The organism is Pseudarthrobacter raffinosi (genome assembly GCF_023913835.1).
Classification (GTDB): Bacteria; Actinomycetota; Actinomycetes; order Actinomycetales; family Micrococcaceae; genus Arthrobacter; species Arthrobacter raffinosi.
The window spans coordinates 53,271-108,198 of the sequence record NZ_JAMXBG010000010.1; the positions used below are offsets into that span (position 1 = coordinate 53,271).

Below are 54,928 nucleotides of genomic sequence, written 5' to 3' on the forward strand. Positions count from 1 at the left end.
GAGGGCTACAACTGGCTCAGCTTCCTGTACCGGCACAGCCTCGGCGGGATCCTCGCCGACGACATGGGCCTCGGCAAGACCGTGCAGGCACTCGCCCTGATGTGCGCCGCGAAGGAGCAGGCTGCGTCTGTGTCTGAGGGTGCTGAAACACCAGCGCCCGACGTTCCGGCGCCCGACGGCGTGACTCCCTTTTTGGTGGTGGCCCCCACCAGCGTCGTGGGCAACTGGGCGGCGGAAGCCGCACGCTTCGCTCCCGGGCTCACGGTTCGCATCGTGAGCGAAACCTTTGCCAAGAACAGCCAGGACGCGGCGGTTGAACTCGCCGGCGCGGACATCGTGATCACGTCCTACGCGCTGTTCCGGATCGACTACGATTCCTATGCTTCCAAGACCTGGGCGGGTCTGGTGCTCGATGAGGCCCAGTTTGTGAAGAACCACCAGTCCAAGGCCTACCAGTGCGCCCGGAAGCTGCCCGCGGCGTTCAAGCTGGCCATCACCGGCACCCCGCTGGAGAACAACCTTATGGAGTTCTGGGCGCTGACGTCCATCGTGGCGCCGGGCCTGTTCTCCAGCCCCAAACGGTTCGCCGAGTACTACCAGAAGCCGGTGGAAAAGAACGGCGACAAGGGGCAGCTGGACAAGCTCCGCCGTCGCGTCCGTCCGCTGATGATGCGCCGCACCAAGGACCAGGTCATCCAGGACCTGCCGCCGAAGCAGGAGCAGATCCTGGAGGTGGTGCTGAACCCGCGCCACCAGAAGGTCTACCAGACGCACCTGCAGCGTGAACGGCAGAAGATCCTGGGCCTGATCGAGGACGTGAACAAGAACCGGTTCACCATCTTCCAGTCCCTGACCCTGCTGCGTCAGCTCAGCCTGGACGCGTCGCTGGTCGATCCGTCGCTGTCCGGCGTCCGCTCTTCGAAGCTGGACGTGCTGTTCGAGCAGCTGGAGGATCTGGTTGCGGAGGGCCACCGGGCACTGATCTTCAGCCAGTTCACCGGGTTCCTGGGCAAGGTCCGGGAGCGGCTTGTGGAGGAGAAGATCGAGTTCTGCTATCTCGACGGCGGCACCCGGAACCGAACCGACGTCGTCAACGAATTCAAGAACGGCAGTGCGCCGGTGTTCCTGATTTCGCTGAAGGCCGGCGGCTTTGGCCTGAACCTGACCGAGGCCGACTACGTTTTCCTGCTCGATCCCTGGTGGAATCCCGCGTCGGAGGCGCAGGCCGTGGACCGGACGCACCGGATCGGGCAAGCTCGGAATGTCATGGTCTACCGGCTGGTGGCCAAGGACACGATCGAGGAAAAGGTCATGGCGCTGAAGGCCCGGAAGTCGCAGCTGTTCGCGGATGTGATGGAGGGCGACGCCCTGTCCAGCGGGTCGATCACGGCCGAGGACCTCGCGGGGCTGTTCAAGGACTGAGCGCGGTCAAAGCCTAACTGCAGGCTGCCAGGATACCTTCGATCGCGTCCCGCTCGGCCTGGGTGACCCACAAGCTGTAGTTGGCCTTCACGGCGGTCTGGCGGGCTACGTATTCGCACCGGAACGCCTTGTTTGGCGGGAGCCAGGTGGCCGCATCCTTGTCGCCCTTGGCGCTGTTGGTGGGCCCGTCGGCAGCCATGAGGTTCAGGGCATCGTTGGCCAGCTGCCTGCGCTGTTCGGCGCTGAGCTGCTGGGCGCCCTTCTGCCAGGCGTCGCTGAGGGCAACCAGGTGGTCGATCTGGACGGCGGAGCTGGTGGTGTTGCCACGGACAAAGTCGATGGTTGTGCCTGTGTATTTGTCGGCCAGCGTACCGGTCGTAACGACGCAGTTCTGCGTGCCGGGCTTGAACGTCTCGCCGTCGAGGTCCCTGGCGAGGATGTCGTTTCGGGTATCGCAGCCGTTTCGGTCGACGTCCGCCCACGCGGGGCCGAATTCCTCGCGGGTGTAGCCGGTCTTGGGTGCGCGCCCCTTCACCGGGATAGTCTCCAGCTGGGCGAGCGCCGTTGCCACCTCGGCTGGGCTCACAGATGATTCGCCGGAGTTGCCCGACGGCTGTGCTTCCCTGGCCGCTTCGGCCACCTTGTTTGCGGCCTGCGTTGCGGCCTGGGCTGCGGCGTGGGCGGCGGCGTCACAACCGGTGAGGGCGCTGGCGAGAAGCAGAGTGGTGAACAGCGTCAGTGCTTTGGTGGCGGCGGAGCGGTTGATGGTTATGTCCTTCAGGAGTGCGGCGGAGGTGAACAGGCTACTGGCGCGGGGCGTTCTGACCTGTCATGCCGGGATGTGGAGTCTGTCACCCTAAAATGTCGTACCCCCTCGACATGATGGAAGTATGGACAACACGGCACCGGCAGAGATTCTGGAGACCATCGCGGCCTCTGCCCTGCGGATGGCCGGTGTGCTTCGTGGGAAGGCCGTGGATCCAGCAGCCAGCCCGGCTGCAACTGGCCCGGCTGATGCCCCTTTAGCACCTGATCCGTCCGCGACGTGTGGGGACCTGTCTCGCTGGCAGGCTGAGCTGTGCCTGACCGTCCTGTCGGGGACCGTGGGGATGGAAGCCATGTTCGCTGCCGTGAAGGTCCATGCCGCCAGCGGTTACGACGAGGCGGCCCAGACCATCGCGGGCCCCATCACTTCCCCTCAGGAGCAGACCGCCCAGGACATGGGCATCGTGGCCGAGGTCGCCTGCGCCCTGACCGTCAGCGAACGCACGGGTGACGCGCTGCTAGGCGAGGCACATCGCCTGACCACCACTCTGCCATTGACCCTCGCCGCCCTGGAAGCAGGGACCATTTCGTGGCAGCACGCCCGGATCATGGTTGACGAAACCCTCAACCTGAATCCTGCTGCCGCGCACGCGTTGGAGGCGCATTTCCTGGACCCGGACGAACCCAACCCGGCACGGGGTGGGCCGGCCGGAGAAATGGTCCCGTCCCGGTTCCGTCACAAGGCCCGGACCTGGCGCGAACGCCACCACCCGGACAGCATCGAAAAACGCCACACCCGCAGCGCGGCGGACCGGCGGCTTGAATGCTCCCCGGACCGGGACGGCATGGCCTGGCTCTCCGCCTACCTCCCGGCCAATCAGGCCTCCGGGATCTGGGACCGCGCCACCACCGCCGCCCGCGCTCTGCAGGGCCCCACCGAGTCCAGGACCCTCACCCAACTCCGCGCCGACAGCGCCGCGGCTTGGCTTCTGGGCGGGGCGGCCGATCTGATCCCGTCACCCAAGGCCCAAGTCCTCGTGACCGTGCCGGTGTTTGCGCTGATGGGCCTGACCGATGAACCCGCGATGCTCGACGGGTACGGGCCCATCCCGCCGTCCATGGCGCGGACCCTCGTCGCCGACGGCGCCGATTCGTTCCACCGTGTCCTGACCGACCCGCGCGACGGAGCACCGCTGGAAATCGGCCGTGACAGCTACCGGATCCCCAAAGCGATGCGCCAATGGCTTAGATTGCGGGACGGGAAGTGCCCGTTCCCCGGCTGCAACAACCAGTCCTTGGACAACGAAGCCGACCACCTCCTCGCCTGGCACCAGGGCGGAACCACCGGGATCAGCAATCTCGGTCAGCCTTGCCCCAAGCACCACCGGCTCAAACACACCACACCCTGGAAACCCACCACGGCGAGTTCCACCGAACCACCCGGCTGGATTTCACCCATAGGCCGCCGCTACGCCAGCGAACACCCCGACTGGGAACCACCCATCTGGCCAAACCAGCTACTGAACCAACTCCCCCATCAGGCGCCTGGCCCTCTCCTGCCCGAAAGCCATCTACCGGCAGACCGAGAGCCGGAGCGGAAATGGCTGCGCCGCCCCCAAGAACCAGACCCGCCACCGTACCCATCCGTACCCGACTTCCTCTGGCTGACACAACAGCCTGGGGCCGGTGCGGCACCTCCAGTCCCCTGCGCTAGCACCGGCTGAGCCCTGTCACGCAGCCAGGAAGCAGCTGCGGGAAAGCACTTTCCCGCATATGCTGAAGGGATTCCGACTTCGCATCCACCTGGAGATTCCCGTGCGCACCGTCCGATGGCGGACTCAACTGGCAGTATCAGGGCACGCTGGACGGACTGGTCCCGCCGGGAACTGAACGGCCCGCCACACTCTGGGCGCCCGACGTCGTCCGAATCGGCGATCAATGGATCATGTACCTTACAGTCCTCGGCGGAGTGCGGACTGACCGGACCGGCAACGCCTCGATCGTCCAATTGACCAGCCCGGACCTGGTCACGTGGGATTTCCTCGGTTCCATCGACCTGAAGTCTCCGCGGGTCATCGACGCGGCAGTGGCCCCCTGCGGTGATGGCCGGCACCGTCTCTGGTACAAGGACGAGGCCCGCGGATCCAACACGTATAGTGCGGTAACCAGCACGCCTGCCGATCCGACGTCGTGGGTTCTTGAAGGACTGGCGATTCCGGGGCGCCCGCACGAAGGACCCAAAGTCTTCAAGCTCGGCGGGCAGTTCTGGATTATCGTGGACGAGTGGCGCGGGCAGGCGATCTACCGGTCCGAGGATGCCTCTGGTGGCTGGACCCGACAGGAGTACCTTGACGGCCTCATCCTGACCGCTCCTGAAACGGCCGACGGCGGTCCGGTCGCGGGACGGCACGCGGACGTGGTGCCGCTGGACGCAGCGGCGGACGGCAAGGAACGAGCCCTGATCATTTACTTCACCCATCCGCACTGGAACGGCGAGGATATTGACGCCATGGCAGCAGACCCGAAGACCCACCTCAGCCACGTCCGGGCGGCCGTCCTGGAAGTTCACAACGGCGACCTGGTATGTATTGACGCCTGACGGCACGACAAAAGGCCGAACTGCGGAACTATAAGCCAGCGGCTGCTGGCACCGGTCCGATGTTCGGCCCTTAGCCGGGCTCGCGCCGGGCGGCGCCAATGGGCGCCGCCCGGGCATATCTATTTGAGTTCAGGTCCCACTGGTTATCAGGCCCGCTGCGGCGAACCCAGCTCCACCGGGTCTTCATCAGTGAGGTAAGCAAGTTCCGAGTGCGCGGCGATGTCGATACCGCGCATTTCGTCTTCAGGCTTGATCCGCAGGCCGACAACGCGGTCGAGGATCTTGGCCAGGATCCACGTGATGCCGAACGAGTACGCCAGGACCGTGACTGTGGCCAGCGCCTGGACACCCAGCAATTCAACGCCGCCGCCATAGAACAGGCCGTTGACGGCGTTCGGAGCAGCGTCGGTGGCAAACAGGCCGATCAACAGGGTGCCGATGATGCCGCCCACGAGGTGAACGCCCACGACGTCGAGCGAATCGTCGTAGCCCAGGCGGAACTTCAGTTCGATGGCGAGGGAGCAGACGGCACCGGCGATGGCGCCGATGGCCAGTGCACCCACCGGGCTGACCGCGCCGCAAGCAGGCGTAATGGCAACCAGGGCCGAGATCAGGCCGGATGCCGCTCCCATGCTGGTGGCTGCGCCGTGGCGGAGGCGCTCAACCAGTGCCCAAGCGAGGAGGCCGGCCGACGCTGCCACCGCGGTGTTCAGGAATACGATGGAGGCGGACTGCCCGGCCGAGAGTGCGGAGCCTGCGTTGAAGCCGAACCAGCCCACCCAGAGCAGTCCCGCTCCTACGAGCACAAGCGGCCGGCTGTGCGGCTTGGTGTGCTCCATCTTGGGCCAGCCGGAGCTCTTGCCGAGCACGAGTGCCAGTGCAAGCGCCGCTGCGCCGGCGTTCATGTGCACGGCGGTTCCACCGGCGAAGTCGATTGCCTTGATGCCGCTCGCGATCCAGCCGCCCATGACGCTGCCGTCAGCAGAGGAGAAAGCGAACACCCAGTGTGCGATGGGGAAGTAGACGATGGTTGCCCAGATTCCGGCAAACAGCATCCAGGCGCCGAACTTCATACGTCCGGCTGCCGCTCCCGCAACCAGGGCCGTAGTGACACATGCGAAGAACAGTTGGAAGGCGGCGAACAGGACCACCGGAATGGAGGCTGCCTCGTCTGCGGCGAGCAACTGTCCCATGCCCGGGAATTCCGTGATGTCCCCGATGAGTCCGAGCCCTCCCACGGAGTTTCCGAAGGCCATGGAATAACCGAAGAGCGCCCAGAGTACTGCCACTAGGCTCGCGCCGCCAAAGCACATCATCATCATGTTGAGACGACGAGACCCCACCATGCCCCCGTAAAACAGGGCCAGGGCAGGGATCATCATACAGACCAGCGCTGAGCTGGCCAGAATCCAAGCGACATTTCCCGAATCCATGGGAAACCCCTTTCGTGATGCGAAGAGAGAACGGAAATTGCCCGTCAGAGCCGCTCCGGAGGTGGGACGCGGAGTAAGTACCACGTTCGTCGGAGGGCAGCTATTGCCGTCTGGTTCCAACTGTATGGCTGCAGTTCCGCGATGGGTTTCTGGCTGGTTAAATCAACGTTTCACTCACGGGCACGCGAGTTTCACTGGTCACTCAAACGAACTTTGGATTCAGGGAATTCCGGGATCGCAGCCGCCGGTTTTCCCGCGCAGTGCTACTTGGCGGGGACGGCCATGAACCTGATGGGCAAGTCGAGCAGCTCCAGCGGCCCATGGGGCCCTCGCCGTCAAGCAGGAGTGAGTCGCTCGATTCCATGGTGTATTCGTAGGCGCCGTGTCCGTAAACCATCTTTCCGGCAAGCATGTAAATAGACTCCGTGCCCGGATGCTGGAACAACGCAAGCGGCCACCGACCCTTGCTTGTGTCGGTGGCCGATATGAGCGTCAGTGTGAGTGTGCGCTAGATAAGCCCCTGCGCGAGCATGGAATCAGCCACCTTGACGAAGCCGCCGATGTTGGCGCCCAGCACGTAGTTGCCGGGGTCGCCGTACTCGTCCGCGGTTGAAGCGCAGCGGTGGTGGATGCCCACCATGATCTCGGTGAGCCGCTGTTCTGTGTGCTCGAAGGACCAGGAATCGCGGCTGGCGTTCTGCTGCATCTCAAGCGCCGACGTCGCCACGCCGCCTGCGTTCGCGGCCTTGCCCGGCCCGAACAGCACACCGGCATCCTGGAACACCGAGACAGCGTCACGGGTGGAGGGCATGTTGGCGCCTTCGCCGATCGCGACCAGGCCGTTGCGGACCAACCGCGCGGCAGCATCGCCGTCGAGCTCGTTCTGCGTGGCGCAGGGCAGCGCCACCGTTGCGTCGACATCCCACACCGATCCGGCTTCCACATAGGAAACGCCGGGGCGGCGCACTGCATAATCCTTGAGGCGTCCGCGTTCAACTTCCTTGACCTCGCGGAGGAGCGCGACGTCGATTCCCGCCTCATCCACGATGTAGCCGGAGGAGTCGGAGAAGGCCACCACGCTGGCACCGAGCGTCTGCGCCTTGGCAATGGCGTTGATGGCCACGTTGCCGGAACCCGACACCACCACGCGCTGCCCGTCGAAGGAGGACCCCCGGGTTTTCAGCATCTCCTGGGTGAAGATGACGGTGCCAAAGCCGGTGGCTTCCGGCCGCACCAGGGAGCCGCCCCAGGACATGCCTTTCCCCGTGAGGACGCCGGATTCGGGAAGCCACGGTTGATCTGCACGCGGCCGGAATCGTCGGTCCACGGGACGCGGAAGATGATCTGGCGTTCGGGCTCGCAGAGCCGCTCCAGGATGGCGGCTTCGAGCAGCTCGGGGTGCCGGTCGTGGACGGGACCAAGGCTCTCAAAGACCTCGGTCACTGCCTGGTGGAATTCAGCTTCACCTGGGTTCCGCGCCAGTACCGTATTCCGGATGGCCTCAAGCCGAGCGTCCACGCCGCCTCCTCTAGTTCAACAGTTATTCCATGCAGTGGTAGCAAAATTTCATTTGGCGGAATCCAATGCGACGAATGTCACCTTCTTCAACGGCTGACCGGCTGCCGGAGCCAGGGCCTCGTGGGCGTTTGGCCCAGCCTGTCGTTGAAGTCCTGGGCTTCCCGGTAGTAATCCAGCAGGCTTAGCTGGGAAGCGGCTCCCGGGTCCAGGATGACAACTGCCCGGCGGTGCAGCTGGAGCACCGACGCGGGGCAGTGGGCACTGACCGGACCTTCCACCATGGCCTGCACAGCGGCGGCCTTGTTCTCCCCCATCGCCACCAGCACTGCCAGTTTGGCTTCGCGGATGGTCCCGAGGCCCTGCGTAAGGCACAGCCGCGGAACATCGCCGTCGGAAAAGAACCGCGCGTTGTCAGCCCGCGTGGCCCCGGCGAGGGTCTTCACCCTCGTGCGGGAAGCCAGTGACGACGTCGGCTCGTTGAAGCCTATGTGGCCGTTGGCGCCGATGCCCAGGATCTGGATGTCCACACCCCCGCCGGCGGCGATGGCTGCGTCATAACGGTCAGCCTCGGCCACCAGGTCCGGCGCGTCCCCCTGCGGGGTAAAGAGCCGTTCCAGGGGCAGGTCCACATGGTCGACGAACTCCCGCCGGATGGTGGAGTAGTACGACTGCCCGTGCTCCGGCGGCAAACCCGCGTATTCGTCCAGCGTGAAGCCGGCGACCTTGCCGAAGCTGAGCTGCTCCTCGCGGTGCCGCCGGATGAGCTCCTGGTACGTGGATCGCGGGGAGCCGCCGGTCGCCAGCCCCAGCACGGCCGGTCCCTGCCGGACCCGGGCTTCAATGATGTCCGCCGCCCGGGCTCCTACGTGATCGGCGGACTCACACAGAACTATCTGCACGGTCATTCCTTTCCTGCGTTTGTGGTGTGCCGGCGCGGTATGCCTGCACGAGTTCAAGTTCTTCGGTGGTCACCAGCACGTCCGCCCGGCAACCCGCGGCAATGGCTCCCACCCGGTTGGGGCCAGGCCGATCCAGGCCCATCAGCCGCGCCGGAGTGGAGGATGCCGCGACGACGGCATCGGCCAGGGGAACGCCCCACTCAACGCAGCGGCGGACGTTCTCCAGCAGGTGGCTCGTCGCGCCGGCGATCGCCCCGGGACCGGCGTCGGCGGTTCCGGCCAGGCGCGCCACGCGGTCCTGGACCAGCACGTCCAGGCTGCCGAGAGTGTAATGACCGTCGGACATGCCCGCCGCCGCCATCGCATCCGTAATGAGCGCAATGGAGCGGGGTCCCACCAGCCCGAAGACCATGCGGACGATCTCCGGGTCCAGGTGCACGCCGTCGGCAATCAGTTCCAGCACCACCTGCCCGGGTGACTGTTCGGCCGCCTGCAACAGGACCGCAATGGGCCCGGGCGTGCGGTGGCCCAGCGGGGGCATCCGGTTGAACAGGTGCGTGGCCGACCACAGGCCGCCAACCCCACCGTCTACGCCGCCCAGGGCTTCCCGGGTGCGGGAAGCCGTGGCGGCGGTATGGCCAAGGGAAGGCACGACGCCGTGTTCCCGGCAGAGCTGCACGAGCTCGGCAAAGTGCGGGGTTTCGGGGGCAAGAGTCAGTGACCGCACGGTCCCTCGTCCCGCCTCAAGCCACTGATGCAGGAGCGCCGGGTCTCCGTCGATGATGGCTGCCGGGTCCTGGGCCCCGCACATGCTTGTGGTGATGAACGGCCCTTCCAGGTGCAGGCCGGCCAGGGTGCCGTCCTGCACCAGGTCCCGCAGCACCTCGATCTGTTCCAGCAGTACCTGCGACGGCGCCGAGACCAGCGAGGCGAGTACCGACGTCGCGCCCTGCGCTGCATGGTGGCCGGCAGCCAAGCGCGCGCCGTCCGCATCCGCGGAGAAAGTGTGCCCCACGGCACCGTGGCAGTGGACGTCCACGAGTCCGGGCAGGATGAGCGGCACTTGCCGGAGATCGGCGTCGAAACCTACCGGCAGGTCCGACGTCGGGCCGCACCACACGATGTTCCCTCCGGCCATCACCACGGTGCCGTCGTCGATCACCGCAGCACCGGGGAGTCCGGTGACGAGGCGGCCCCGCAGCCCCACCCCGTCGCCGGCCCCGCTGCCCCGGGCCGACGAAGGCTCAGCTGGCATCGGCTTTGGCCATTGAGCCGTTCTCGTCGTTTTCATCTTCGCGGCCCATGGTGCGCAGGTTCCAGCGACGGATCACAAAGCGGAACACCACGTAGTACACGGCGGCGTAGCCCAGCCCGATGGGGATCAGCCACAGCGGATTCTGTGCGATGCCGAAGTTCAGGACGTAGTCGATCGCTCCTGCTGAGAATCCGAACCCGTGATGGATGCCGAGGAAGTTGACCAGCATCATGGACGTCCCGGTCAGGAAGGCATGGACGACGTACAGCGGCCAGGCCACGAACATAAACGAGAACTCCAGCGGTTCGGTGATCCCGGTGAGGAAGGCCGTGAGGCCGGTGGAGAGCATGATGCCGCCCACGATCTTCTTCTGCGACGGCTTGGCTTCCTGCCAGATGGCGAGGGCGGCTGCGGGCAGGGCGAACATCATGATGGGGAAGAAGCCGGTCATAAAGACGCCGGCGGTGGGGTCCCCGGCGAAGAACCGGTTCAGGTCGCCGTGGGCGCCGTCGTAGTCGCCGATGATGAACCAGACGATGGAGTTCAGGATGTGGTGCAGGCCCAGCGGAATGAGCAGCCGGTTGAGGACGCCATAGACCCCGCTGCCCACCACGGTGTTGTCCGCCACCGTGTTGCCCACGGCAGTCAGCCCGTTGTTGAACAGCGGATACAGCAGCGCCATGGCAACGCCGATCACGATGGCGGCGAAGGATGTCAGGATGGGCACCAGGCGGCGGCCCGCGAAGAAGCCCAGCCAGTCCGGCAGGGTGGTGCGGTGGAAACGCTGCCACAGCAACGCCGTCGTCAGGCCCATCACAATGCCTGCCAGCACGCCGTAATTGATGACGGGATCCTTGCCGCCCTCGGGGGCGGCTCCCAGCACCAGCGGGGCCATGACCTTGAAGACGTTGGTGAGGACCAGGTATCCGACGACGGCGGCAAGGGCCGTGGAACCGTCACCCTTTTTGGCGAAACCGAAGGAGATGCCGACGGCGAAGAGCAGCGGCAGGTTCTCGAACAGGGCGCCGCCGGCGGCGCCGATGACCTGGGCGACGGTGGTCAGGGATTCGAACCTGCCCAGCAGGTCGTCTTGGCCCAGGCGCAAAAGCAGCGCCGCCGCGGGGAGGGCGGCGATGGGGAGCATAAGGCTGCGGCCGAAGCGCTGCATGTTCTGCAGCGCTTTTCCGCTGCCCTTGCCCTTGCCTGGTGCCGGGGCGGCCAGTGGGCCGGCCTCGGCGGAAGCTGATGGGTTTTCAGTCGTCATAATGTTCCTCGTCTCGAAGAGGGTGGTGCTTGTGCGGGGATGCTTGATTCAGTAGAGTCTAGCTAACTGGTTATAACCAGTGATAACCATCACTGTGAAGGGCGCCGACCTCAGTTGTCAACCTCAAGCCGTAAAAGAGCTTCCGGACCCGGCGTCATTCACCGCGAAACGAACTCAGGAGTGGACATGTCCAAAGCAGAAATCATCCTCGCCGCCCTTGGCGGCGCCGAGAACGTCGAAGAAATCGAAGGGTGCATCACCCGCCTTCGCACCGAGGTGGTGGACTCCTCCCGGGTTGACGAGGCCGCCCTCAAGGCCGCGGGTGCCCACGGCGTCATGATGTCCGGCACGGTGGTCCAGGTGGTTGTGGGCCCGGAAGCCGAAAGCCTCGCCGAAGACATCCAGGACCTGATGTGAGCAGTCCTGAGGTGAGCACGCCGGACGTGAGCACGGAAGCACCGGCCCAGGTCATCAGCGTTGTCGCCCCGCTGCCGGGCCGGCTCATTCCCCTGGACGAGGTGCCGGACCCCGTGTTCGCCAAGGGGCTTGTAGGCGGCGGCGCCGCCGTAATTCCCGACGACGACGCCGGCGTCCTCACCGCCGTCGCACCGCTGGACGGCCGGGTCATCAAGGTCATGCCGCACGCCTACATCGTCCAGCACGCGTCTGGGCCCGCAGTGCTGGTCCACGTCGGCATCGACACCGTCGGGCTGAAGGGCGAGGGCTTCGCCGTGCTCGCGCAAAAGGGGGACCAGGTCCGCGCCGGCGACCCCATGATCACCGTGGACGTCACATTGGTCCGCTCAAAGGACCTGAGCATGTGCAGTCCCGTGGTGATCCTGGACAGCGCGGCGGACGCCATCGAACCTCCGGCCTCCGGTGGCCGCGTGGAAGCAGGCGGCCACCTGTTCAAAATTCCCGGAAAATAGGAGACATGGATACGGCAGGGGAACTAAAACACGTCTGGGTCCGCAGGCAACTCCAGGACCTGGTGTCCAGCACGCTGCGGCCCGGCGACGCCCTGCTGGGTGAGCGGCAACTGGAGGAGCAGTTCGGCGTCTCCCGCATCACGGTGCGCCGTGCCATTTCGGACCTGGTCCAGGACGGCGCATTGGTGCGGATCAAGGGGAAGGGCACGTTCGTCTCCCACGGGCTGGTGCGTTCCACCCTGCACCTGGCCTCGTTCAACGAGGACATGCGGGCCGCCGGATTCGAACCCAGCACACGGGTCATCAACGCCTCCACGGCATTGCCGCCGGCGGTGGCCGCCGATCACCTCGGGCTGGCGCCCGGGGAAACTGCCTTTCGCGTCCGCAGGCTGCGGCTCGCGAACGGCGCTCCCGTCAGTGTGGACGAATCGTGGCTGCCGCCCGCGCTGGTCCCCGGGCTGCTCTCGGAAGACCTGACGGGGTCCCTTTACCGGGCCCTCGGCGCCGCGGGGCACCCGGTGCAGCACGCCGAACAGACCGTCGAGGCCGCCGCCGCCCCTGACGAGACCGCCGCGCTGCTGGACATCGAACCCGGGTCACCGGTCCTGCTCTTCCGGCGCCGTTCGTTCACCGGCCAGGAGGACCCCGGCACACCCATCGAATACGCCGTCTCAACGTACCGCTCGGACCGGTACCAGGTGTCCATGCGGCTGGGCGCGGGCTAAGCCATGCTTACGCCGCACCAATACGTCTGGCTCCGCGTCACCCACCTCTGATGCCCCAACTGAGTAGCGCTATCTGCCGTTCTGGACCCTCAAAACGGCACTTGACGCTACTCAGTTGGGTGGGCAGGCACCTGACGTGAAACCATACGGACCATGGCCCAGAAGATTGCGTACCAGGGTGAGCCCGGCGCCAACTCCAATATCGCGTGCATGCAGATGTTCCCCCAGCTGGAAAGCGTTCCCTGCGCCAGCTTCGAGGACGCCTTCGAGCTGGTCTCCAGCGGCGAGGCGGAGCTGGCGATGATTCCGATTGAGAACTCGATCGCCGGCAGGGTGGCAGACATCCATATCCTCCTCCCCCAGTCGCACCTGCAGATCGTGGGCGAGTTCTTCCTGCCCATCCACTTTGACCTGCTGGGCATTCCGGGCAGCACTATCGAGGCGGCCACGGAGGTCCACAGCCACATCCACGCCCTGGGCCAGTGCCGCCGCCTGATCCGGGAGGCCGGGCTGCGTCCTGTCATTGCCGGGGACACCGCCGGATCCGCCCGGGAGGTCCGCGAGTGGAACGACCCCACCAAGCTGTCCCTCGCTCCCCCGCTCGCGGCCGAGATCTACGGCCTTGACGTGCTGGCGTCGCGGGTCGAGGACGACCCGTCCAACACCACCCGTTTTGTGGTCCTGGCGCGGGAAAAGGAACTGCCCACCCGGGAAGAGCTGCCCGGACCGGCGGTGGCCAGCTTTGTGTTCCGCGTCAGGAACGTCCCGTCGGCGCTGTTCAAGGCGCTGGGCGGGTTCGCCACGAACGGCGTGAACATGACCCGGCTGGAGAGCTACATGGTGGGGGACGAATTCGCCGCCACAATGTTCATGGTGGACGTCGAAGGCCACCCCGAGGACCTGCCGTTGCGCCTGGCCCTTGAGGAACTGGATTTCTTCACCACCGAAGTCCGCATCCTGGGCGTCTATCCCGCCGCCGGTTTCCGGACCGCGCAGACAGTCACTGTCTGATCGCTGGCCGCTGGAGCGGAGCGAAAAACGCGGCGAGTTCGGCCGTCGCGTCCAGGGGCAGGACGTTGGCCACGTACTGGTCCGGCCGCACCACCACCACCACGCCGCCGCGGTCCAGGCCCCGGAGCTCGAAGATGTCAGCGGCGGGATCGGTGGCGTAGACCTTTTCGTAGTCCGTCAGCTGGAACGGCCCCACTGACGGCTTGAACGCCGCCGGAACCGCACCGATATCAACGTTTGTGTGGTCCTGATGGTAGATGACCTTCACATCGAACCACGCGTCCCGGTCAGCGCCCGACGGCGTAGCGGCCAGCGGTGATTCCGGCGAGTTCGCGATCCACTCGGCGAAGCCGGAGACGAACGACGGCGGCGCGTGCTGTCCCGCCGTCGGCTGTCCGGCATCCTGTTGTCCCGCCGTCGGCTGTTCTGCGGACGACGTCGCCGCATCGGATGCTGCCGCGTCGGCGAAGACGTAGATGCGCCACCGGCCGTCCGCTGTGGCGTGGTGGCCGAGATGCATCGGGTTGCCGTCGCACACCCGCACCACGGGCGCGGACTTGAACCGCTTGCCGATGGGGAAGCCGGCGGCCAGGTGCTGGTGCACCGGTTCTGCGGTAATCATGGACGGCGTGTACTGGGTCATGAAGCCCGCGGGGAACTCGGCGGTGCTGACGTAGAAGTCCTCAAGCTCGGAGGGGTTCGCAAACTCCTCCGGCTTCTTCGCCATCATGGTGGACCACTCTTTGTCGAAGTCGATCAGGTTCTTCGCCACCACCTGCCGCTCGGCCGAGTACGTGGCCAGCAGGCTGGCGGGGCTGCGGCCCTCGAGCACATGCCCGAGCTTCCAGCCGAGGTTGAAGCCGTCCTGCAGCGAGACGTTCATGCCCTGGCCGGCCTTGGCGCTGTGCGTGTGGCAGGCATCGCCGGTGATGAACACGCGGGGTGTGCGCGTCCCGCGCTGGTCCGGAAGGACGTCGTCGAACCTGTCCGTGAGGCGGTGGGCGACCTCATACACGCTGTGCCAGGCGACATTGCGGACGTCCAAGGTGTAGGGGTGCAGGATGGTGTTCGCGTGGTCGATGATTTGCTCGATGGTGGTGCTGCGCACGGCCCCGTGGTCCTCCGGCGCGACGTCGCCGAGGTCAACGTACATGCGGAAGAGGTGCCCGCCTTCGCGCGGGATTAGCAGGATGCTGCCGCCCGCACCGGACTGGATGGCGCATTTTGTGCGGATGTCGGGGAAGTCGGTGACGGCGAGAACGTCCATGACTCCCCACGCGTGATGGGCCTGGTCACCGGCCATGGTGCAGCCGATCGAGTCGCGCACCTTGCTGCGTGCGCCGTCCGCGCCGACGACGTACCTGGCTCGGACAACACGCGTCTTGCCCTCGTCAGGTCCTGAAGTGTGGACGAGCCTCACGGCGACTGGGTAGTCGCCGTCGCCGATTTCGAGGCTGCGGAACTCATAGCCGAAGTCGGGCGACATCCGCGCTGGCGCGTTGGCCATGTACTCGGCGAAGTAGTCCAGCACGCGGGCCTGGTTGACGATCAGGTGCGGGAACTCGCTGATGCCCGTGGGGTCGTCCGTCGTGCGGGCGGCGCGGGCGATCCGGGAGTGGTCGGCGGGGTCCGGTTTCCAGAACGCCATTTCGGTGATGCGGTAAGCCTCGGCGATGATGCGCTCCGCGAACCCGAACGCCTGGAAGGTTTCGACGCTGCGGGCCTGGATACCATCCGCCTGGCCGATGACGAGCCGCCCGGGGCGGCGCTCCACGATGCGCGTGGTGACGCCAGGGAACCGGGAGAGCTGGGCCGCGGTGAGCATGCCCGCAGGACCGGTGCCCACGATGAGCACGTCCACTTCGTCGGGAAGCTCGGCAGGCCGGTCCAGACCGACGCCGGATGCTGGCTGGACCCGCGGGTCACCGGATACGTAACCGTGGTGGTGGAACTGCACGGGCTTTCCTCACTTCGTTGTGCGGCTGGCAGGCATCGAGTTCGATAATAGAACTCGATGTTCCATATATGAATCCTGCCCTGAAGTGGAAGTCTACGCGGCAGTGATGCAGGCCACAACCGGCACCGGCGACCGTGTGCCCGGGTCGCCGGAGTCCTACCCCATCGCCGGCGCTACCGACGTTCCGGAGCTGAACTGGCTGCGGGCCCAGCGGGCGAGTTTTTTGCCCTTGCCCTTCCACCAGTTGTCCTCGTCCTTGTCGTGGTGCAGACGGAAGATGATGGCCACCATCACGAACATCGACATGCCAACGTCCATCCAGGACCAGGCCAGCGCGTCGATCAGCACGCTCATGCCGGCGGCGATGATGGACGGAACGGCCAGCGTCCGGAAGACCGTGCTGGCCACATAGCGCCGGTGCGACCTCGGCACGGACAGCGCCCGCACCATGTCAAAGCACATGCAAACCACAACGACGGTCTGACCGATGGCAAGCAGGATCAGCCCGGCACTGGACCCTGCGAACATAACGACTGAAGAACCAAACACGCGAAAACCCCCAAAGGCTCGAACCTGCACTGTTAGACCTAGCTGAAGTTCCATTCAAGCCAGTGGGGGGTGGTCCGGTCACGAGTAGTGAGTACTCGCTTTTCGGCATCAGACAAGCATTGTTCTCGCCTCAGATGAGCATCGCCTGCCGCACATTGCCCGCTGATCCAGCGCCGCCGGCTCCCGAGGAGGAAACCCTTCCGGCCGAAAGGACGTAGTAGCTGTCCGCGGCATGGAGGGCAAAACCGATGTGCTGCTCCACCAGGAGGATGCTCATGCCGTTGCGCTGGGACAGCTTGAGGATGGTCGCTTCGATCTCCGCCACAACGTTGGGCTGGATGCCTTCGGTTGGTTCGTCCAGGATCAGAAGGCGCGGCTCGGTGATCAACGCCCGGGCAATGGCAAGCTGCTGCCGCTGGCCGCCCGACAACAGCCCGGCCCGCCGTGCCAGCAGCGGACGGAGCGCGGGAAACATATCGAGGGCCTCTGCCACGCGTTCATTGCCGTTCCTGCGCCCGTCCGCGATGAGCTGCAGATTCTCCATAACGGACAGCTGCCCGAATGACTGCTGGCCCTGTGGTACATAGGCCATGCCCCGCGCCATCCGCTGGTGTGGGCGGAGGGCCGAGATGTCCTCCCCGTCCAGGGTGATGCGTCCGGCCATGGGTTTGAGGAGCCCGACGACGGCGCGCAGCAGCGTCGTTTTGCCGGCGCCGTTGTGCCCCAGAACCGAGACGACGGCTCCCTCCCGGACGGTCACGCTCACCCCGGAGATCACCTGAGTACGGCCGTAACCGGTCTGCAGATTTTCGATTTCGAGCATCATTGGCCTTCCGTTGCCGCGGTCCCCAGGTACACGTCCTGCACCTTCTTGTCGGCCTGCACCTGCGCTACGCTTCCCTCACTGAGGACCTTGCCCGCGGCAAGGACAGAGACCGATGTCGCGAACTCCCGGACGAAGTCCATATCGTGCTCAATTACGAGGGTGATCCGGTTGGCTGCGATGCGGCGCAGCAGCTCGCCGGTTTCCCCGCGCTCGTCCTGGCTCATCCCCGCGATTGGCTCGTCCAGGAGGAGCACGTCCGAGTTCTGCACCAGGAGCATGCCGATTTCCAGCCACTGCTTCTGTCCGTGGGCGAGGATGCCTGCCTTCTTGTCCGCCGCGCCTGCCAGGCCGATGATTTCCAGGGCCTCTTCCACGGCTGGTTCCACGGACTTCCGGCGGCGGAGCATCTGCAGCGGGCTGCGGCTGGAGCCGGCAGCGATGTCGAGGTTCTGGAGTACGGAGAGGTTCTCAAACACGCTTGCGGTCTGGAACGTGCGCCCCACACCCAGCCGGGCGATCTTGTGCACTTTGCGGCCGAGGATCTCTGTGCCGGTGTGGTTCACCGATCCCGTAGCCGGCACCAGCCCGGTGATGGCATCAATTACCGTCGTTTTCCCGGCACCATTGGGTCCGATCAAGAACCGCAGGTCGCCCTGGATCACATCAAGGTTGACGTTGTCCACGGCGAGGAATCCGTCAAAGGAAACCGAGAGGTTACGGACTTCGAGGTATTTTGGCCGGCCGCGGCGCCAACCCCCGGCCTGGGGCTCCCCGTCAGGGAGCAGCGTGGGCGTCGTCATCTGCTGACCTCCTCAGGCTTGGTGGCTCGCTCTTCAACGTCGGGATCTGGCGCGTCGGGCGGCGCTACGGGATCTGACGCTTCGGGCGGCGTTCTGCGCCGCCTGCCCAGCAGGGCCGGCAATGAGGCAAGCCCGCCCGGCATAAACCCGATGACCAGGACAAACAGCAGGCCCTGGAAGTACACCCAGAAGGACGGGAAAGTGGATGACAGGCTGGACTGGGCCGCGGCGACGCAGACGGCGCCGAGGACCGGCCCCAGAAGGGTGCCGCGGCCGCCGATTGCGACGCCGATAAGGAATGCGATGGACGGGATCACGCCCACGTCCGCAGGCGAGATGATCCCGACGATCGGGACGAACAACGCCCCCGCGACGCCTGCCAGGACGGCGGCAGCCACGTAGATGACGGTTTTGACGGTCGCCGGATCGTAGCCCAGGAAACGGACGCGCTCCTCCTGGTCCCGGACCGCCACCAGCAGCTCGCCGAAACGGCTGTGCATCAGCTGCCGGGCAATGGCGACCGACAGCAGCAGGACCACCGCCGCGATCATGTACAGCATGAGCTTGTTGTTCGGGTCCTTCAGGTCAAAACCGAAGAATGACCGGAATCCGTTCAGTCCGTTGGACCCTCCGGTTGTAGCCTGCTGGCCAATCAGGAACACTGCGAAGGCCGCCGCCAGCGCTTGGCTGAGAATCGCGAAATAGGCACCTTTGACGCGGCGCTTGAAGATCGCGAAGCCCAGGACGAGTGCCACCAGCCCCGGAACCAGGACCACGGCGAGGAGCGTCACTGCGGGGCTCCGGAACGGTTCCCACCAGCCTGGAACCTCGCCGCTGCCGTAGAGGGACATAAAGTCCGGCACCCCGGAGCCGCCGAAGAGCGATGCGTCGGCCAGCTTCATGTGCATGGCCATGATGTAGGCCCCGAGTCCGAAGAACACCCCCTGGCCCAGGGTCAGCATGCCGCCGCGTCCCCATGCCAGGCCGATACCGACTGCCACGATGGCAAAGCAGAGGAACTTCCCTAGCAGGCCGAGGTTGAACGCCGGAAGCAGCGCGGGTGCAACGCCCAGGAGCAGGACCGCACCAAGGGTGAATCCGGCCACGGTTCCCAACCGCCCGCGCAACAGGCTTTTCATGCCAGGCTCCTTGTTTTGAGGCTGAAGATGCCCTGCGGCCGAAGCTGGAGGAACACCACAATCACGATCAGGATCAGGACCTTGCCGATGCTGGCCGTCGTCGAGTACTCGAAGACGGACTGCAGCACTCCCAGGGCAAAGGCAGCGATGACGGCCCCCTTGATCTGGCCGATACCTCCGGCCACCACCACCAGGAAGGCATCCACTATGTAGTTGGTGCCGAGGTACGGGCTTGTTGAACCTATGAGTGTGACCGCGACGCCGGCGATGCCGGCCAGGCCCGAACCGATGAAGAACGTCAGTTGGTCGCTGCGCCGGGTTGACACCCCACTCGTTTCCGCGAGGTCCCGGTTCAGCACAACGGCCCGGATACGGCGCCCGAGCGGCGTGGCCTTCAGGAGGAGGACCAGGCCGGCGAGGCACAGCAGCGAGAGCCCCAGGATAAAGAGCCGGGTCAGCGGGATGGGAGCGCCCAGCAACTCGATGTTCCCCTGCAGCCATCCCGGTGCGCGGACATCGACGCTGGGTGCCCCGAAGATGTCACGTGCGGCCTGCTGCAGGATCAGGGCCACCCCGAAAGTGACCAGAAGGGTGTCCAGGGGCCGGTGGTACATGCGGCGCAACAGCACCGCTTCGAGCACCAGCCCCAGGACACCTCCCACCAGGAAGCCTGCGGGAATGGACACCAGCAGCGATACGCCGGCGTCGGAGATGGCCTGCTGGACCACAAAGGCCGTGTAGGCCCCGGCCATCATGAACTCGCCGTGGGCCATGTTGATGACCCCCATCTGGCCGAAGGTCAACGACAGTCCCAGTGCCGCCAGGAGCAGCACGGAGCCGAGGCTGAGTCCGGCGAACATCTGCCCTATCAGGAGTTCCATTCCAGCAGGCCTTTCCTCGATGTTTCCGCGGCCGTTACTTGGTCAGGTCCTTGGCCCAGTCGTAAGTGGCCAGGAACGGATCCGGTTCAACCGCCGCGGGCGATGACCACACCGTGTCGATCAGGCCCTCCGCGTTTATCTTGCCGATGCGGGGGGTCTTGGTGATGTGGTTGTTCTCCCCGTTGACCGTGACCAGGCCCTCAGGCGCCTCGAAGGTCACCCCGTCCGCGGCGGCCTGCACCTTGTCCACCTCAAAGGATCCCGCCTTCTCCACGATTGCCTTCCAGAGGTACAGGGAGGTGTAGGCGGCTTCCATGGGGTCGCTCGTTACGCGCTCGGTGCCGAACTTCGACTTGAACGCCGCCACGAACTTCTTGTTGGCTGGCGTGTCCAGGGTCTGGTAGTAGTCCCAGGCAGTCAGTTGGCCTTCGACGTTGTCCAGGCCGACGCCGGGGACTTCCTCCTCGGCGATGGACACGGAGACCACGGGAATGGTGTCGGCGGTCAGGCCAACGCTCCTGTACTGGCGGAAGAAGGCCACATTGCTGTCGCCGTTGAGGGTGTTGAAGACCGCGTCGGCCTTGGAGTCCCGGACTTTGTTGACGATGGTGGAGAATTCCGTGGAGCCCAGCGGGGCGTACTCCTCGCCGAGGACTTCGATGCCCTTGGCCGCGGCGTAGGCCTGGATGATTTTGTTGGCTGTTCGCGGGAAGACGTAGTCACTGCCGACCAGGAACAGGGACTTGGTTCCCTGCTCGGCCAGATAGTCCAACGCCGGGATGATCTGCTGGTTGGTGGTGGCGCCGGTGTAGAAGATGTTCTTCGACGACTCCAGGCCCTCGTACTGCACCGGGTAGAACAGCAGCGCGTCGTTGGCCTCAAACACAGGGAGCATCGCCTTGCGGCTCGAGGAGGTCCAGCCGCCGAATACCGCGGCCGCGCAGTCCTGCTGGATCAGTTTCCCGGCGCGCTCCGCGAACTTGGTCGGTTCGCTGGCGCCGTCCTCGCTGATGACCTCGAGCTGCTTGCCCAGGACACCGCCGGAAGCGTTGATTTCCTCGGCAGCCAGGGACAGGGAGTCGAAGACGGTGCTCTCGCTGATGGCCATGGTGCCGGACAGCGAGTTGATGAACCCGACTTTGATGCTGCTGCCCGAGGTGTCCACACAGGAAGTGCCGCTGCTGGCGGTGGAGCCTGCGGACGCCGGATCCGCGATCTGGCTGCCGCAGCCTGCCAGGACAGTGGCCATGGCGGCTGCCGCCAAGGAATAGAAAGCGCGTTTGGTGACCGAAACCCTCATGTGTACCTGCTTCTCACTCCGCCGTTGCGCTGGGCAGCGGCTCGCCTCCGAGGTCCGTCAGAAGTGACCCCTTGCGATGAACGTAGGAGCGAATTGTTTCAGCGCCTGCCCGGTTGGTTTCGAGACCGTTTCGGGGCGCTCGCCGGGCCGGCCGGGAGTTGAGGCGCACGGCAGGCGTGCGGGAGAAAACCGCGGGAAAACGGGCCCTGGGAGAGTTAACCTGCGGGAAACCTGCCGCGGCGTAACTTTGGCCCGGTAGCCGGACATAATCCGGCCCAGCGCCGTGAAACGGGTCTCACCTGCGGCTATGCGCAACACCCGAGCGGCGGGCAGGGCTATTTATGCGTCGGCCGACTGCCTGAGTGGCGACTATTCGCCCAGCGCCCTGGGCCGCCAGACCACCACGGCTTGGGAGCGCGCACGGGGGCGCTGGCCCCGTGCCAGGCTGACCACATCACCGGCGGCACCGGCCGCGAAGATCCGCGAATCAAGAGGATCACGACGGCGGCCCAGCTCCTCGGTCATCTCGCCCACCCTGCGCTGCAGCGCGGCCACCTGGTTCTCGAGCTCAAGGATCCGTTTGATGCCTTCGAGCGAGACGCCCTCGTGGGACAGCCGCTGGACTTCGCGCAGCATGTTGATGTCCCGCTGCGAATAGCGGCGCGACTTCCCCGGCGCCCGGCTGGGCGAAACAATGCCCAGCCGGTCATACTGCCGGAGCGTCTGCGGGTGCATGTCCGCCAGTTCAGCCGCGACGGAGATCACGAAGATCGGCTGGTCAGCGCTGATGTCCACGGTCTGCTCCGTTGCTTAGAGCCGGGCCTTGGCGGCCAGGCCTTCACGGACATCGGCGTCGGCGGTGGCTTCGGCAAAGGCCTTCACGGCTGCTTCGGCTTCCTTGTTCAGGTTCTTCGGCACCGCGACGTCGATGGTCACCAGGAGATCGCCGGTGACCTTGGAGGTCTTCACGCCGTGGCCTTTGACCCGGAGCGTACGCCCCGAAGGCGTGCCGGCCGGAACACGGACCTTGACGGTCTCGCCGTCGATAGTGGGGACCTGGATGTCGGCGCCCAAAGCAGCTTCCGGGAAGGTGACCGGGACATGGATGCGGAGGTTGTCGCCGTCGCGCGTGTAAAACTCGTGCGGCTTGACGGACACGGCCACCATGAGGTCGCCGTTGCCGGCGGGCCCTGGCTGGCCCTTGCCGCGGACGCGCACTTTCTGGCCGTCCTTGATGCCGGCGGGAACGCGGACGTCAATGACGTCACCGCTGGGTTCGCGCAGGCCGATGGTGGTGCCGCGGATGGACCCGGAGAAGGAAATGCTGGTCGTAGCCGTACGGTCGGCACCCTTCTGCGGCGGGCGCTGGAAGCCCGTCGGGCCGCCGAAGCCGCCGCCGCCAAACAGGTCAGCAAACTCGGGCGGGATGCCGCCTGACGTATTGAACCCGCCGGGCTGGCGCCGCGCGCCGCCGGTGAACAGGCCGCCGAACATGTCCTCGAAGCCGCCGTTCCCGGCACCGGCACCGGCACCGCCGGGGGCAAAGCGCGCGCCGCCACCCATGGCCCGGATGGCGTCATACTGCTGGCGCTCGTCCGGATCAGACAGCACTGAATAGGCCTCGGAGATGTCCTTGAACTTCTTCTCCGACGCAGCGTCCCCCGAGTTGGTGTCCGGGTGGTGCTGGCGGGCAAGTTTCCGGTAGGCCTTCTTGATGTCGGCGTCGGAAGCGTCCTTGGCGATACCAAGGATCGCGTAAAAGTCCTTGTCCACCCAATCCTGGCTAGCCAATGGCGTTTCCTTTCAAATCTCTGTGCCGAGATGGAAGTTCGCGGCAATGTTCCTGCGAATCACTGCCGCGAACTGCCATCTCGATGGGGTAAATGCTACGCAGGAACTGCGACGATAACCTGTGCTGCGCGGAGGACGCGCTCGCCTGACCGGTAGCCGGAGCGGAGGACCTGGCTGACGGTGTCAACCTCGATGTCCTCTCCCGGCTGCTGGATGAGGGCCTCGTGGATCGTGGGATCGAACTCCACTCCGGTCTCATCAATGCGGACCAGGCCGTACGTCTTCAGCGCGTTCTCCAGCTTGGTGGCGATCGCGGCGAACGGGCCGTCGGTCAGGTCACCGTGCTGGCGGGCAGCATCGACGTCGTCCAGTACCGGCAGCAGGGAGTTCAGGACGCCGATAACAGCCATCTCCCCTGCCACGGCCCGGTCGCGCTCGACGCGCTTGCGGTAGTTGACGTATTCAGCCTGGAGGCGGAGGAGATCGTTCTTCAGCTCGGCAGCTTCAGCGTGTCCGGCACCCTGTGCCACCGATTCCTCGGCCGGCACCTCGATGCCGTTCAGGATTTCCTCGACCTGGGCGAGTGCATCGCCGTCCCTGTCACCAAGCTCGCCGCCAACAGGCTCGCCCACTAGGGGCTCTCCCACCGGCTCGGCAGCGGGCTGCTCGCCCTCCGGGTGCCGGGCCTGCCCGGTCACCGGGTCAACCTTGCGGTTGTCCCGGATGATCGGCTCCTGGTTCGCGGATGAGTTGTGCTCTTCCTCGTTACCGTGGTGCGGCATGGCTACTTCTTCGCTTCGTCTTCGTCGATGATCTCGGCGTCGACGATGTCCTCATCAGCAGCCTTGTCGCCGGCGGGGGCGCCACCAGCGGCGCCTTCGGCACCTGCGGCACCGGTGGCACCGTCCGGCGAACCGGCCTGGGCGTAAATGGCTTCGCCGAGCTTCGACTGGGAAGCCTGGAGCTTCTCGAACGCGGTCTTCACGGCTGCGTCATCGGTGCCTTCGAGGGCCTTCTTGAGCTCGTCGACGTCGGCCTTGACCTCGGTCTTGACCTCTTCGGGCAGCTTGTCGGCGTTGTCGGCGATCAGCTTGTCCACGGAGTAAGCGAGCTGCTCCGCGGTGTTGCGGGTGTCGGTCGCCTCGCGGCGGGCCTTGTCCTCGGCTGCGTGCTCCTCGGCGTCCTTGACCATGCGCTCAATGTCTTCCTTGGAGAGCGCGGTGCCACCGGTGATGGTCATGGACTGTTCCTTGCCGGTGCCCTTGTCCTTCGCGGAGACGTGGACGATGCCGTTGGCGTCGATGTCGAAGGTGACCTCGACCTGCGGGACGCCGCGCGGAGCCGGCGCGATGCCGGTCAGCTCGAACGTGCCCAGCGGCTTGTTGTCGCGGGTGAACTCGCGCTCGCCCTGGAAGACCTGGATGGCCACGGACGGCTGGTTGTCATCAGCCGTGGTGAAGGTCTCGGACCGCTTCGTGGGGATGGCGGTGTTGCGCTCGATCAGGTGCGTCATCACACCACCCTTGGTTTCGATGCCCAGGGACAGCGGGGTGACGTCGATCAGCAGGACGTCCTTGCGCTCGCCCTTCAGAACGCCGGCCTGGAGTGCTGCGCCAACGGCTACAACTTCATCCGGGTTGACGCCCTTGTTCGGTTCCTTGCCTCCGGCCAGTTCCTTGACCAGGTCGTAGACAGCGGGCATGCGGGTGGAACCGCCCACGAGGACGATGTGGTCGATCTCGGAGAGCTTGATGCCGGCTTCCTTGATGACGTCCTGGAACGGCTTCTTGGTGCGGTCCAGCAGGTCCTTCGTGAGGTCCTGGAACTTGGCGCGGGTCAGCTGCTCGTCCAGGTGGACCGGGCCATCGGGGGTGACGGAGAGGTACTGGAGCGAAACGTTGGTGCTGCTGGAAGAAGAGAGTTCCTTCTTGGCCTGCTCCGAGGCTTCACGCAGGCGCTGCAGGGCGATCTTGTCCTTGGACAGGTCAATGCCCTTGACCTTGAGCTGGTTCAGCAGGTAATCAACAACGCGCTGGTCCCAGTCGTCGCCGCCAAGGTGGTTGTCGCCGGCGGTGGAGCGGACCTGGATGGTGGAGAAGTTGTCTTCATCCTTGCCGACTTCCAGCAGGGAGACATCGAAGGTTCCGCCGCCGAGGTCGAAGACCAGGATGAGCTCGTCTTCCTTGCCCTTGTCCAGGCCGTACGCCAGAGCGGCCGCGGTGGGCTCGTTGACGATGCGCAGGACGTTGAGGCCTGCGATTTCGCCGGCCTCCTTGGTGGCCTGGCGCTGGGCGTCGTTGAAGTACGCGGGAACGGTGACGACGGCGTCGGTGACCTTTTCGCCGAGGTAGGACTCGGCATCGTTCTTCAGCTTCATCAGGATGCGTGCGGAGATTTCCTGCGCCGTGTACTTTTTGTCATCGATGGCGACGCTCCAGTCAGTGCCCATGTGGCGCTTGACGGAATGAATGGTGCGGTCGATGTTGTTGACGGCCTGGCGCTTGGCGATCTCGCCAACCAGGACTTCGCCGGACTTGGAGAATGCAACGACGGACGGCGTGGTGCGGCCACCCTCGGCGTTGGCAATAACGGTGGGCTCGCCACCTTCGAGAACGGAGACGACGGAGTTGGTGGTTCCGAGGTCGATACCTACTGCACGTGACATGTGTTGCTTCCTTCTTTCCTTGGAAACTTGCTGGCGCTCGTGTTGAGCGTTCTGCACTCAACTTTACTCAAGGCACAAGCGATGTCAATCCAAAGTTGAGCGGAGTACGCTCAACTTTGGATTTTTGGGTCACGGCACCCTCAGGCGAACCCCCGGAATCCCGGGGATTTCAGGCGGAAAATCCCCGTCCCTGGCAGTAGTTCGCTGTGCGTGAACGGCCGCTACCGGTTCTCGTCCTCGTCCACTTCCACCTCACGGGCGCTGTCAACAGAGCCGGCCTCGCCGTAGTCACCTTCGGGATAGTCGCCCTCCTGGGGCTGGTTCTCCGCCCCGCCCACGACGCCGGCCTCGCCGTAGTCGCCTTCCTCATACTGGCCACCTTCACCCTCCAGCCCGGGCTCGGTGCTGCCTTTGCGGCGATCTTCTTCAGGTGCGGTGTTTTCACTCATGACGTGATCTCTCCTTTGAGTCTCGGCGTCCATCCGGACGCATTTGGAGTCTACTCAGCCGGAGGCGGGCTAAACAGGGGTGGCCGCAGACTTCGGGTCGTCCCGCGGGTTTCCCTCAGGCACGAGCCCAGCCATCGCCGCGAGGACAGTGAGGTGGTGTTCAAAGAGTTCGCCCCGGGCACGGAACGTATCCGGGCCATATTGGCCAAAAACCTCAAAACTCACGGCCCCGAAGAGCGACGTCCACACGAGGGCACCGTTCGCCTGGAGTTCGTCCGGCATGGCCAGCCCAAGTTCACTGCGGATCGCCTCAAGGTCGGCGGACAGGGCAGAAGGTACGACGGCGGTGCGCGCCGTGGCGGTCAGCGCACCTGCCCGGTAGGCGCCGTCGAGAATGCCGATCAGGCGGTAGATCACGCGCGTTCCCGGGGTTGTGGTCTGGCTCGAGGGGGCCTGGTAGCCGGGGACCGGACTCCCGAATAGCAGGCCGTAGCGCGCAGGCTCCCGCAACGCCCATGCCCTGACAGCCCGGCCGAGCGCCTTGAACCTGCCATCGAAGTCGCGCACCGGCACCGCGTTCACCGCGGCATCCACGGCGTCGCCGAGCTCACTGTAGGCGTCCACCAGAAGCAGCGTGAGCAGCTCGTCGCGGTTGGCCACGTAGCGGTAGACCGCGGAGGAGACCACGCCAAGATCCCTTGCCACGGCGCGGAGGGACAATGCGGCCGCGCCCTGCGTTGCCAGGTGCTCCCTGCCCAGCCTGACGATGTCGGCAATGGTCTGGGCCCGGGCGCGCTCCCGCGGTGTCCGGGCGCGCTCCCGCGGTGTCCGAAGGATGGGTTCCGCGGCCGCGGCAGGGTCATTCATTGCTCCAGCATGGCACAAATCAGAGCAGTGTCAACAATTGCGAGCACTGCTCTTGACAGGCCTCCCGGACAAGGCGCACGCTTGTTGGAGAGCAGCGCTCTCTAGCGGAAATCCCTTGAGGAGAAGTCATGAACGATGTCTACGTTGTTACCGGAGCCGGCCCCGTGGGCTGGACAGTTGCAGAACAGCTCGCTGAGCAGGGGAAAAACGTCAGGATCCTCACCCGTTCGGGCAGCGGCCCCAAGCATCCGCTGGTGGAACGGGTGAAGGCCGACGTCCAGAATGCCGCCCAGCTGCGGGACGCCTTCGCGGGCGCCACCGCCGTCTTCCACTGCATCCACGGCTCCTCCTACACGGTGGACGCGTGGCAAGCAGAACTGCCCCGGGCCGAGCAAACGGTGCTATCCGCAGCAGGCGAGGCAGGCGCCGTCGTCGTTTTTCCCGAGAGCCTTTACTCGTACAGCGAGCCTGAACGCCCCATGGTCGAGGCGGGTCCGCGGACTGCCGAGGGCGGCAAGCGGGGCGTCCGCACCGCGCTGCTCAAGGCGCGGGACGCCTCTCCGACCAACACCGTCAGCGTGGTTGCCGGCGATTTCTTTGGCCCTCGGGTGCGAACCTCACATGCCGGAGAGCGCGTGGTCCCCGCCGTCCAGGCCGGCAAGAAAGTCTGGGTCATCGGGAGCGCCGATCAGCCCCATTCATTCACGTACGTCCCGGACCTGGCCGCCGCGATGATCCACGCCGCGGCGACGCCGTCGCTGTGGAACAGGGTGTGGCACGCGCCCACGGGTCCGGCAGTCACGCAGCGGCAGCTGGCCACAGCGTTCACCGAGACTGGCGGAGTGCAGGCGCCGAAGCTTGGAGCCATTCCGGGCTGGGCGCTCCGGACCATGGGTGTGTTCTCGAAAGACTTCCGCGAAGTTGCCGAAATGCTCTACCAGTTCGAGCGGCCGTTTGTGATGGAATCTGCCGCCAGCGAGACCGCACTTGGGATCCGCCCGACACCTCTGCGCGAGGCCGCCGCTGCCACGGTGGCCTGGTGGCGCGCACAGTGCTAGGTGCCCTAGCGGCGGCTGGCAGTCTCTGACGCGGGATGAAGGCCGGGCTCGGCCGGGCCAACCTCCCGCCGCACCGCGGCATCCAGCTCCGTCCGGCCCAGCTTGCCGGGCCACCAGATGCGCGGGCCGATGTCGTACGCCAGCGCAGGGACCAGCAGCGAGCGCACCAGCACGGTGTCCAGCAGTACGCCGAACGACACAATGAAGGCCAGCTGCACCAGGAACATGATGGGGATGACGCTCAGTGCGGCGAACGTGGCGGCCAGCACCACGCCGGCCGAAGTGATCACTCCGCCGGTCACGCCGAGTCCGCGAAGGATGCCCGGCCGGGTCCCGTGCTTCAGCGACTCTTCCCGCACCCGGCTCATCAGGAAGATGTTGTAGTCCACACCCAGGGCAACCAGGAACACAAACCCGAACAGGGGCACGGTGGCGTCGGCGCCGGGGAATCCGAGCAGGCTGTTGAAGACCACGGCCGAAACGCCCATGGCCGCGCCGTACGACAGCACCACGGAGAGCACCAGCAGGACCGGCGCCAAGACTGATCGCAGCAGCAGCATCAGGATGAGCAGGATGACCGCCAGCACGATCGGGATGATGATCACCAGGTCGCGCTGGGCGGTGGTGTTGGTGTCCAGCGCAGTGGCGGTCACGCCGCCAACCAACGCGCCGGCGTCGACCGTTTTTGCCTCCTCGCGCAGCGCCTTGACCGCATCCTCCGCCTCAATGGAATCCGCGGCGTAGTTGAGCGTGGCGTTGATCAGCACCTTGCCGTCGTGGACGTCAGGCTCGCTGGGAGTCCCGGGGGCGCCGGTGATCGGCAGCCTGCCTTCAGCCAGGAGGTAGGCGTCCCCCACGCCGTCGGCCGCTTTGACCTTTGCCAGCACTTCATCGGCTTTACTTTCGTCCGCGATGACGACGGCGGGGCTGCCGCTGCCGGCGTCGAAATGCCGCGCCAGCGCGTCCTGGCCGTCCACCGCATTCGACGCGGTGAGAATGACCTCGGTCTGCGGCACGCCGTTGGCCTTCAGCTGCAGCACCCCCGCCGAAGCCACCAGCAGGAGGAGGACCGACGCGACCCAGACCGTGCGCGGGCGGCGGGAGACCAGCGAACCGGTGGCCCGCCAGATGCCCTTCTGCCCTTCCAGGCCGGTGACCAGCTCGGGCTCGCGCTCGCCCGCCGGAACCAGCCTGGGGAGGAACGGCCAGAACGCGGCCCGGCCCAAAAGTGCCATCAGGGCGGGCAGGAGGGTCAGCGCGGCGAAGAGCGAACAGAGGATGCCCGCAGCCGCAACGGGGCCCAGCGCCTTGTTGGAGTTCAGGTCCGAGAACAGCAGGCAGAGCAAGGCAATGATGACAGTGGCGCCGGAAGCCAGGATCGGCTCGAACGACGCCTTCCACGCCGTCAGCACCGCTTCCGTCCGGTTGCGTGTGTGGGTCAGGGCCTCGCGGAACCGCGCCACGTACAGCAGGGCATAGTCCGTGGCCGCGCCGATCACCAAGATGGACAGGATGCCTTGGCTTTGGCCGCTCAGCTGGATCCAGCCGAGCTTTGCCATGCCGAACACCAGCAGGATGGCGGCACAGAGCGCAAAAACCGAGGTGAGCAGCACTGCGATGGGCAGCAGGAGCGAACGGTAGACGATCAATAGGATCAGGAAGACCGCGCCGAGTGCCACCAGCAGCAGGATGCCGTCAATGCCGGCGAAGGCGGCGACCAGATCTGCGGTCAGGCCCGCGGGTCCGGTGACGAAGGTCTGCATGCCTGCGGGGGCGGAATCCGCCAGGAAGTCCCGCAACTCCTGGACGGATTCCTTAAGCTCGCCGGAGGACCCGATCGGGGCAATGAACTGGACCGCTTTCCCGTCCTCGGACGGGATGGGGCCGATCACCGCGCTGCCCAGCTCCAGGCCCTCGAGCCCAGCCTTCAGGGATGCCAGTTCGCCAAGCTCCGAGGGGCTGATGGCTGCGTCGTTTTCGATGACGATGACCGCCGGCACTTCGTCTGAATCGCGGAACTTTGCCTGCCAGTCCTGGACCGCGGTGGCCTCGGCGCTCGCCGGCAGGAACGAGGCCTGGTCGTTCGAGGAGACCTCGTCGAGCCGGCCGAACGTGGGTCCACCCACACCGGCGATGGCCAGCCACGTGAGCACCAGGAACACGGGAAGCAGCCAGCGAAGCCAGAACGGAACCTTCGCGCTGTGCTGGGGACTTGATTTCATGATTCCTGCTTCGCTTGGGTGGCCGGGGTACACTTCGTTCCATCCTAGAGTATCTCCACCATGGAAATAAATTGGTTTTCTGTTTGAAACTACGCAGCTGGCATCGCTGCAGTAATATCCGTCAGGGCACCAGGCAAGATCACAGGACGTGGCAAGCGAGCGGAGGAGGGCGGAACATGACGGACGAAGCGTTCCAGCGCCCACCCGACTCCGCACCCTTTGCCCTGGTCCGCCTGCTCCAGGACTTCACGCTGGAGGCCAACAGGTATGTGGACACTGCCGGCGGCCGCAACGACATGCACCGCACGGACCTCAACGCGCTAGCAGTGATCATGCGGCACACCGCCAAGGGCCTCGTGGTCACGCCGGGCATCCTGCGCAGGGAACTCAACCTCAGCTCGCCCGCCACCACCGCGCTTATCGACCGGCTGGACAGTTCAGGGCATGTGGTGAGGGAGCGCCTCGGCCCGGACCGGAGGCAGGTCCAGTTGCGCATGACACCCAAGGCCTTCCAGGACGGCAGCGCCATTTTTATGCCGCTTTCGCGCCACATGGGTGCCGCCATGGCGGGTTTCTCGCCCGAAGAGCTGGAGCTGGTCAGCCGGTTCATGGCCGCCATGGTGGACGCCACCATCGCGGCCCGTGAGGAAACGTCCGACGGCGGCCCCGCCTCGCCCACTCCGCCCAAGTAGGTCGCAGTAGATGTCGTCATGAGGGCTCATAACGACATTAAGTGCCACCTACTTCGGGGACGGTTCCGCCTGTTTTTCACTGCGGAGGGGTAGCGTTTCATTATGAGTGCGCAGCAGCCTGACGACGATGTGTACACGCACGGCCACCACGAGTCGGTTGTCCGCGCCCACGCTTCCCGGACCGCGGAGAACTCCGCGGCCTTTGTCATTCCGCACCTCACGCCCGGGGTTTCAGTGCTCGACGTCGGCTGCGGCCCTGGAAGCATCACCTGCGATTTCGCCGGGCTGGTGTCGCCCGGAAAGGTCACCGGCCTGGACCGGTCACCGGACATCATCGCCCAGGCCACGGCGCTGGCCGCCGAACGCGGCGTGGCCAATGCGGAGTTCCTGGCCGGCAACATCTACGACCTTGACTTCGAGGACGAAACGTTCGACGTCGTCCACGCCCACCAGGTGCTCCAGCACCTGACCGACCCGGTGGAGGCGCTGCGCGAGATGCGCCGGGTAGCGAAGCCGGGCGGCATAGTGGCAGTGCGCGACGCCGACTTCCACGGCATGAGCTGGTACCCCACGATCCCTGAGCTGGACGAATGGATGGACCTGTACCAGCGGATCGCACGACGCAACGGGGCCGAGCCCGACGCCGGCCGCCGGCTCGTGTCCTGGGCCCAGTCTGCGGGCTTCAGCAACGTGGCGCCCACCAGCAGCAACTGGCTCTATGCCACCGGGCAACAACGGAGATGGCAGGCCCGGGTCTGGGGCGAACGAGTGCTGCATTCGGCCTTCGCGGAGCAGGCCCTTGAATACGGCTTCGCAAATCCAGCGGACCTGGCCCGGATTTCGGCAGGATGGCACCGCTGGGGATCCACAGACGACGGCTGGTTCCTGATCCCGAACGGTGAGGTCATCGCCCGGGCGTGATTTTCCACGGGCGTAATTTCCACATAGGCGCACCCGTGCCTATCCACCCTGCGCTGGCGGCAATAGCGTCGGACTATGAACCATTACGGAGAGAACGAATACTGGGCAGAGCCTTACACCGCTGAGGTTGACCAACTAGACTTGGTCAACATGGGACAGTACAACGTCCAAGAGGCAAAAACCCGCCTGTCTGAGCTGTTGAGCCTCGTTGAAAACGGCGAGGATGTGGTCATCGCCAAGGCAGGCCGTCCGGTGGCCCGGCTGGTGAAAATCGAGCGCCCCCACAAACGCGAGCTGGGCTTCCTGGCGCCCCTTCAAATTCCTGACGGGTTCTATGACCCGTGGACCGACGAGGAAATGGGTGAAGCGACAGGCAGGGATCATTGATGCGCCTGCTCCTGGACACCCACGTCTTCCTCTGGGCCCTCGCCGAACCCAGGAAACTGTCCACCAAAGCCAGGAACGCCATCACCAAGCTCGAGAACTCGGTCTACGTGTCGCCCATGACCGCGTACGAACTGTCCTACAAACACCATCAAGGCAAGCTGCCGGCTGGGGCGGCGATAGTGGCAAGCTTTGGACGGCAGGTGGCCCACCTGTACGCCTCTGAGCTGTCCATCTCCGCACCGCACGCATTGGCCGCCGGCCAGTTGGACTGGGAACACAAGGACCCCTTTGACCGGATCCTGGCTGCCCAGGCCATGGTGGAGGGGCTGACGCTGGTAACGGCAGATGAGGAGCTTCACGCATTCGAGCCCGTGACCACGCTGTGGTGAGGCGGCGCTCTTGTTGTGCCGACGGCACTAAACTTGGCAGGTGCAATTCTCCCTTTGGCTCGCCCTCGCGGGCGCCGGCGCCCTGATCAGTTTCACGCCGGGTGCCGGTGCCATCAACACCATGAGCAACTCGCTGACGTCAGGGTTCCGCCGCTCCATCTGGGGCATCCTTGGCCAGCAGGCAGCCCTGGTTGTCCACGTGGTGATCGTGGCGTTGGGCGTCGGTGTGCTGGTGGCAAGCTCCCCGGTGGCCTTCAATGTGATCCGTTACGCCGGGGCCGCCTACCTGGTGTACCTGGGCATCCGCCAGTTCCTCAGCAAACCGGAGGTGGACCAGGAACAGGCCGCCGCCCTCCGGAACGAGCCCGCCTGGTCAATGTTCCGGCGTGGCCTCTGGGTCAACCTGCTCAACCCGAAGGCCGTCGTTTTCTTCCTCGCGTTTATGCCACAGTTCATCCGCCCTGAACAGCCGCTCGTGCCGCAGTACCTTGTGCTCACAGCCACCGTGGTGGTGATCGACATCCTGGTGATGTGGTTCTTCTTCGCCTTTGCCGCCAAGTCCTTCCAGCGGTTCACTCACAACGCCCGTGGCCAGAAGATCCTCAGCCGGATCTTCGGGGTGCTCTTTGTGGCGGTAGGAATTCTCCTTGCGCTGATCCACTAGGCCTGTTCTTCCAGGCCCGTCGTCAAGGCCTGGATCCACTGGCAAGCCTTCCGGCCGCAGATGTCTGACATTTTTGCCCTGAGCATGGTCATGAAGTGGTCACCTGCCGGACATCAATGCCACGATCGATAAATGCTTGAGGCAACCAAATCCCCCACATCGACAGAATCCGGCACTGATCACGCCCCGGTACCCACCAACCCGGCGCTGGCCGCCGAGGCGAAAATTGCGCGGCTTGCCGTCACGATCTTCCCGGCGCTGGTGGTCCTGGCGGGCGTCGCCGGCTTCCTTGTGCCAGCCACCTTCCAGCCGCTGGGGCCCAGCGTCCCGTACCTGCTGGGCATCATCATGTTCTGCATGGGCCTGACCCTGACGCCGCCGGATTTTGCCTCTGTGGTGAAGCGCCCGTGGGCAGTGGTCCTGGGCATTGTGGCGCACTACGTGATCATGCCCGGCGCGGGCTGGCTGATTGCCGTGGCGCTCCAGCTTCCGCCGGAGCTTGCCGTAGGCCTGATCCTGGTGGGCTGTGCACCATCCGGCACCGCCTCGAACGTGATGGCATTCCTGGCCAAGGGGGACGCTGCCCTGTCCGTCGCCGTCGCTTCGGTATCCACCCTGATCGCACCGGTGGTTACGCCACTGCTGGTCCTGTTCCTGGCCGGATCGTTCCTGGAAATCGACGCTGGGAGCATGGTCCTGGACATCGTCAAGACGGTACTCCTGCCCGTCATCGCCGGGCTGCTGGCGCGGCTGTTCTTCAAGAACCTCATCGCCAAGCTGCTACCGGCGCTCCCCTGGGCATCCGCCGTCGTAATTTCCTTCATTGTCGCGATTGTTGTGGCGGGCAGCGCCTCTAAGATCGTGGCCGCGGGCGGCATTGTGTTCCTCGCAGTGGTCCTCCACAACGGCTTCGGCCTGGGCCTGGGCTACCTGGCGGGCAAACTGGGCCGGCTGGACGATAAAGCACGGAGGGCGCTCGCCTTCGAAGTGGGCATGCAGAACTCCGGTTTGGCCGCCACGCTGGCCACCGCGCATTTCACCCCGCTGGCCGCACTGCCATCGGCCGTTTTCTCGCTCTGGCACAACATCTCCGGCGCGATCGTGGCAGCATGGCTGGCGCGGCACCCGCTGCAGGACGCCTAGCAAGGCCGATCCTGGAAGGCAGACGGACGGACGGAATTTTGACTTTTCGGTCAAATTTCTTACGAATCTGTCACGTCATGTGAATGCCAGCTGGCCAAGAATGCCCCCGGTCCCGCATGCTTAGCCCCATGAACTCATCGTCGAGCCCATACCGAATCATCGCCGTCTGCACGGGAAATATTTGCCGGTCACCGATGGCTGAGATGATGTTGGGCGCGGCCTTCCAAGCCGAGGGCATGGGCTCGGATGTGACAGTGGATTCGGCGGGAACTACCGGTTATGAGGCAGGACAGCCCATCGATCCGCACGCCGCCCGCCGGCTTGCGGAAACGCACTTGAGCTCAGAGCACCATGTTGCCCGCGCCTGGCAGGCCGGGTGGTTCCGCGAGCGCGATCTCATCCTGGCACTGGACGTTGACCACTACGCCTGGCTGCGCGACGCCGCGCCGGACGCGCACACCATGAACAAGGTCCGGATGCTCCGCAGCTTCGACCTCGCCGCTGCCGGCAGCGATCTGCTGGACCAAGGCATCGAGGATCCCTGGTACGGGGGCCATGCCGATTTTAACGCCGTCTGGGAGCAGATCCGCGGCGCCGTGCCCGGCGTCGTCGCGCATGTCCGCATGGTCCTTGGCCAGGCGGCGCCGCGACAGCAGCTGATGCAGCAGCAGGTACGCTCTATTTCATGACCCCCGCACCTGTGATCATCGCCATTGACGGGCGATCCGGCGCAGGGAAAACCACTCTGGCCATCGAACTGGCCGCGCAGCTGCGGAACCATCACAAAGTCGCGCTCTTCCACCTGGAGGACATCTACCCGGGCTGGAACGGCCTCACCGCGGGCATCGAGCGCTACGTTTCCACCGTGCTCACGCCGTTGAGCCGCGCCGAGCCCGCCACCTGGACCAGCTGGGACTGGGAAAGGCATTACGACGGCGACACACGCGTCACGCTGCCCGCCGAGATCGTGATCATTGAGGGAGTGGGGGCGGCGGCGGCGGACGCCCGGCCCCTGCTCAGCGCTGTCATCTGGGCCGACTCGCCGGACGACATCCGCCGAAAGCGTGCCTTGGACCGCGACGGCGGCACGTATGAGCCGTTTTGGGACCAGTGGGCTGAGCAGGAGGAAGCCTGGCTCGCCGCCGACGACGTCCCTCACGAAGCCGATATCCGCGTCCTCAACAATGCCGACGGTTCCGCCACCGCCGACGTTATGCAGGCCCTCGCGTACCTGCCCGCTCTCGGACCTGCCCTTGTTCCCGAGCTTGCCGCCCGCCGCGGCCTCAGACTGCGCGCAGAACGGCTGGACGCCAGGCCGGACGCCGCCGTGCTCTTCGAGAACCTCTACGGCGGCTCGGCAAATGCCGTCTGGCTGGACTCCTCCAACGCGGACGTCGCCACACCCGCAGGGCCGCTCCCGCAGCCGTCGCCCGCCACCGCGCGCAGCCGCTTCAGCATCCTCGCGGACGACGGCGGGACGTACGGCCAGGCGGTCACGCACCGGTCCGGCGAAAGCGTCATCACGGCAGGCTCCGCCACGGCGCGCGTGCCGGGACCGTTCTTCCGCTGGCTGGACACGGTCTGGGGACGCCGGGCGGTCCGCACGCCGGACGGCTACCCGGGCGACTTCACCCTGGGCTGGCTGGGCTGCCTGGGCTATGAGCTCAAGCGCGAAACCGGCGGGACGGACGTGGCGGCGCCGACCCCTGACGCGGCCCTGATCTTCGCGGGCCGGGCCGTCGTTTTGGACCACGTGGAAGGAGCGGCCTGGCTCCTTGCCCTGGAAGCGCCCGACGCCGACCACTGGCTGACCAACGCCCGCGCGGCCGTCGCTGTCGCCGCCGCTGTCGCCCCCGCCGCGAGCACGCCAGGCCCAGGGGACCAACGCACGCACGCCGGCGGCAGCGACGGCGTCGTCCGTCCCGTTGGGCCCGCGTTCAGCAGCCGCGACACGGAGCCCTCCTACCTGGCCAAAATCGCGGCCGCCCAGCACGAAATCCGTGAAGGGAACTCATACGAGGTCTGCCTGACCACCACGCTCACGGCCCGGCTGCCCGCCGCCGCGGCTGCCCCCTGGCCCACGTACCTCGCGCTGCGGCGGAAGAATCCCGCGCCGTTCGCCAGCTACCTGCGGTTCGGCGGGCTGACGGTGGCCAGTACGTCGCCGGAGCGGTTCCTGCGGATAACGTCCGACGGCGGCATGCGCGCCGAACCGATCAAGGGCACCCGCCGCCGGGGTGCTGATCCGGAGCGTGACAGGCAGCTGCGGGAGGATCTGGCGACCTCGCTGAAGGACCGCGCGGAAAACATCATGATTGTGGACCTGCTGCGGAACGACCTCAGCCACTTCGCGGAGCCCGGATCGGTGACTGTCAGCAGGCTGTGCGAGATCGAAAGCTACGCCACGGTGCACCAGATGGTCAGCACCATCGACGCGCGGCTCCTGCCCGGCTCGCCGCGGGCCGAGGCGGTGGCCGCCTGTTTCCCGGCCGGCTCCATGACCGGCGCCCCGAAAATCAGCACCATGGCAATCCTGGACCGGTTGGAGATGGGCCCGCGCGGCCTGTATTCCGGCGCGATCGGCTACTTTTCCCTCAACGGGGCCACGGACCTGGCGGTGGCGATCCGCACCCTGGTAACCACGGCGGTGGCCGGGGACGGCGGCGAACAAGCATCGACGGCGGAACTCACCCTCGGCGTCGGCGGCGCCATCACCGCCGACTCCGTACCTGACGAGGAGTACGACGAAATCCGCGTGAAGGCGCACGGTGTGCTTTCCGCGCTGGGTGCGGACTTTCCCGACGCCTGACCCCCGAAGTTTTTGATGCTCCTATCCTTGTCAAGAGTTACTGGAGCGTGGCGGTCAGCCTGGCGACGTTATCGACATAGCGGGCGGCGAGGGGGCGCTGCAGCCAGTCGTCGAGTATGAGCTCGTTGGAAATGTCGCGGTATGTGTCTTCGACCGCGCGCATACTGTTCACGGTTTCCGCACCGAGCAGCATCACCGAGACCTCCATGTTCAGCGAGAACGAGCGCATGTCCATGTTGCTGGAGCCCAGGACGGCCACTTCGTCGTCGATGGTGAAGTGCTTGGCGTGCAGCACAAAGGGCGCCTTGTAGAGGTAGATCCGGACGCCGGCTTCCAGCAGCGCCTCGTAATAGGAGCGCTGGGCGTGGTGGACCAGGAACTGATCGCCCTTTTCGGAGACGAACAGCTCCACGTCCACGCCACGCTGGGCTGCGGTGGTGATGGCGTAGAGCAGGGAGTCATCGGGCACGAAATACGGGCTGCAGATGGAGATCCGGTGCTGGGCGGAGTAGATCAGGGTGTTGAAGAGGCGCAGGTTGTTCTCGGTGATGAACCCAGGTCCGCTGGGCACCACCTGGGCCGTGACGTTGCCCGGCTCGGGGTTGTCCGGGAGCTGCAGCTGGTGTTCCAGGGACTCGTCGGTTTCGCTCAGCCAGTCCGTGGCGAACACCACGTTGAGCGTGGTGACGATCGGTCCACGCAGGCACGCCATCAGCTCCACCCATTCGCGGCCGGCCTTACGGTGTTTGGGGTTGTTGTAGGAGGGCTCGATCAGGTTCTGCGAGCCCGTGAAGGCGAGTTCGCCGTCGACCACCATGATTTTGCGGTGGTTCCGAAGGTCCGGGCGGCGCCATTGGCCGTGGATGGGCAGCACCGGGAGCATACGCTTCCACTGGATCTTTCCCGCCCGCAGCCGTTTGAGCAGGTCGCGGTAACCCTTGACGCGGAGCGTGCCGATGTGGTCAAATAGCACGCGCACTTCCACGCCACGCTCGGCGGCCTCCTCCAGGGCGGTCAGCAGGTCATCGGTGATGTGGTCCGTGCTCATGATGTAGAACTCGGCATTGACGAACGTCTTGGCTTTGCGCACGGCCTGGGTCATGGCCAGGATCGAGTCCGGGTAGCCGGGAAGGAGGTCCACGGAATTGCCGTCCACCATGGGGAGGGAGCCGAGCCGCCGGTTCAGTTCCCCGGCGGACGTCACCCATTCGGGCCCTTCATATTCACTGACGACGTCGGCGAGCGCCGAGATGCCGGACCGCACGCGGGTGTTGATGACCTCCTGCTGCTGGCGGCGGCGGCTGGAGAGCTTGAAGTTTCCGAACAGCAGGAAAAGGACTAGGCCCAGGAACGGCACAAAGAAGATGCCCAGCAGCCAGGCCATGGCCGTGGTGGGGCGCCTGTTGCCGGGGATGATGCCGATGGCCAGAACCCGGATCACCAGGTCTGCAATGCTGAGCACCACCACCACCCACGTCGGCGCGGTACCCGCAAGCGAACTTGGCCACAGCACTGGAATACCCCCGGATTGCGCGCACCCGCGGACCTGTTCCAGCGGGGCAATGACCACAGCTTAGCCGCGGCGGGCCCTACTAAGCTGGAGCCATGACTTCTCCTGCGCCCGTGGTGCTCGTTTTCCTTGACCCCGCGTTCCCGGACGGCCGGCTGGCCGACGCTTCGCAGCCCCAGCTGATGGCCACGGACCAGGGCGCCACCCGCGGGGACGGCGTATTCGAATCCATGCTCGCGGTGGGCGGCGCAGTCCGGAAGCTGCAGGCTCATCTGGACCGGCTCGTCGGGTCCGCCCAGGCCCTGGACCTGGTGATCCCGGCGCAGGATGCGTGGCGGGCGGCGATCGCCACGGGCGTCGCCGAGCACCACACGCAGCACCCCGCGCCGTCGCCCGCCGAGGACGAGCTGGTGGTCAAACTCGTGGTCACCCGCGGCCCGGAAGGGGCAGAGTCCCCCACGTGCTGGGTTCAGGTCTCCCCGGTAGGCGCCCTCGGACGCCGCCAGCGCGAAACCGGTATCGACGTCATCCTCCTGGACCGCGGCTACAACAGCGATGTGGCTGAGCGTGCCCCGTGGCTGCTGCTCGGCGCCAAGACCCTGTCCTATGCCACGAACATGGCCGCCCTGCGGTACGCCCACAAACAGGGCGCCGACGACGTCATCTTCACCTCCTCCGACGGCCGGGTCCTGGAGGGCCCCACGTCCACGGTGCTGCTGGCACATCTGGAAACCTCCGACGACGGCGCCGGCACCTCCCGCACGGTGCGCCGCCTCATCACCCCGCAGCTGGACAGCGGGATCCTCCCCGGGACCTCCCAGGGTGCACTTTTTGCGGCGGCCAAGGCAGCCGGCTGGGAGCTCGGCTACGGGCCGCTGGAGCCTCGGGACCTGCTGGACGCCGACGCCGTGTGGCTGATTTCCAGCATCAGGCTGCTCGCGCCGGTGAACCACATCGACGGCAAAGAAATCGGGACGCCTGCGGTGCAGAAGCAACTGACGGCCGAACTCAACGCATTGTTTGCCGCGATCCAGTAGGTTCCGGGATTCAGCAGTTTCCCGGATCCCGTAGTTTTCCGAAGTTCAGCAGGGAGGCCTCAAGCCATGGTGGTTCGCAGTGCAGGGATCCTGCTGTACCGGCAGGGAGCAGACGGGCTGGAAGTGTGGATAGCGCACATGGGGGGACCGTTCTGGGCCCGCAAACAAACCCAGTCCTGGTCGGTTCCCAAGGGCGAGTACCTTCCCGACGAGGAACCCCTGCTGGCCGCGCTGCGCGAGTTTGCCGAAGAAATCGGCACGCCGCCGCCAGCTGTTGCCTACTTCGAGCTGGGCGCGTTCAGGCAACCGTCGGGAAAGATCATCACGGTGTTCGCCGCGGAGTCTGACTTCCAGCCCGAAAGGATTGTGAGCAACACGTTCCCGCTGGAGTGGCCCAAAGGATCCGGCATCATCCAGGACTTTCCCGAGGTGGACGATGCCCGGTGGGTGACGGAATCCGAGGCCCGCAGCAAGCTGGTCAAGGGCCAGCTTCCGGTCCTGGACGCCCTCAGGGAGCATATTGAGCTGCCCTAAGTTGAACTACCGAGGCCCGGGCCGGGGATTACGGTGGCACTGCCCTGTTGGTCCGTCGCATAGGTCCGTATGGTTTGGTGCATGAACTCTTACGCGCAGCCGATCAACAAATTGACATTTGACGAATGCTGGGAATTACTGGCCGACGACACCCTGGGGCGGCTGGCCCTTGTAGTGGACGGCCATCCGGAGATCTTTCCGGTCAACTACGTCCTGGACCGCAGGAGCGTCGTCTTCCGCAGCGCCGGTGGCTCCAAACTGTGGGGCGCCCAGGCGGACCGTCCCGCGGCGCTGGAGATCGATGGATACGATCCCCGCACGGAGGTGGCCTGGAGTGTGGTGGCGCGCGGAGACACCGAAGTGATCGAGGCCCAGGCTGACAAGGACGCCGTCGACGCCCTGCATCTGGAGCCCTGGCAGTCTGGACCCAAGAATTACTACATCCGGCTAACCCCACTTGCACTGACCGGCCGCCGCTTCCAGGTCACCAAACCGGACGTCTGGAACACCCGGTTGTCGGACCGCCGTCGTGCTTCCTTCGAATAGCGCGGGAGAGTTCTTGCTTAGCGATTCCCCGGCCTTTCTCGTCCCGGGGGTCCGGATCCGGCTGCTGCGGCGGAGTGACGCAGCCGGCCTGAGCGAGGCCTACCTACGGAACCGCCAGCACCTCGAGGCTTGGGAACCGGAGCGGGACGAAGCCTTCTTCGCTCCCAGGCATCAACTGGACATCATCCGGGCCAAGCTCGCCCAGCATTCCGTGGGCCAGGAAGTTCCGTGGGTGCTGGTGGACCACAACGATCCCGCTTGCATCGTCGGCGCCGTCATCCTCACCGGCATCGTCCGCGGGCCGTTCCTCAACGCCAACCTCGGGTACTGGGTTGATTCCACCCTCAACCGGCGGGGCATCGGATCTGCGGCGGTCCGCTTCGCCACTGACCATGCCCGGACAGAACTGGGCCTCCACCGGGTCCAGGCGGCAACGCTGCTCGACAATGAGCGCTCACGCAAGATCCTCAAACGCGCCGGGTTTCGGGAAATCGGCGTGGCGCCGCAGTACCTGAAGATCGCCGGCCGCTGGCAGGACCACCTACTCCACCAACTGCTCCTCCACGGCTGACGCGATCGCGGCCGAATCAACAGCGCCTGCGCCACCTCACCGGCCCTCACGGTTCGCCTAAGCTGGCCCCGAGCACTCTTGAATCCGCAATCGAAAGGCACCCCATGAGCACCGACGCTCACATCCCCGTCATCCTGGGCGGCGCACGGACCCCCTTCGGCAAGTTCCGCGGCGGCCTCTCCGGGCTCACCTCCAGCGAACTGGGTGCCCACGCCATCCGGAACGCTCTGAAACGGTCCGGTGTGGCGCCGGAACAGATCCAGGCCGTCATCGTAGGCCAGGTCATCCAGGCGGGTGCTGGCCAGGGACCCGCCCGGCAGGCCAGCCTCGCCGCGGGCATCGGCTGGGACGTGCCCACCGTAACCATCAACAAACTGTGCCTGTCCGGCCTCACCGCGGTGATCGATGCCGCCCGGATGATCCGCGCCGGCGAGGCTGATTTCATTGTGGCGGCGGGCCAGGAATCCATGACCAACGCCCCGCACCTGCTGCCCCGGCTCCGCGGCGGCGTGGCCATCGGCGATGCGCCGCTGCTGGATTCACTGAACTTTGACGGCCTGCAGGACCCCGTCTCAGGCGAACTGATGGGCTCCGCCACCGACGCCGGGAACGCCCGCCTGGGCATCAGCCGCGAGGACCAGGACGCCGTCGCCGCCCTTTCGCACCAGCGGGCGGAGGCCGCCCGGGCGGCCGGCATCCTGGCTGAGGAGATCGCTCCGGTGGAGGTCCCGCAGCGCCGGGGACCCGCCGTCGTGATTGATGCCGACGAAGGCATCCGCGCCGGCACCACCATCGAGACGCTGGCGGCACTGAAGCCCGCCTTCTCCAAGGATCCGGCGGCCACCATCACCGCCGGTTCTGCCTCCCCGCTGTCAGACGGAGCCGCAGCAGTGGTAGTGGCCAGCAAGGCAGCTGCGGAAGCGGCCGGCCTCAGCTGGATCGCGGAAATCGGCAGCCACGGCCAGACCGCCGGACCGGATGGATCCCTGCATTCCCAGCCGTCCCGCGCCATTGAGCGAGCCCTGAAACTCGAAGGGCTGACCATTGACGACGTGGACCTCATTGAGATCAACGAAGCCTTCGCCTCGGTGGTGCTGCAGTCCGCCACGGACCTGGGGATCGACGCGGACAGGATCAACGCAGACGGCGGCGCCATCGCCCTGGGCCACCCGGTGGGCGCCTCGGGGGCCCGCCTGGTCCTGCATCAGGCACTCGCGCTGAACCGGCGCGGCGGCGGGACAGGCGTGGTTGCGTTGTGCGGCGGCGGCGGCCAGGGCGACGCCCTGATCCTCAAAGCCTGACGCCAGGTTCAGCCTCCGGGTCCAAGGATCACCAGCGGCACCAAGCGTTCCGCGCACGAAACCCGGACCAGTTCCGGTTGCCCCTGAGCCGCCCGGTTGTTCACTCCGGTGTCGTCGCACCAGTCCACGCCATAGGGGTAGGCGGTGACAGCGGCGTTCCCGGCCGCCAACTCGGCCGGGACGGTGAACACGAAAGTGAAGCCGCCGTCGTCGGTCATGGGAGCGAGCTCCTCCAGCACTGCGGTACCGGCCGCATCCTTGACCGTCACCTGGACCCGCGCGTCGCTGCCGTAGCGGGCATCGCAGGTGGTGTCCGGGGCACTGACGGTGACCCGGTCGCCGGGTTGGGCGGTGGCAGGCGAGACGGAAAACTCCGGCGGCATACAGGGCGGCGGTGCGAAAATGTTCCGGCAGCTTGTCACCCCCACCAGCACCGGCACGGCGCACAACGTCACAGCCAAAACGCGTGCCCAGGCGCCCGTCAGTGAACGCCCTCGAAAGTTCCCCATGACCCGATTGTCCCGTCGGCGCCGGCGTTACGGAAGCACGGTGGGATTACGGAAAAACGCGTTGGTTACGGAACATGACGACGGCGGCGGTGCGGCCGGGCGGGCCGGATGTTACGTTTTTGGGGAGTAATGAGAACCGGCGCCAAGCCCTGACTGGCCGGTCGGCAACCCTCCCTTTCGCGGCGGGGTGCCTCAGGTGAATACTCGGCATATCGACCCATTCGAGCTGCAAGCGTGAAAGAAGGAGTTCCGTCGTGTCTGACGCACCCGCCCCCGCCCCCGCCCCCGCCCCCGAAGAGAAACTGTCGTACCGGCTTGTCACCGGGCCGGATGACAGGTCTTTCTGTGAACGGATTTCCACTGCCTTGGCCGAAGGGTATGTCCTGCACGGCAGCCCGGCCGCGACGTCCAACGGCGGCGTTGTGATTGTTGCGCAGGCACTCATCCTCCCGTCGGCCATCGCCACCGCTGATGCCGCCGTCGCCTCCGCCGTGGATGACCTCGATTTCGACGGCGAGGGCCACGCATGAGCTACGCCGGAGACCTCACCCCGCAGCAGGCCTGGGCCAAACTCGAACAGGGCGCCATTCTGGTGGATGTCCGGACCGAAGGTGAATGGGCCCACATCGGCATCCCGGACACGAAGGCCACGGACAACGATCCCCTGTTCATCCCGTGGACGTTCCCGGGTGGCATCCCGAACCGGGATTTCATCACCGACCTGACGCAGCAGGCCCCGGTGGACGACGGCACTGAACTGGTGTTCCTCTGCCGCTCGGGCCAGCGCTCCATCGCCGCCGCCATCGCCGCGACGCAGGCCGGTTTCACCTCCTACAACGTCCTGGAGGGTTTCGAGGGCGAGCCGGACCGCTACGGCGAGCGCACCGTCAACGGCTGGAAGAACCGCGGCCTGCCCACCAATCTGGGAATAGCCAAGTGACCTTCAACCCAGACGCCGCCAGCTGGAGCGCCGAGACGCAGGCGGTGCGCGGCGGGCTGGACCGCACCAACTTCCAGGAGACCACCGAGCCGGTCTTCCTGAACTCGGGCTTCGTCTACGAGTCCGCTGCCGCCGCCGAGCGCGCCTTCACCGGTGAGGACGAACGCTTCGTCTACTCCCGGTACGGCAACCCGTCCGTAGCCACATTCCAGGAACGCCTCCGCCTGCTTGAGGGCACCGAAGCGTGCTTTGCGACGGCGTCGGGCATGTCAGCCGTGTTCACCGCACTGGGCGCCCTGCTGGCGGCCGGGGACCGGGTGGTTGCCGCGCGATCGCTGTTCGGCTCCTGCTTTGTGATCCTGAACGAGATCCTGCCGCGCTGGGGCGTGGAAACCGTGTTTGTTGACGGCCCGGATCTTGAGCAATGGCGCGTCGCGCTGTCGGAGCCCACCACGGCCGTGTTCTTCGAGTCGCCCTCCAACCCGATGCAGGAAATCGTGGACATCGCCGCGGTCAGCGAGCTGGCACACGCCGCCGGGGCCACCGTCGTCGTCGACAATGTCTTTGCCACTCCCCTGCTGCAGCGCTGCGGCCAGCTGGGTGCGGACGTGATTGTGTACTCCGGCACAAAGCACATCGACGGCCAGGGACGTGTCCTGGGCGGCGCCATCCTGGGCACCAAGGAGTTCATCGACGGCCCGGTCAAGCAGCTCATGCGGCACACCGGCCCGGCCCTCTCCGCGTTCAACGCCTGGGTGCTCACCAAGGGCCTCGAAACGATGGCGCTGCGCGTGAACCACTCCTCCGCGTCCGCGCTGCGGCTGGCCGAATGGCTCGAACAGCAGCCGGCCGTCAGCTGGGTCAAGTACCCGCTGCTGAAGTCTCACCCGCAGTACGAGCTCGCCGCCAAGCAGATGAAGGCCGGCGGCACCGTCCTCACGTTGGAACTTGCGACGACGGGTGGCCGCTCCGGCAAGGAAGCCGCCTTTGCGCTGCTGGACGCCTTGCGGATCATCGACATCTCCAACAACCTGGGCGACGCGAAGTCCCTCATCACCCATCCGGCCACCACGACGCACCGCGCCATGGGCCCCGAGGGCCGCGCCGCGATCGGGCTCAGCGATGGCGTGGTGCGGCTGTCCGTGGGCCTGGAGGACGTGGACGACCTCATCGGCGACCTGGAGCAGGCCCTGAAGCACATCTAGGTCTGGTTGGCCTGGTTCTGATTGGCGCGAAGGAACAGTTGAGGCCCTGTTTCTTGCGTCTTTCGGGGCCTCAACTGTCCCTTCGCGCCGGGAGGCCGTGACGTATGAACGCACACCGGGACTGGGGCCGGCTGCTTTCCAACATCCCGCTGCCCGAGCAGAACCTGGCGGGAATCGCCGTCGGCGTGGTCCTTCAGCGTTTGATGCCGCTCCGGCTCGGCGGGCCACACTTTCTGGTACGGACCATCGGCGCTGCATCGTTGGCGACGGGTAGCGCAATCGTCAGCTGGGCGTTGCTGGCTGCCCGGAACACCGGGTTGTCCCGGCCCGATGCGTTGCTAACCGCCGGGCCCTATGCGCACTCGCGGAACCCGATGTACGTGGGCTGGGCCCTGGCGCACCTGGGAATTGGGCTGCTGCGCGATGATGCCTGGACGGTGGCGGCCCTCCCGGTGGCTTCCGTGGCAGTGCACCGCGGGGTGCTTGGAGAAGAAGAGATCCTGGCGGCGTCGTTCCCGGTGGAGTTCAGCCAGTACCGCTTGTCTGTTCCCCGGTATGTGCTTCGCCTTCGCCGTGCATGGCGAGCCGGACTGCCACGTCATCCCCGTCGCTGATGCCTGCCGCATCCCTGGCGGCCTTCTTGACGGGCAGCAGGTAGGAGCTGCTCTTGCTGTCCGGGAAGACCGAGGTCTGCCAGCTGTAGCCGGAGATTTCCGCCGTGACTTTGACCGAGCCGAAGCCCCTCCGGAACACCGCGGCCTCTTCCCGGAGGTCGTCGGCGACCTCGACAGGGAGGGTAAGGAAGTGCCAGCCGGATTCGTCGGGATAGCGCCACAGTTCGGCCCGGAATGAGTACAACGACGTCACGGCCTGAGTATGGCATGCCGCGTTGCCGGACGCATCTCCTGTCGGGGCCGGGCCAGGCGAATGACGCGTGAGGCAAACGCCGGCTCAGGCGAGTGGCTGGCGCAGCTGCCGGGAGGCCGTCTCCCGGACCGCGGCGGTCAGCTGGTTGAGCACCGGGGAGTCGATTTTCCAGCGCTGCCAGTACAAGGACACGTCAACGGGGCTCGCGGAGGCCAGCTCCACGAGGGCGCCGCTGCGGAGGTCTGCCAGGCACTGTTGCTCCGGCAGCAGCCCCCATCCCAGTCCCAGCCGGATGGCCTGGGCGAACTCGGCCGACGACGGCACATAGTGCCGCGGCGCGGTCAGTTCCGCGCCGGTCATCGTGCGGAAGAACCCGTCCTGCAGGTCATCCTTTCGGTCAAAGTCCACCACCGGGGCCTGGCTCCCTGCAACAAGTTCCGGCCCGTCGGGCCACCAGCGCCGGAGGTAGCCGGGACTTGCCACCGCACGGTACCGCAGGGAACCCAGCGGTTCCACACTGCAGCCCTGGACCGGTTCCGGCGTTGCGGTAACCGCGGCCATCACCGATCCCGTCCGCAGGAGCTGGGTGGAATGCTGCTCGTCCTCCCTGCGCAGTTCGAAGCAAGCGCCGAGGTCCGGCGGAAGATTTGCCAGCGCAGGCATGAACCAGGTGGAGAGTGAGTCCGCGTTCACCACCAAGGGAATGGGCGCCGTCGGGCGGTCCCTGCTCTCGCCGAGCTCCTGCTGGGCGTCCCATTCGAGCTGCCGGACCTGCCGGGCGAACCGCAGGATGGCCTCTCCGGACGTTGTGGGGCGGACGGGGTTGGTGCGCTGCAACAGGATCTGGCCGGCCGCGTCCTCCATCGCCTTGAGACGCTGGGAAATGGCCGACGGCGTGACGTACAGGCTGCGGGCCGCCGCCTCGAGCGTCCCCTCGTCCACGACGGCCGCGAAGGTCCGGAGCTGCTCGAACTGGAACATCTTCATTAGCTTTCCTTAATAGAGCTTAGAATATTTAGCTGGAGTAATCCTATGTCCGCCCGTACGTTGGAGGATATGGATCTGACTGCATTTCTAGGCCCCGCCGCGCTGGGCTTCGGCACGGGCCTCGCCCTCATCGTGGCCATCGGCAGCCAGAACGCTTTTGTCCTCCGGCAGGGCATCCGCGGCGAGCATGTGGCCGCCGTCGTCCTGGTCTGCAGCGTCTCCGATGCGCTGCTCATCGCTGCGGGCATCGCCGGAGTGGGGGCGCTGCTCCAGTCGAGTCCCGTGATCGTAGACGTGGTCAGGTTTGCCGGCGCCGCCTTCCTGGTGGGCTACGGCGTTATGGCGGCGCGCCGGGCGGTTCGTCCTGGAGCACTAACGGCGTCGGGGCGGCAGCCCGCCGTCGGCCTCGGCGCCGCCATCAGCACGGTACTGGCCCTGACGTGGCTCAACCCGCATGTCTACCTGGACACTGTGCTGCTGCTCGGATCGGTGGCCAACCAGCAGGCACAGGATTTGCGTTGGTGGTTCGGGGGCGGAGCCATCGCCGCCAGCATCGCCTGGTTCAGTGCGCTCGGGTTCGGTGCCAGGGTCCTCCGGCCGTTCTTCGCGCGGCCCTCCTCGTGGCGCATCCTGGACGGACTCGTCGCTGCGGTCATGCTCACGCTGGGTGTGCGCCTGGCTGTCGGTGCATGACGTCGTCGTTTCTTGGCGCGAACGGACACTGTGGGCCCGTCACAGCGCAAGAGCAGGGCTATATCTGCCCGTTCGCGCAAAGCTTCAGGGAGAACTCAGGACAGGCGCACGCGCAGCAGCTCCGGGACCTCGTCCGCCTCACGCAACCCGGAAGTGCCGCGCATCGTGACACGCACGGCGTGGGCAACCACGGCCCCCAGCCCGCCGTCGTCGGGCGCCGATTCTTGCATCACCGCGTCCCGCACCCTGCGCTGTTCCGTGGAGCCGGTGCCGCGGGCAATGATGTCCTCGATGCCCTGCCGGGCCAGGGAAAGTTCGTCCTGCTCGGCGAGGACCGGAGCCAAATAGTCCACCAAGGATCGCACCACGTCGACGGCCGGCGCCGGCCTGAACGTGCCAAAATCCAGCAACTCACCGTTCAGGCCACTGCTGCTCGCCTGCCATGCCGCCATCCGCAGCAGCACCGTGGGCACCGGCGCCGGCTCCACGCCGTCGCGCCATTCACGGCTGGCCGATTCGACCAAGGCCCGCACCAGCACCGCGATCAGGGCAGCGTCCTCGGCGCGGAGGCAAACGTCGGCCACCCGGACCTCAACCGTGGGGTGGTTCCGGGACAGTCGGGCGTCAAAGTAGATCATGCCTTCATCCAGCAGCACGCCACTGTCCAGCAGACGCGTGACCACCCTCCGATATGCGGAGTACGTGCTGAAAATGGCCGAAGGGCCGGACATAGGCCAGCGGTTCCAGGCCTGGGTTCGGTAGCTCTCGAACCCTGTGGGCATCCCGTTCCAGAACGGCGAATTTGCGCTCACTGCCGTGAGCACTGCCAGCTTGTCCCGGATCCTGTCCAGCACTGCCACGCCCTCGTCCTTGGATTCGATGAACGTGTGGACGTGGAAGCCGCAGGTCAGCTGCTCCTGCGCGGTCAGGCCGAAGCGTTCCAGCATCCGGGCATAGCGGGCGTCCGGAGTGGTGTGGCTCGCAAGGCCAAACGGAGAAGTGGCCAGCGCAGCGACCCTGGCACCGTTCTTGATGGCCGCCTGGTCCGCCAGCAGCCGGCCGGCCCGGATCTGCTGCAGCAGTTCTGCGTACTCGAGGCAGGGACGGGTCTGGGTCTCGATCTGCTCAAGCTTCAGCTCGGCAGTCAGGCCAGTCCAGTCGTCGTGAGCGGTTTTTTCCTTGGCTGCCAGCGCATAGGGACGTTCCGGGGCGTCGTCGGCTGCCATCCGGCGGCCAGCCAACATCGCATCCGCGAGGGCAAGCGGCTCCCCCGTGTCCGGATCAACGATCAGGAGCTCTTCCTCGACGCCGAATGTACGCATTCTTATATTGTGCTGCAACGCCCGCCAGGTTGACCCGGTTACTGCCGATCATGACGAAGCGCGAACCGGCAGATAAAGCGCTCAAATCCGCCTCTGGGGGTCGTTATCTGCCAGTTCGCGCCAGGCGGAGGGCCGCAAGTGTACGTTCGCGTTAGTCCTGGAAGTACTCCACCTTGGCGCCGATGGTGTTGAGCCGTTCCGCCAGGTCTTCGTAGCCGCGCTCGATCACGTAGATATTCCGCAGCTCCGAAACACCCCGCGCCGCGAGCATGGCCAGCAAAAGGCAGGCGGCGGGGCGGAGCGCCGGCGGGCAGCCCACCTCGGCGGCCCGCCACTTCGTGGGGCCGTTGACGTAGATCCGGTGCGGGTCCAGCAGTTGCACCTGGGCGCCGAGCCGGTTGAGTTCGGTGAGGTAGATGGCCCGGTTCTCGTAGACCCAGTCGTGGATCATGGTCTGGCCGTCGGCGTTGGCGGCGATGACCGCGAAAAACGGCAGGTTGTCGATGTTCAGGCCCGGGAACGGCATCGGGTGGATCTTGTCCTCCGGCGCCCGCAGCTCGGACGGCTTGGTGGTCACGTCCACCAGCCGGGTGCGGCCGTTGCGCGCCACGTACTCGCCGGAAATCTCCAGCTGCTGGCCCATCTGCTCCAGCGTGGCCAGTTCGATCTCCATGAACTCGATGGGCACGCGGCGGATGGTCACCTCTGAGTTGGTGACGATCCCGGCGGTGATAAGGCTCATGGCCTCAATGGGGTCCTCGGACGGGAAATACTCAATGTCGACGTCGATGAGCGGCTGCCCGGTGATCTTCAGTGTGGTGGTGCCCACGCCGTCGATCTTCACGCCCAGCATCTCGAGGTAGAAGCAGAGGTCCTGGACCATGTAGTTGGGGCTGGCGTTGCGGATGACGGTGGTGCCACGGCGGTGCGCCGCTGCCATGATCGCGTTCTCGGTGACAGTGTCCCCGCGCTCGGTCAACACAAAGGACCGGTCGTGAGTGTCCGGCGGCGGAGCCTGCACGGCGTAGAAACCGGCAGTGGCTTCCACGGAGAGCCCGAACTGGCGCAACGCCTGCATGTGGGGCTCCACGGTGCGGGTACCTAGATCGCAACCGCCGGCATAAGGCAAGCGGTATTCCGCGGATTCGTCCAGGAGCGGGCCCAGGAGCATGATCACGCTGCGCGTGCGGCGCGCCGCGTCCACATCCATGGCTTCAAGGTCCAGGACGGCGGGGCGGCGGAGCTGGAGGTCGGTGTCGTTGAGCCACGTGCATTCGACGCCGATGCTGGTCAGGACCTCCACGATCCGGTTGACCTCTTCGATCCGGGCGAGCCGGCGCAGGACCGTGGTGCCGCGGTTGATCAGGCTGGCGCACAGCAGCGCCACACCGGCGTTCTTACTGCTGTTGACATCCACCGCACCGGACAAGGTGCGGCCGCCTTCGATCCGCAGGTGCGTCATCTGCGGTTTGCCTACTTTGACGATGCTGCGGTCGAAGATCGTTTCGAGCCGCTGGATCATCTTGAGGCTGAGGTTCTGCTTGCCCTGTTCCATCCGGGCGACGGCGCTTTGGCTGGTTCCCAGCGCGGCGGCGAGCTGGCCTTGGGTCCAGCCCTTCTCGGTCCGGGCATCCTTGAGCGTGGCGGCGATGTGCTCGGCAGTTTCCTGAGTCATAACAAAAAAATATCACAAATGAGCTATTTTATGGGATGCGAATCGGAGTGGCGCCTGAAATCCCAGCAAATACCCGATTCATGAGATAGCAGCTCCTTGATGATTGTCCTTGACCAGCCACTCGCTCGGCGGGAGACTGAAACATCGGGTTCACCCGATAACGGAAGAATGCCCTGCAGGAGGCCTGCCATGTATGGGAATGCGGCTACAGCATCCCGTGCTTTAGCGTGTGCCATCTTGTGCCTGCTCATGGCCCTTTGCGGGCTTATCGTGGCGCCGGCGTCCGTGGCCGCCCCTTCACCGGGCGAGGGCGCCGAGCAAGCACTGGGTAACGATGTCTCGTGGCCTCAGTGCAACAAGGCGCTTCCCGCCGCTTCAGCTTTCGGGATCGTGGGCGTCAACAATGGCCTGGCCAGCACCACTAACCCCTGCCTCGCCGAACTGCTCCGCTGGGCCAAAGCCATCACGGTGAACCCGACCGACCAGCCGTCCGTGGCCCTTTACGTCAACACCGCCAACCCGGGGCACGCTGGCTCCTGGTGGCCCACCAGTAACAACTACCCCGCAGCCCAAGCTGTATCCAACCCCTACGGCACCTGCAAGGACAAGGACGTTGCCCCGGCGTGCGCATACATGTACGGCTACGCCAAGGCCTACGACGACGCCTACATCCGCGGCATCAGCAGCCCCTCGGACTACCTGTGGTGGCTCGATGTTGAAACAGGCAACAGCTGGTCCCTCGACAAGAGTGCCAACCGTGCCGTCCTGGAAGGTATGACCGACTTATTTCACAGCATCGGCGCCGACGTCGGCATCTACTCCTCGGCCTATCAATGGGGACAGATCGTGGGCACCGTCAGCAACTCCAGCAACCTTTATGCCCTGCCCAGCTGGCTGGCAGGCGCCCGCACGGCCTTCGGAGCCACGGCCAACTGCTCGAATGCGCCGCTAACCCCCGGCGGCACAGTCACCCTGACCCAGTTCGTCTCCAGGGGCTTCGACTACGACCACTCGTGCATTTAGCAAGCACAGCGCGGCGTAGCCAGAATCCAGAAGCATGGCCCGCCCGGACTAACGCCAGACGAAGTTCCAGGTCCCCATTACAGCCGCGGAAACCACCGCAGCCGCTGCGATCAGCACGCCGCCCGCCAGCACCCAGGCATCCAGCCGCGAATACGTGGATTCCCGCGCCCACGTCCTATGCCCCGCGCCAAAACCGCGCGCTTCCATGGTGATGGCCAGCCGGGACGCCCGGCGGATGGCCTGGACCAGGAGCCCGAAGCTCTGCCCGAGGGTGGCCCGCAGCCGTTGCAGCGGGCTGCCCTGCGAGCCGACTCCGCGGGCCCGCCGCGCCATGCCGATGGTCTGCCACTCCTCGGCCATAAGTCCCACGAGCCGCATCGCTGCCAGCGTGCCAAGGACAAAACGGTGCGGCAGCCGGGCCTTCTGGGCCAGCGCATCGGCGAGGTCGGTGGGATCTGTGCAGGTCATGAGCAGGATCGCCGGCAGGGCAATCGCGAGCCCGCGCAGCATAAAACCGATTCCCAGCTGCAGGGAACCCTCGCTGATGGACCAGATCCCGACGTCGAGCAGCACAGCGCCGCTGTCCGCCGCGACGATCGCCGTGCTCCAGCCGCCCAGGGCTGCCGCGAGGATGAGCGGCCAGCCGCGCTGCCACAAGAGGCGCAGCGTGAGGCCAGCCAACGGAAAGAGCGCCAGTTCCGCCGCAAGCGCCACCGAGGCAGACACCCAGTCGATGGAGAGCGCCAGCACCAGGGTGATGAGGAAGACGACGGCGAACTTGGCCAGCGGGTTGGCGCGCGTCAGCAGCCCGTGGTTGTTGCGGAGGGTCAGGGCATCCCTCATGCCGCACCTGCTTCCTGGCGGGCGCCGCCGCGCGAGGCCGGGCCCAGCCGCAGTTCGGCCCCGCCCAGGACGGCGCTGAATTCCTGGTCGTGGGTCACGGAAACCACTGAGGTCCCGGCGTCGAGCAGTTCCGAGAGGAACGATGCGAGCTCGGCCCAGGTGTTGGCATCCTGGCCGAACGTCGGCTCGTCGAGCACCAGCACACGAGGGTGGGCCGCGAGGACGGTGGCCACCGACAGGCGCCGCTTTTCGCCACCGGACAGCGTGTACGGATTGGCGTCCACCAGGTGCGTCAGGCGCAGCCGTTCCAGCAGCTCATCAACCCGTTCCTCGCCATGTCCCAGATGCCGCGGACCGAACATCAGCTCGTCCAGCACACGGCCGGTGACAAACTGGTGCTCAGGCTCCTGGAAGACGGTTCCGATGCGGGAAATCAGCTGGTTGGCTTTCCATTTGAAGGGATCGATCCCGGCCCCCTCGGAGAGCTCGACGGCGGCCGACACCTTTCCCGCCACCGGCGCAAGAAGTCCGGCGAGCGTCAGCGCAAACGTTGACTTTCCGGCGCCGTTGGGCCCCGTGACGGTGAGTGCCTGGCCGGAACGGACCAGGGCCGTGATGCCCTGCTGCACCGGTACGGGCGGGATCGTCCGGAAGCCGCGGCGCCGCGGACGCTCGCGGGAGACGGCAAGGTCCTCGGCCGCCAGCAGCAGGTCACCTGAGCCTGCGGACACGCGGCGGCGGGTTGCCGGAACATAGCCCGGCACCCAGACACCCGCGCCGATCAGCATGTCCCGCGCCTCCGCAAGCACCTGGTCCGGCGGCCCGTCCAGCAGGACTGCGGACGTAGCGGGGGAAGCAGCGGAACCCGCTGCCGAGCCCGGCTGCAGCACCACAATCCGGTCCACCAGGTCCTTCCAGACGGACACACGGTGTTCCACCACAACGAGGGTGGCTCCGGTTTTGTCCAGGCAGCGGCCCACGGCGTCGCGGACTTCCAGCACGCCGGCGGGATCCAGGTTCGCGGTGGGCTCATCCAGCAGGATCAGCCCGGGCCGCATCGCGAGGATCCCGGCCAGCGCCAGGCGCTGCTTCTGCCCGCCGGACAGGGCCGACGTCGGGTGGTCCAGCGGGAGCCCGCCGGCGTTCAAACCGCCGCCCCCGGCACTTCGCAGCCCGACGTCGTCGAGCGCTTCATGGACGCGGCGCCAGATCTCGTCCCGCGGAACGGCGAGGTTCTCGGCGCCGAAGGCGACGTCGTCGCCCAGGCGCGAAAGAACCACCTGCGTTTCCGGATCCTGCTGCATCAGTCCCGAGCGGCCGCGCTGCCCGCGCGGCACCACACCGTCGATCAGCAGCGAACCGGTTTCGTCGGCGTCGTCCCCTTCATCCCCCAGCACTCCTGCGAGCGCATGCAGCAGCGTTGACTTGCCCGCGCCCGATGGGCCCAGCAGCAGCACCCGCTCGCCGGGAGCGATGTCGAGGTCGAGCCCCCGGACGGCGGGGGCGGAACGTCCGGCATGCCACCAGCCCCAGCCACGGGCGGACACCGCGGCGGGGCGTACTCCGGAAGCGCCGGCGTCGGAAGCGGTCATCAGTTGAAGAAGGGCTCCGAAGCTGCCTTCCGGGATGCGAACGAGCTCAGCACGCCGGTCCTGGCCAGGCCGCGGGTGGCGATCCAGGACAGCGCGCCCGCAATCACCGCGCCGGAGATGGTGCAGAACGCGATGTACGCGAGCTTGTCGGCGGGCTCGTAGGCGATGTTCCAGCCCCACGGCAGGAACGAGTCATTGAGGCCGCAGAACAGGCCCGCGCCGGCACCGGCCAGCAGCGCGGCGATGAGGTTGTACTTCTGGTGCAGGAAGGACTTGAACCGGAAGTTGCCGTACACCAGCAGGAAGAACACCAGTTCGGCGCCCAGGCCCTGGAGGAGTCCGGAGATCAGCACGGTGGCGCCGTACTGCGAGCCCATGATGAGTTCGCCGGTGGCGGCCACCGCTTCGCAGAAGAGCGCCGCGCCGGGTTTGCGGATGATGAGC

55 protein-coding genes, 1 pseudogene and 1 riboswitch (2 of these 57 only partly in view) are annotated in these 54,928 nt (G+C 66.0%); of the genes and pseudogenes, 27 read left to right on the top strand and 29 right to left on the bottom strand.

Annotated features, from left to right (window positions below):
• On the top strand, positions 1-1,422 hold the 3' portion of the coding sequence (locus NG697_RS11585) for a DEAD/DEAH box helicase (RefSeq protein WP_252614257.1). The gene continues 2,031 nt to the left of window position 1, outside the view; only the last 1,422 of its 3,453 coding nucleotides appear in the window; its start codon lies off the left edge, out of view; the stop codon is at positions 1,420-1,422.
• A 13-nt stretch (positions 1,423-1,435) separates the two neighbouring features.
• Here NG697_RS11585 and NG697_RS11590 read toward each other — a convergent pair whose 3' ends face one another.
• The gene (locus NG697_RS11590) at positions 1,436-2,008 is read right to left on the bottom strand and encodes an HNH endonuclease family protein (protein ID WP_308293087.1); all 573 of its coding nucleotides are present in this window, start codon (positions 2,006-2,008) and stop codon (positions 1,436-1,438) included.
• A gap of 304 nt (positions 2,009-2,312) precedes the next feature.
• Between NG697_RS11590 and NG697_RS11595 the strand changes: the two genes are divergently transcribed.
• Positions 2,313-3,911 carry an HNH endonuclease signature motif containing protein gene (locus tag NG697_RS11595; RefSeq protein ID WP_252614259.1) on the top strand — a complete coding sequence of 533 codons (1,599 nt, stop codon included), beginning with the start codon at positions 2,313-2,315 and terminating at the stop codon, positions 3,909-3,911.
• A 221-nt stretch (positions 3,912-4,132) separates the two neighbouring features.
• Positions 4,133-4,786: a glycoside hydrolase family protein gene (locus tag NG697_RS11600; RefSeq protein ID WP_252614262.1), complete on the top strand. Its 654-nt coding sequence runs from the start codon at positions 4,133-4,135 to the stop codon at positions 4,784-4,786.
• A 146-nt stretch (positions 4,787-4,932) separates the two neighbouring features.
• On the opposite strand, the gene NG697_RS11605 is transcribed toward NG697_RS11600, so the two are convergent.
• The 5 genes and pseudogenes from NG697_RS11605 to NG697_RS11625 all read right to left on the bottom strand — a co-directional run bounded on the left by NG697_RS11605 (position 4,933) and on the right by NG697_RS11625 (position 11,155).
• Positions 4,933-6,219, bottom strand: a complete 1,287-nt coding sequence (locus NG697_RS11605; protein ID WP_252614263.1) for an ammonium transporter — start codon at positions 6,217-6,219, stop codon at positions 4,933-4,935.
• Positions 6,220-6,727: 508 nt separating this feature from the next.
• Positions 6,728-7,737, bottom strand: a pseudogene (locus tag NG697_RS11610) (dehydrogenase family protein).
• Between the two features lie 86 nt (positions 7,738-7,823).
• Positions 7,824-8,636 carry a glucosamine-6-phosphate deaminase gene (gene nagB, locus NG697_RS11615; protein ID WP_252599097.1) on the bottom strand — a complete coding sequence of 271 codons (813 nt, stop codon included), beginning with the start codon at positions 8,634-8,636 and terminating at the stop codon, positions 7,824-7,826.
• On the bottom strand, positions 8,617-9,891 hold the full coding sequence (locus NG697_RS11620) for an N-acetylglucosamine-6-phosphate deacetylase (RefSeq protein WP_252614264.1): 1,275 nt from the start codon (positions 9,889-9,891) through the stop codon (positions 8,617-8,619). The genes nagB and NG697_RS11620 overlap by 20 nt, the downstream gene beginning before the upstream one ends.
• On the bottom strand, positions 9,881-11,155 hold the full coding sequence (locus NG697_RS11625; protein ID WP_252599100.1) for a PTS transporter subunit EIIC: 1,275 nt from the start codon (positions 11,153-11,155) through the stop codon (positions 9,881-9,883). Before NG697_RS11625 ends, NG697_RS11620 begins: the two co-directional genes overlap by 11 nt.
• Before the next feature lie 186 nt (positions 11,156-11,341).
• On the opposite strand from NG697_RS11625, the gene NG697_RS11630 reads away from it, so the two are divergent.
• From NG697_RS11630 to NG697_RS11645, 4 genes are all read left to right on the top strand, one after another.
• Complete coding sequence (locus NG697_RS11630) at positions 11,342-11,572, top strand: PTS sugar transporter subunit IIB (protein WP_056341275.1); 231 nt, start codon at positions 11,342-11,344, stop codon at positions 11,570-11,572.
• A complete protein-coding gene (locus tag NG697_RS11635) occupies positions 11,569-12,084 on the top strand; it encodes a PTS sugar transporter subunit IIA (protein ID WP_252614265.1) in 516 nt (171 codons plus the stop codon). Before NG697_RS11630 ends, NG697_RS11635 begins: the two co-directional genes overlap by 4 nt.
• A 5-nt stretch (positions 12,085-12,089) precedes the next feature.
• On the top strand, positions 12,090-12,809 hold the full coding sequence (locus NG697_RS11640) for a GntR family transcriptional regulator (RefSeq protein WP_252614266.1): 720 nt from the start codon (positions 12,090-12,092) through the stop codon (positions 12,807-12,809).
• A gap of 153 nt (positions 12,810-12,962) precedes the next feature.
• Positions 12,963-13,820: a prephenate dehydratase gene (locus NG697_RS11645; protein WP_252599105.1), complete on the top strand. Its 858-nt coding sequence runs from the start codon at positions 12,963-12,965 to the stop codon at positions 13,818-13,820.
• Here the strand turns inward: NG697_RS11645 and NG697_RS11650 are convergent.
• The 13 genes from NG697_RS11650 to NG697_RS11710 all read right to left on the bottom strand — a co-directional run bounded on the left by NG697_RS11650 (position 13,810) and on the right by NG697_RS11710 (position 27,044).
• Positions 13,810-15,777, bottom strand: a complete 1,968-nt coding sequence (locus NG697_RS11650; protein ID WP_252614267.1) for an FAD-binding monooxygenase — start codon at positions 15,775-15,777, stop codon at positions 13,810-13,812. The genes NG697_RS11645 and NG697_RS11650 overlap by 11 nt on opposite strands.
• A gap of 156 nt (positions 15,778-15,933) precedes the next feature.
• Positions 15,934-16,305: a hypothetical protein gene (locus tag NG697_RS11655; RefSeq protein ID WP_252599215.1), complete on the bottom strand. Its 372-nt coding sequence runs from the start codon at positions 16,303-16,305 to the stop codon at positions 15,934-15,936.
• 151 nt (positions 16,306-16,456) lie between these two features.
• Positions 16,457-17,152 carry an urea ABC transporter ATP-binding subunit UrtE gene (urtE, locus tag NG697_RS11660; protein ID WP_252608105.1) on the bottom strand — a complete coding sequence of 232 codons (696 nt, stop codon included), beginning with the start codon at positions 17,150-17,152 and terminating at the stop codon, positions 16,457-16,459.
• Positions 17,149-17,952 carry an urea ABC transporter ATP-binding protein UrtD gene (gene urtD, locus NG697_RS11665; RefSeq protein WP_252608103.1) on the bottom strand — a complete coding sequence of 268 codons (804 nt, stop codon included), beginning with the start codon at positions 17,950-17,952 and terminating at the stop codon, positions 17,149-17,151. Before urtD ends, urtE begins: the two co-directional genes overlap by 4 nt.
• A complete protein-coding gene (urtC, locus tag NG697_RS11670) occupies positions 17,949-19,091 on the bottom strand; it encodes an urea ABC transporter permease subunit UrtC (protein WP_252608101.1) in 1,143 nt (380 codons plus the stop codon). Before urtC ends, urtD begins: the two co-directional genes overlap by 4 nt.
• Entirely contained in the window at positions 19,088-19,972 is an 885-nt protein-coding gene (urtB, locus tag NG697_RS11675; RefSeq protein ID WP_056341284.1) for an urea ABC transporter permease subunit UrtB, read from the bottom strand. Before urtB ends, urtC begins: the two co-directional genes overlap by 4 nt.
• A gap of 34 nt (positions 19,973-20,006) precedes the next feature.
• Positions 20,007-21,272, bottom strand: coding sequence for an urea ABC transporter substrate-binding protein (gene urtA, locus NG697_RS11680; protein WP_252614268.1), 1,266 nt, complete (start codon positions 21,270-21,272; stop codon positions 20,007-20,009).
• A gap of 369 nt (positions 21,273-21,641) precedes the next feature.
• Positions 21,642-22,067, bottom strand: coding sequence for a heat shock protein transcriptional repressor HspR (locus NG697_RS11685; RefSeq protein ID WP_308216161.1), 426 nt, complete (start codon positions 22,065-22,067; stop codon positions 21,642-21,644).
• 15 nt (positions 22,068-22,082) lie between these two features.
• Positions 22,083-23,063, bottom strand: a complete 981-nt coding sequence (locus NG697_RS11690) for a DnaJ C-terminal domain-containing protein (protein WP_252599113.1) — start codon at positions 23,061-23,063, stop codon at positions 22,083-22,085.
• Between the two features lie 95 nt (positions 23,064-23,158).
• Positions 23,159-23,845, bottom strand: a complete 687-nt coding sequence (locus NG697_RS11695) for a nucleotide exchange factor GrpE (RefSeq protein ID WP_252614269.1) — start codon at positions 23,843-23,845, stop codon at positions 23,159-23,161.
• A gap of 2 nt (positions 23,846-23,847) precedes the next feature.
• Positions 23,848-25,728, bottom strand: coding sequence for a molecular chaperone DnaK (dnaK, locus tag NG697_RS11700; RefSeq protein WP_252599115.1), 1,881 nt, complete (start codon positions 25,726-25,728; stop codon positions 23,848-23,850).
• A gap of 221 nt (positions 25,729-25,949) precedes the next feature.
• The gene (locus NG697_RS11705) at positions 25,950-26,177 is read right to left on the bottom strand and encodes a hypothetical protein (protein WP_252599116.1); all 228 of its coding nucleotides are present in this window, start codon (positions 26,175-26,177) and stop codon (positions 25,950-25,952) included.
• 69 nt (positions 26,178-26,246) lie between these two features.
• Positions 26,247-27,044: a TetR/AcrR family transcriptional regulator gene (locus NG697_RS11710; protein ID WP_252614270.1), complete on the bottom strand. Its 798-nt coding sequence runs from the start codon at positions 27,042-27,044 to the stop codon at positions 26,247-26,249.
• 128 nt (positions 27,045-27,172) lie between these two features.
• On the opposite strand from NG697_RS11710, the gene NG697_RS11715 reads away from it, so the two are divergent.
• Positions 27,173-28,102 (top strand): NAD-dependent epimerase/dehydratase family protein, encoded by a 930-nt coding sequence (locus NG697_RS11715; protein WP_252614271.1) that lies wholly within the window; start codon positions 27,173-27,175, stop codon positions 28,100-28,102.
• 5 nt (positions 28,103-28,107) lie between these two features.
• Here the strand turns inward: NG697_RS11715 and NG697_RS11720 are convergent, their stop codons facing one another.
• Complete coding sequence (locus NG697_RS11720) at positions 28,108-30,324, bottom strand: MMPL family transporter (RefSeq protein WP_252614272.1); 2,217 nt, start codon at positions 30,322-30,324, stop codon at positions 28,108-28,110.
• Between the two features lie 176 nt (positions 30,325-30,500).
• Between NG697_RS11720 and NG697_RS11725 the strand changes: the two genes are divergently transcribed.
• The 8 genes from NG697_RS11725 (at position 30,501) to NG697_RS11760 (ending at position 37,329) form a co-directional block, all read left to right on the top strand.
• Positions 30,501-31,016, top strand: a complete 516-nt coding sequence (locus NG697_RS11725) for a MarR family winged helix-turn-helix transcriptional regulator (RefSeq protein WP_252599121.1) — start codon at positions 30,501-30,503, stop codon at positions 31,014-31,016.
• A 102-nt stretch (positions 31,017-31,118) separates the two neighbouring features.
• Positions 31,119-31,937 carry a methyltransferase domain-containing protein gene (locus NG697_RS11730; protein ID WP_252608094.1) on the top strand — a complete coding sequence of 273 codons (819 nt, stop codon included), beginning with the start codon at positions 31,119-31,121 and terminating at the stop codon, positions 31,935-31,937.
• A 75-nt stretch (positions 31,938-32,012) separates the two neighbouring features.
• The gene (locus NG697_RS11735) at positions 32,013-32,324 is read left to right on the top strand and encodes a type II toxin-antitoxin system Phd/YefM family antitoxin (RefSeq protein WP_252599123.1); all 312 of its coding nucleotides are present in this window, start codon (positions 32,013-32,015) and stop codon (positions 32,322-32,324) included.
• A complete protein-coding gene (locus NG697_RS11740; RefSeq protein ID WP_252599124.1) occupies positions 32,324-32,713 on the top strand; it encodes a type II toxin-antitoxin system VapC family toxin in 390 nt (129 codons plus the stop codon). Before NG697_RS11735 ends, NG697_RS11740 begins: the two co-directional genes overlap by 1 nt.
• Before the next feature lie 40 nt (positions 32,714-32,753).
• Complete coding sequence (locus tag NG697_RS11745) at positions 32,754-33,377, top strand: LysE family transporter (protein ID WP_252599126.1); 624 nt, start codon at positions 32,754-32,756, stop codon at positions 33,375-33,377.
• A gap of 132 nt (positions 33,378-33,509) precedes the next feature.
• A complete protein-coding gene (locus NG697_RS11750; protein WP_252614273.1) occupies positions 33,510-34,520 on the top strand; it encodes a bile acid:sodium symporter family protein in 1,011 nt (336 codons plus the stop codon).
• Between the two features lie 128 nt (positions 34,521-34,648).
• Positions 34,649-35,209: a low molecular weight protein-tyrosine-phosphatase gene (locus NG697_RS11755; protein ID WP_256472909.1), complete on the top strand. Its 561-nt coding sequence runs from the start codon at positions 34,649-34,651 to the stop codon at positions 35,207-35,209.
• Positions 35,206-37,329, top strand: a complete 2,124-nt coding sequence (locus tag NG697_RS11760; protein ID WP_252614275.1) for a chorismate-binding protein — start codon at positions 35,206-35,208, stop codon at positions 37,327-37,329. The genes NG697_RS11755 and NG697_RS11760 overlap by 4 nt, the downstream gene beginning before the upstream one ends.
• 37 nt (positions 37,330-37,366) lie before the next feature.
• Here NG697_RS11760 and cls read toward each other — a convergent pair whose 3' ends face one another.
• Positions 37,367-38,839, bottom strand: coding sequence for a cardiolipin synthase (gene cls / locus NG697_RS11765; RefSeq protein WP_252614310.1), 1,473 nt, complete (start codon positions 38,837-38,839; stop codon positions 37,367-37,369).
• Positions 38,840-38,934: 95 nt separating this feature from the next.
• On the opposite strand from cls, the gene NG697_RS11770 reads away from it, so the two are divergent.
• From NG697_RS11770 to NG697_RS11790, 5 genes are all read left to right on the top strand, one after another.
• The gene (locus NG697_RS11770; RefSeq protein WP_252614276.1) at positions 38,935-39,876 is read left to right on the top strand and encodes an aminodeoxychorismate lyase; all 942 of its coding nucleotides are present in this window, start codon (positions 38,935-38,937) and stop codon (positions 39,874-39,876) included.
• A 66-nt stretch (positions 39,877-39,942) separates the two neighbouring features.
• A complete protein-coding gene (locus tag NG697_RS11775; RefSeq protein ID WP_252614277.1) occupies positions 39,943-40,410 on the top strand; it encodes an NUDIX hydrolase in 468 nt (155 codons plus the stop codon).
• A gap of 81 nt (positions 40,411-40,491) precedes the next feature.
• Positions 40,492-40,956, top strand: a complete 465-nt coding sequence (locus NG697_RS11780; protein WP_252608080.1) for a pyridoxamine 5'-phosphate oxidase family protein — start codon at positions 40,492-40,494, stop codon at positions 40,954-40,956.
• A 13-nt stretch (positions 40,957-40,969) separates the two neighbouring features.
• A complete protein-coding gene (locus tag NG697_RS11785) occupies positions 40,970-41,527 on the top strand; it encodes a GNAT family N-acetyltransferase (protein WP_252608078.1) in 558 nt (185 codons plus the stop codon).
• 104 nt (positions 41,528-41,631) lie between these two features.
• Positions 41,632-42,828 carry an acetyl-CoA C-acetyltransferase gene (locus NG697_RS11790; protein ID WP_252614278.1) on the top strand — a complete coding sequence of 399 codons (1,197 nt, stop codon included), beginning with the start codon at positions 41,632-41,634 and terminating at the stop codon, positions 42,826-42,828.
• Between the two features lie 8 nt (positions 42,829-42,836).
• On the opposite strand, the gene NG697_RS11795 is transcribed toward NG697_RS11790, so the two are convergent.
• On the bottom strand, positions 42,837-43,337 hold the full coding sequence (locus NG697_RS11795; RefSeq protein WP_252614279.1) for a hypothetical protein: 501 nt from the start codon (positions 43,335-43,337) through the stop codon (positions 42,837-42,839).
• A 125-nt stretch (positions 43,338-43,462) separates the two neighbouring features.
• A riboswitch (SAM riboswitch) is annotated at positions 43,463-43,578 on the top strand.
• A 13-nt stretch (positions 43,579-43,591) separates the two neighbouring features.
• Here NG697_RS11795 and NG697_RS11800 point away from each other — a divergent pair.
• The 4 genes from NG697_RS11800 to NG697_RS11815 all read left to right on the top strand — a co-directional run bounded on the left by NG697_RS11800 (position 43,592) and on the right by NG697_RS11815 (position 46,096).
• Complete coding sequence (locus NG697_RS11800; protein ID WP_252599136.1) at positions 43,592-43,867, top strand: DUF1737 domain-containing protein; 276 nt, start codon at positions 43,592-43,594, stop codon at positions 43,865-43,867.
• Entirely contained in the window at positions 43,864-44,277 is a 414-nt protein-coding gene (locus NG697_RS11805; RefSeq protein ID WP_252599138.1) for a rhodanese-like domain-containing protein, read from the top strand. Before NG697_RS11800 ends, NG697_RS11805 begins: the two co-directional genes overlap by 4 nt.
• Positions 44,274-45,482 carry an O-succinylhomoserine sulfhydrylase gene (locus tag NG697_RS11810; RefSeq protein ID WP_252599141.1) on the top strand — a complete coding sequence of 403 codons (1,209 nt, stop codon included), beginning with the start codon at positions 44,274-44,276 and terminating at the stop codon, positions 45,480-45,482. The genes NG697_RS11805 and NG697_RS11810 overlap by 4 nt, the downstream gene beginning before the upstream one ends.
• A gap of 104 nt (positions 45,483-45,586) precedes the next feature.
• On the top strand, positions 45,587-46,096 hold the full coding sequence (locus tag NG697_RS11815) for a methyltransferase family protein (protein ID WP_252614280.1): 510 nt from the start codon (positions 45,587-45,589) through the stop codon (positions 46,094-46,096).
• Here NG697_RS11815 and NG697_RS11820 read toward each other — a convergent pair.
• Together NG697_RS11820 and NG697_RS11825 are read right to left on the bottom strand one after the other, a co-directional pair.
• A complete protein-coding gene (locus NG697_RS11820) occupies positions 46,008-46,349 on the bottom strand; it encodes a DUF1905 domain-containing protein (protein WP_252614281.1) in 342 nt (113 codons plus the stop codon). The two genes, NG697_RS11815 and NG697_RS11820, sit on opposite strands and share 89 nt — an antisense overlap.
• A gap of 84 nt (positions 46,350-46,433) precedes the next feature.
• Positions 46,434-47,336, bottom strand: a complete 903-nt coding sequence (locus NG697_RS11825; RefSeq protein ID WP_252614282.1) for a LysR family transcriptional regulator ArgP — start codon at positions 47,334-47,336, stop codon at positions 46,434-46,436.
• A 69-nt stretch (positions 47,337-47,405) separates the two neighbouring features.
• On the opposite strand from NG697_RS11825, the gene NG697_RS11830 reads away from it, so the two are divergent.
• Positions 47,406-48,029 carry a LysE/ArgO family amino acid transporter gene (locus tag NG697_RS11830; protein WP_252614283.1) on the top strand — a complete coding sequence of 208 codons (624 nt, stop codon included), beginning with the start codon at positions 47,406-47,408 and terminating at the stop codon, positions 48,027-48,029.
• Between the two features lie 95 nt (positions 48,030-48,124).
• On the opposite strand, the gene NG697_RS11835 is transcribed toward NG697_RS11830, so the two are convergent.
• Together NG697_RS11835 and NG697_RS11840 are read right to left on the bottom strand one after the other, a co-directional pair.
• Positions 48,125-49,351: a glutamate--cysteine ligase 2 gene (locus tag NG697_RS11835; protein WP_252608068.1), complete on the bottom strand. Its 1,227-nt coding sequence runs from the start codon at positions 49,349-49,351 to the stop codon at positions 48,125-48,127.
• A 151-nt stretch (positions 49,352-49,502) separates the two neighbouring features.
• On the bottom strand, positions 49,503-51,026 hold the full coding sequence (locus tag NG697_RS11840) for a UDP-N-acetylglucosamine 1-carboxyvinyltransferase (protein ID WP_252599149.1): 1,524 nt from the start codon (positions 51,024-51,026) through the stop codon (positions 49,503-49,505).
• Positions 51,027-51,275: 249 nt separating this feature from the next.
• Between NG697_RS11840 and NG697_RS11845 the strand changes: the two genes are divergently transcribed.
• On the top strand, positions 51,276-52,049 hold the full coding sequence (locus NG697_RS11845) for a glycoside hydrolase family 25 domain-containing protein (protein ID WP_252599220.1): 774 nt from the start codon (positions 51,276-51,278) through the stop codon (positions 52,047-52,049).
• 48 nt (positions 52,050-52,097) lie between these two features.
• Here NG697_RS11845 and NG697_RS11850 read toward each other — a convergent pair whose 3' ends face one another.
• The 3 genes in view from NG697_RS11850 to NG697_RS11860 are tightly spaced (each overlapping or abutting the next) and all read right to left on the bottom strand, a layout consistent with a single transcriptional unit that may run on beyond the window.
• Positions 52,098-52,892: an energy-coupling factor transporter transmembrane component T family protein gene (locus NG697_RS11850; protein ID WP_252599150.1), complete on the bottom strand. Its 795-nt coding sequence runs from the start codon at positions 52,890-52,892 to the stop codon at positions 52,098-52,100.
• Positions 52,889-54,484 carry an ABC transporter ATP-binding protein gene (locus NG697_RS11855; protein ID WP_252614284.1) on the bottom strand — a complete coding sequence of 532 codons (1,596 nt, stop codon included), beginning with the start codon at positions 54,482-54,484 and terminating at the stop codon, positions 52,889-52,891. Before NG697_RS11855 ends, NG697_RS11850 begins: the two co-directional genes overlap by 4 nt.
• Positions 54,484-54,928, bottom strand: partial view of an ECF transporter S component gene (locus NG697_RS11860; RefSeq protein ID WP_252614285.1) — the 3' portion only. The gene runs 206 nt beyond the window's last position; the window shows 445 of its 651 coding nt (coding positions 207-651); its start codon lies off the right edge, out of view; it ends in the stop codon at positions 54,484-54,486. Before NG697_RS11860 ends, NG697_RS11855 begins: the two co-directional genes overlap by 1 nt.

Excerpts from the sequence above, each read along its gene's own strand:
- NG697_RS11595 (WP_252614259.1), top strand. The coding sequence starts at position 2,313 with ATGGACAACACGGCACCGGCAGAGATTCTGGAGACCATCGCGGCCTCT.
- NG697_RS11600 (WP_252614262.1), top strand. The coding sequence starts at position 4,133 with ATGTACCTTACAGTCCTCGGCGGAGTGCGGACTGACCGGACCGGCAAC.
- NG697_RS11605 (WP_252614263.1), bottom strand. The coding sequence starts at position 6,219 with ATGGATTCGGGAAATGTCGCTTGGATTCTGGCCAGCTCAGCGCTGGTC.
- NG697_RS11620 (WP_252614264.1), bottom strand. The coding sequence starts at position 9,891 with ATGCCAGCTGAGCCTTCGTCGGCCCGGGGCAGCGGGGCCGGCGACGGG.
- NG697_RS11625 (WP_252599100.1), bottom strand. The coding sequence starts at position 11,155 with ATGACGACTGAAAACCCATCAGCTTCCGCCGAGGCCGGCCCACTGGCC.
- NG697_RS11630 (WP_056341275.1), top strand. The coding sequence starts at position 11,342 with ATGTCCAAAGCAGAAATCATCCTCGCCGCCCTTGGCGGCGCCGAGAAC.
- NG697_RS11640 (WP_252614266.1), top strand. The coding sequence starts at position 12,090 with ATGGATACGGCAGGGGAACTAAAACACGTCTGGGTCCGCAGGCAACTC.
- NG697_RS11645 (WP_252599105.1), top strand. The coding sequence starts at position 12,963 with ATGGCCCAGAAGATTGCGTACCAGGGTGAGCCCGGCGCCAACTCCAAT.
- NG697_RS11655 (WP_252599215.1), bottom strand. The coding sequence starts at position 16,305 with ATGTTCGCAGGGTCCAGTGCCGGGCTGATCCTGCTTGCCATCGGTCAG.
- urtE (WP_252608105.1), bottom strand. The coding sequence starts at position 17,152 with ATGATGCTCGAAATCGAAAATCTGCAGACCGGTTACGGCCGTACTCAG.
- urtD (WP_252608103.1), bottom strand. The coding sequence starts at position 17,952 with ATGACGACGCCCACGCTGCTCCCTGACGGGGAGCCCCAGGCCGGGGGT.
- urtC (WP_252608101.1), bottom strand. The coding sequence starts at position 19,091 with ATGAAAAGCCTGTTGCGCGGGCGGTTGGGAACCGTGGCCGGATTCACC.
- urtB (WP_056341284.1), bottom strand. The coding sequence starts at position 19,972 with ATGGAACTCCTGATAGGGCAGATGTTCGCCGGACTCAGCCTCGGCTCC.
- urtA (WP_252614268.1), bottom strand. The coding sequence starts at position 21,272 with ATGAGGGTTTCGGTCACCAAACGCGCTTTCTATTCCTTGGCGGCAGCC.
- NG697_RS11695 (WP_252614269.1), bottom strand. The coding sequence starts at position 23,845 with ATGCCGCACCACGGTAACGAGGAAGAGCACAACTCATCCGCGAACCAG.
- dnaK (WP_252599115.1), bottom strand. The coding sequence starts at position 25,728 with ATGTCACGTGCAGTAGGTATCGACCTCGGAACCACCAACTCCGTCGTC.
- NG697_RS11705 (WP_252599116.1), bottom strand. The coding sequence starts at position 26,177 with ATGAGTGAAAACACCGCACCTGAAGAAGATCGCCGCAAAGGCAGCACC.
- NG697_RS11710 (WP_252614270.1), bottom strand. The coding sequence starts at position 27,044 with ATGAATGACCCTGCCGCGGCCGCGGAACCCATCCTTCGGACACCGCGG.
- NG697_RS11715 (WP_252614271.1), top strand. The coding sequence starts at position 27,173 with ATGAACGATGTCTACGTTGTTACCGGAGCCGGCCCCGTGGGCTGGACA.
- NG697_RS11720 (WP_252614272.1), bottom strand. The coding sequence starts at position 30,324 with ATGAAATCAAGTCCCCAGCACAGCGCGAAGGTTCCGTTCTGGCTTCGC.
- NG697_RS11725 (WP_252599121.1), top strand. The coding sequence starts at position 30,501 with ATGACGGACGAAGCGTTCCAGCGCCCACCCGACTCCGCACCCTTTGCC.
- NG697_RS11730 (WP_252608094.1), top strand. The coding sequence starts at position 31,119 with ATGAGTGCGCAGCAGCCTGACGACGATGTGTACACGCACGGCCACCAC.
- NG697_RS11735 (WP_252599123.1), top strand. The coding sequence starts at position 32,013 with ATGAACCATTACGGAGAGAACGAATACTGGGCAGAGCCTTACACCGCT.
- NG697_RS11740 (WP_252599124.1), top strand. The coding sequence starts at position 32,324 with ATGCGCCTGCTCCTGGACACCCACGTCTTCCTCTGGGCCCTCGCCGAA.
- NG697_RS11750 (WP_252614273.1), top strand. The coding sequence starts at position 33,510 with ATGCTTGAGGCAACCAAATCCCCCACATCGACAGAATCCGGCACTGAT.
- NG697_RS11755 (WP_256472909.1), top strand. The coding sequence starts at position 34,649 with ATGAACTCATCGTCGAGCCCATACCGAATCATCGCCGTCTGCACGGGA.
- NG697_RS11760 (WP_252614275.1), top strand. The coding sequence starts at position 35,206 with ATGACCCCCGCACCTGTGATCATCGCCATTGACGGGCGATCCGGCGCA.
- NG697_RS11770 (WP_252614276.1), top strand. The coding sequence starts at position 38,935 with ATGACTTCTCCTGCGCCCGTGGTGCTCGTTTTCCTTGACCCCGCGTTC.
- NG697_RS11775 (WP_252614277.1), top strand. The coding sequence starts at position 39,943 with ATGGTGGTTCGCAGTGCAGGGATCCTGCTGTACCGGCAGGGAGCAGAC.
- NG697_RS11780 (WP_252608080.1), top strand. The coding sequence starts at position 40,492 with ATGAACTCTTACGCGCAGCCGATCAACAAATTGACATTTGACGAATGC.
- NG697_RS11790 (WP_252614278.1), top strand. The coding sequence starts at position 41,632 with ATGAGCACCGACGCTCACATCCCCGTCATCCTGGGCGGCGCACGGACC.
- NG697_RS11795 (WP_252614279.1), bottom strand. The coding sequence starts at position 43,337 with ATGGGGAACTTTCGAGGGCGTTCACTGACGGGCGCCTGGGCACGCGTT.
- NG697_RS11805 (WP_252599138.1), top strand. The coding sequence starts at position 43,864 with ATGAGCTACGCCGGAGACCTCACCCCGCAGCAGGCCTGGGCCAAACTC.
- NG697_RS11815 (WP_252614280.1), top strand. The coding sequence starts at position 45,587 with ATGAACGCACACCGGGACTGGGGCCGGCTGCTTTCCAACATCCCGCTG.
- NG697_RS11825 (WP_252614282.1), bottom strand. The coding sequence starts at position 47,336 with ATGAAGATGTTCCAGTTCGAGCAGCTCCGGACCTTCGCGGCCGTCGTG.
- NG697_RS11830 (WP_252614283.1), top strand. The coding sequence starts at position 47,406 with ATGGATCTGACTGCATTTCTAGGCCCCGCCGCGCTGGGCTTCGGCACG.
- NG697_RS11835 (WP_252608068.1), bottom strand. The coding sequence starts at position 49,351 with ATGCGTACATTCGGCGTCGAGGAAGAGCTCCTGATCGTTGATCCGGAC.
- NG697_RS11840 (WP_252599149.1), bottom strand. The coding sequence starts at position 51,026 with ATGACTCAGGAAACTGCCGAGCACATCGCCGCCACGCTCAAGGATGCC.
- NG697_RS11845 (WP_252599220.1), top strand. The coding sequence starts at position 51,276 with ATGGCCCTTTGCGGGCTTATCGTGGCGCCGGCGTCCGTGGCCGCCCCT.
- NG697_RS11850 (WP_252599150.1), bottom strand. The coding sequence starts at position 52,892 with ATGAGGGATGCCCTGACCCTCCGCAACAACCACGGGCTGCTGACGCGC.
- NG697_RS11855 (WP_252614284.1), bottom strand. The coding sequence starts at position 54,484 with ATGACCGCTTCCGACGCCGGCGCTTCCGGAGTACGCCCCGCCGCGGTG.